The organism is Planktothricoides sp. SR001 (assembly GCF_001276715.1).
In the GTDB taxonomy this organism is placed as follows: domain Bacteria; phylum Cyanobacteriota; class Cyanobacteriia; order Cyanobacteriales; family Laspinemataceae; genus Planktothricoides; species Planktothricoides raciborskii.
The window spans coordinates 1-57,671 of record NZ_LIUQ01000014.1; the positions used below are offsets into that span (position 1 = coordinate 1).

Consider the following 57,671-nt stretch of genomic DNA (forward strand, 5'->3'; position numbering starts at 1 on the left):
ACCTCTGGCGTTGGTCTCTAAGGCGGCATCCCAACAAACCAAAAAAATGGGTGAAAAATCGCTACTTTAAGCGATATAGAGGAGTTGATTGGATGTTCATGTGTCAGGGAACTGGTAGAAAAGGCAAGGAAAAATCCGAAATCTTATACGACATCAGCAAAACCCCAATTGTCAGGCACATCAAAGTCAAAGGTCAGGCAAGTCCAGACGACCCTACCCTCCGGGAATACTGGCATAATCGAAGCATCAAAAACGGGAAAAAGTATTGGGCTAAGGGTTCCAAATATGAACAGATAGCCAAACTCCAGGACTGGAAATGCCCAATATGCGGAGATAGCCTATTCAATGGAGAAGAAATCGAAACCCATCACATAATACCCGTGAAAGATGGTGGCTCAGACGGCCCCGAGAATCTTATCCACTTACACAAAGCGTGTCATAAACAAGTACATACAAATCCAAGTTATCTGGCTGGAAGTAAGGCTTGAGCCGTGTGATGCGAAGAGTGTCACGCACGGTTCTTAGGGGAGGGGAGGAAGGTGACTTCCGAACCTTACCCGCTCGCAAGCCTATATGGGGAAGGGATGTCTCTGAAAGCCTTCGGACTGGGGTAATGCCTAGTATATGCAGACCTTGTGACGGCTGCAAAATCAACCCAACAGATTAACCCTATAATGCTTAGAGCCACCTGTATAGGTAGGATAATGATAACGGTCATGCGTACAGGGAGTAAAAACTGAGTGAGTAACTGCCCTCACGATGCATGCGAATGCAAAACGTCTAACGGTCGTAACCATCAAGGCGGTGACACGGAAGGGGTAAAATGGTAAGTTGTGCCAAAACGGATGACGCGAGTTGCCGGAGTAGGAGCCAAGGAAAGGCACGTGCAGTCAGGAGCGGAATGCCGCGAAAGTGGCACGTTCCGTTCTGTACGGGAGGTAGGGGAAGCGATTCCCCTATCGACCCTACCAACCACTGGCCTGTAAACTAGATTAACAAAGAGTTGACTGACCCACGGGCAAGGTCTGGTTACACAATTGGGCATACACACGGAAGAGGACTATCAGTGTGCTGTATCTAGCAGAAGTGAAAAAAGGTGGAGTTTTTGGTGGGAAGGCAGAGTTAAAACTGCTGGCCTGTCAGCGGGCTGACAGTTGGAGTGCTATTCCCAATGAAGAAGTCATTCCAGCGGAGGAAGCCAATAGCTTCAATTCGGGAGTGCTGGTACTGGTAGACCTGACTCCTAGTAAGCAAATCCAAAAGTTACGTCAGGATACCCCTGGTGAACTCCTGAAGATTTTGCAAAGTTTCTCCCGTCAGATCGAAAAGTACAAGAAAGAGTCGGAAGAGATTGAGCAGTGGAAGCGGTCGCTGATGTTCCAGAGCGAAGAACTTCAGCGTCGAGAAGAAGAAATGCAAGCCCAAGCCGAACAGCTTGAGCAGATTCACGCTGAATCCGAAAAGTTGGCAAAAGAACGTCAAGAGATGGAATCGGTGCGAGCCGAAGCCAGCAAACTTCAAGCAGAACTGGACAAAAACCGGCAAGAGTTGGATGCGGCATGGGAAGAACTCCGGCAACAACAAGCTGAATTCCAGCAAACGGGCAAATTAGATGAGCGATCGGCTCAAAATCTTCAGGAACTCGTCGATTATTTATCTCAAACCACTATTTCTGTTGAGTCAGTCAATGAGCCCTTGAATCTCGCTTTTGAGATACTAAGCAATCAGCAGTCAGCGGTTGCCGAATATCAACAACGTTTGGAAAACCATCGGCAAACCGCTCAACAACAGCAACAAGCGGTGGATAGCCAGTCAGAGGCACTCCAGAATCAGTGGCAAGCATGGCATAAAGCTCAAAAGACTTTAAATCAGCAACAAGCTGACTTGAAGGTTCACCAAAGTAGTTTGCTTCTTAAACAAGATTCTGCCCTGATGCTGCGTCACTATTTGCAAGAAGAGTATGAGTTGCAGGAATCTCTTAAACAAGTGGGTGGTTCAAACCCGGTGAATGTGTCAGAGAATCCTGATTGGGGTGAGTTAGAGAAGATGCCTCTGGAGAGTTTGCCCTCGGTGGTACTTTCTTTGCAGCAGGATTTGCAAAATCTGTTTCCTTTTGTGATTGGACAGGTTGAGGAGTTGGTGGAGGAGCAACGGAATAATCAACAAGAAGCTTATCAAATGTTGTATGAAACTTTGGTGGGTCAATGGCGCAATCTGTTGCAGCTTCAAGGCAAATTAACTCAGCATCAAGTGGTTTTAGGCCGTAAACTGCGGTTGCCCGAAGCACCTACAGGGGGGTCTCCAGCTTCGGTATCTGTGGAACCAATGGTCAGCAAAATCGAGGAACTTCGGCAATCTCAAGCCGAGAAATTGCAAAATCTTGAGAAGGAAATTGCTCAGATGGCGCCCAGTATTCAGGAAATGCTTGACCGACTGAATCAAGATTTAATCGATCATGAAGCCACGCATTTAGAACTGACGCAGCAAGAGCAAGCACTGCGGGAACAACGGCGATCGCTGGCTGAGTTGTCCGGTCAGTTGAGCCTCTATGAAGCGATGCTAAAACCCCAGGTAGCAAAACTGGCAGAACTGCGGCAAAAGCTGGAAACCGCAGTGGCGTCTTTAAATCAGCTTCAAGAGACAGGCAATTATCAACAACAGGCGATCGCGCAAATTCGCGATGTGGTGATCGATTTGGTGAATCCTCCCTCTGCTTAATTCCTGGTAATTTCTGGAGGTGTGGTGAACAATTTACCCAAATTTACCTAGTTTTTGGTTGTGGATTGATCTAGGATGATCCAATCCCCTTCTACGCGAGCGATCGCCCCACCCGGAAACGGATCGGTTTGCGAACCATTAGAGCTACCAATCAACTGAATCAATTTTTCGATCTGCTCGAAGTTTGGATTCGCCGGAAGCACCTTCTGTAACCACCGTCGCATCATCCGACGCTGAATCGCCAGGGGAGCCGTGAACAAAATCCGGCGATTTACCATGTTTTTTTCGGGATTACTATTGACTTTTTGTTGATTTTGTGGTAAGCACTGCTGAAGTAATTCACAGGCGATGACTTCGAGATATTCCACCTCCGCTCGCAATAGTTCCGCTGTTTGTGCGATCTGTTGTTCGACTTGAGGATTGAAGTGAGTGCATAAATAAGGAATTAATTCTTTGCGGATCCGGTTGCGAGCATATTTCAAGTCTTGATTTGTGGCATCTTCCCAAATAAAAATTGCTGCACCGGAGCAAAATTCGCCGGTTTGACTGCGAGTGACTTCGAGTAAAGGACGCACGAGTTTTATTTTATCGGTGAGTTGGCGTTGCCAAGTCAAGGCTTGTAAACCATCGGCTCCTGTGCCCCGCATCAGATTAAATAAAAGTGTTTCTGCCCGATCGCTTTGAGTGTGTCCCAGAACAATGGTGCCGTAGTTATGTTCGGTGGCGATCGCTTCTAAGACTTGATATCGCCATTGCCTTGCTGAAGCTTCGCTATGATCGGCTAAATTTTCAGCGGTGACCAAATGAAATGGTAAATCCCAGGAATGGGCTAATTGGGCGACATATTCAGCGTTGGCTTTTGAGTCAGGTCGCCAACCATGATCGCAATGAGCGATCGCCAATTGCCAATGCCATTTACGACGTAAGTCTAACAGCAGTTTAGCCAAACATAAAGAATCTTGACCCCCAGAAACGGCGATCAGAATGCGATCGTTTGGTAATAACAACTGTCGCTGTCGTAGGGTTTGATGTATTTTACTGTGCAGGGGTGTCCAAGCAAAATGATTAGATGGATTAAGCATGGCTGACTAGGGCAGTTGACTAGGTTTTTGCGTTAATATCTGGCAATTATAATAAAAATCAATCTCCCCAAATTCCTGCCTAAAACTTGACGGATTTTTGGGGATAACGAATGTAAATTTAAATGATGAACAGGTATTTCACTAATAGCCTGTTTGAGAAATAGAAATATTGGAGATCCACCATGTATGAAATCGTCAAACCCTGTCCGAAGAAAATCATACCGCCCAAAGAGCTAAAAGATTTTCACCCAGACATCAATGCTGAAACTGTTTTACTAGAAGAAGTGTTTTATCATAAAGAAAATCACAGATTAGGTCAACACCAGGATGTTTTATCCGCTGATTATTACGGTAAATTAGAAAACCAGCAATACCAGGATCATACCGCATATTTAGGCCAGCGATATATTTGCAAAACTAATAACTTAATCCAACTAGAACATGAGATTAATTGTTTAAAAATATCTTTAATAAAATCTATACGAAGCCATCAGGAGACTCTGGAAGAAAAATTAAAGCAAGGCATGGATTTTCTCCAAGAACAATCACAAAAAATTAACGATTTATCTGCTCAACTAGAAGCGGAAATATTGAAATTTCAATCTCTGGCTAGAGAAGTCAACCAAGACTATCATGCGCTGCAAAATTATCAGCATCAATCAAAAGAAAGTTCCTCCCAACTTGAGCGAATCAGACCGGCAAATATTTGGGAAATTCGTTCCAGCCTTATTCCCAGGGTTGTTAAACAAGGAAATCAGTTTATTTTGACGACAAAACCAGTGGAGGAAGTTGCGGCAGACAATCCGGAAAACCGAGTCAAGAAAGCCCAGCAACGGCAAAAAGCTTTAGAATGCTGGTTAGAAGCCAAGCGACAAAGGATTATTCAGGATTTTTCCAGTCCTTAATTGATGACAGAAGATTGTACGTTCGCGAAGCGTTGCGGATGCAACATGGAGACCAACAAGCGCTGATGAACATACGACTAATTGTTAAAATATATTAAGATTGTCTTAAGTTCCTCTACTGGTTGGTAAATTCATGCACGTCAAGACAGTATTGCCCCCTAAGAATCAAGCACCAGTGGGTGCGACGAAATCATCATCCCATCTCAACTCCTCAGAAGTGCCTACCGTCACGGTGGAAACAAAAGCGATCCCGTCGGTAGAGGAACACTTCCAGAGTTCATCGGATCCAACGGCAGTCCGCTATGACCCGATCGCGATCGCCACACATTATCGCCTGCGACCCCTGCAAGTCTTAATGCGCCAGATTAGCATTATTTGGCCATTTTTGCTGTTTGCTCTGCGCCTTTGGTGGGACAAGAAAACGGGCAACAGCAAAAAAAATCAAGGCAAGCAAGCGATCCAACTGCGAGAAATGCTGACGAAACTAGGGCCAGCATTTATCAAAATTGGCCAAGCCCTCTCCACTCGTCCAGACTTGGTGCCCCCCCTATACCTGGAGGAGCTAACCAAACTGCAAGATCAACTGCCAGCTTTTGCCAACGAAATCGCCTATAAATTTATTGAAGAAGAATTAGGCGATCGCCCAGAAAACATCTACGCCGAACTTTCTCCCAACCCCGTAGCCGCTGCCTCCCTCGGTCAAGTTTACAAAGGCAAACTGAAAACTGGTGAAACCGTCGCCGTCAAAGTCCAACGACCGGGCTTAAAAGACAGCATGGGTCTTGATGTGTATATTTTGCGCCAACTGGCCATTTGGTTTGTCACCAACTTCAAACATCGAGTGAAAAGTGACCTCGTAGGCATCATGGATGAATTTGGCGCTCGCATCTATGAAGAAATGGACTACACCCAAGAAGGCCGGAATGCCGAAAAGTTTCAGGAACTTTATGGTCATCTCAAAGATATTTACGTTCCCAAGATTTATTGGGAATACACAGGGCGAGAAGTGCTGACAATGGAATGGGTGGAAGGCACTAAATTAACCAAATTATTAGAATTACGCCAACAAGGAATCGATCCGACTTATCTCATAGAAGTTGGAGTCAACTGTTCTCTGCGGCAACTTCTCGAACATGGATTTTTTCACGCTGACCCCCATCCCGGAAATTTATTAGCCACCACCGATGGCAAATTAGCATACCTCGACTTTGGCATGATGAGCCAAGTTAAACCCTATCAGCGTTATGGATTAATTGAAGCGGTGGTTCACTTGGTTAACCGAGACTTTGAAGGATTAGCCAAAGATTATGTCAAATTAGAATTTTTAACAGAAGATACGGACTTAACCCCGATCGTTCCCGCATTAGCCGGTGTATTTGGCAACGCTTTGGGTTCTAGTGTTGCTGAGTTAAATTTCAAAAGCATTACGGATCAACTATCGGAAGTGATGTATGAATATCCCTTTCGCGTTCCTGCTTATTACGCTTTAATTATTCGCTCTTTAGTCACCTTAGAAGGAATTGCCATTAACGTCGATCCAGAATTTAAAGTTCTGAGTAAAGCATATCCTTATGTGGCCAAGCGCTTATTAACTGACTCAGCCCCAGAATTAAGGTCTTCTTTACGGGATTTACTCTTTAAAGAAGGCAGCTTTCGCTGGAATCGTTTGGAAAACTTGTTAAAAAATGCCAAAAATAGTGATGATTATGACCTCAGTCAAAATTTAAATCAAGCTTTAGAATTTCTCTTTTCTGAACGGGGAGATTTCATTAGAGATTATTTGGTGGATGAAATTGTTAAAAGTATGGATATGCTATCACAGAATGCTTTTTACAATGCTCGATCTGTGATTGGTGAGTGGTTTGGGCTAACTGAAACACAGCCGCCAGTACCAGCAGCCGACCAAGAAAATTTAGAACGAATGCAACGGATTTTACTTTTGCTAAAAGATACTCCGGGTTTTGATCCGATGAAGTTAGTGCAGATGGTGCCACAAGTTTTAATGAAACCAGAAGTGCAACGTCTCGGTCAGGAAGTAGCCAGTAATTTGGCTCAAAGGGCTGTCGCTCGATTAATTCGTCAATTCTTGATCGGTGACTCCGCTGCCGATCCCGTTCCGTCAACCCATAATCCGAACAATCATTCTCGTCAAACCGTCGCACTTCCTCCGGGTCGATAATTGACTCTCGATCTGGCTGAGATAGGAGAAAAATATCTCTCAGAAATTGCCGTTGATGGGTGGGGGTAAACTTCACCCATTTTTTTCGACAGTTAATCACAAGTTAATCACCAAATTATAGCAAATCCGGTTCTTGTAGATTGACTACGATAATCCCCTAAAACGCTTGTTGATTAACCCGTGAAGCGGTTCGGGACAGATGGCTTTATAAACGGGTTTTGAGAACCGAATTTGGTATCACTATACCATCGCGAACTGCTATAATAATAAGTGAATTTCCTTAGTCATTTGTCCTTGGTCATTTGTCATTTGTCATCAGGACGTAAGGGCATGGCGTTATCAGGATTTATTATTTCGACCGGAATATTTATGATGCCGTGCCCCTACCAATCGATAAATGACAAATGTGGGAGCACGACATCATCAAAGTCTCTCATCAAACCCAGATATTGATGATGCCGTGCCCTTGCCAATCGGTAAGTTACAAATGACAAATGACAAATGACCAGGGACAAATGACAAATTGGTGTATCCTACTTAGTGGCTCGGCGTTTCCACCGTAAACAAATAATCTCGCAACACATTCCGGCTATCATTGCTATTGCTGCTGATATGGCGCCATTGAGTCCACTACCGATCGCGAAGGTGGCGGTGGATAATAAAACGCCAGTTCCTAACCAGGTGGCTAGGTTGAGATGTCCTGTGCGTCCTTCGCTGACTAAAAAGCCTTGGGTGGCGTTTTGTAATGCTACTAATAAGGGGACGCAAGAACAGAAGAGTAAAACGGGTTTGATACTTTTGACGAGGGTGAGGTCGTTACCAATGAAGCTCTGCACCAGTCGATCGCCTATGGGTGTGATACTCATTAGCAGCAGGAAGGCGGAACAAGCGCCACCGACGGATAAGGCAAAGGTGAGGAGTTGTCGATCGGGCAGTTGATGACGGTATTTAATCACCATTTGCTGCACCATTCTGGTGGAGTTGGCGATCGTCAACACTAGACCCCAAGCAGCCGACCAAGCCGCGATCGCGATTGTCGCATCTTGAGCGCGGGCAATAATGCTAATTAGTAAAGCCCGTCCTCCCCATACTACCATCATAGAATTAGCTAACGGCAAATAAAACTGCCATACCCCGCGCAAATTATGAGGCAGATTTGGCGGATTTTCCAGGGGTGGCGGCGGTAAGGTGGCGCTATAACGGCGGGCAAAAATAGTGACGATAACTGCTTCCACTATGACACCGCCAATCAGCGCCCCCCCAGCCACAATAGCGCCAGAGATATGCAGCGAAAATCCCGTTATCAGGATAATTCCTAGGGTGAATAATCGTGTTATACTGGCATGGGCCAAAGCACGAGAATGGCCATGATAAATCAATAACCCTTGGAAATAGCGCCGCCAAGCGATCGCAAATGGCCATCCTCCCATGAGCAATAGCACTTGCATCACAGGAGAGAGCATTTCTGCCGGTATCCCCAAGAAGTTGCCGCCCACAGTTTGAAATATAATTGGTAACGCCAAGAAACTCAAAAGTAAGGTGAGGCCGCCGCCTGCGAATAATGTAAACCGCCACAATGCTTGTCTGGAGGCTTGAGTAGGAGCCAAAGCATTAGAAGCGTGCAAAATCATAATAATCGGGCTTTCAAAAAAGATAGCCAATGATTTGGCTACACCCACGGCGGCTATGTTTAATCGGGCATCAGGAAGATGGGCTAAGGTGGTGGTCATCATGGGGTCGCTGCAAGCCATCGCCACATCGCTGAGGGATAAGGGGAGAAATTCCCGCCACAAAGAGCCTAAACCGATTTTCTGGGATTGATTTAACTGAGGTTCTACTAATTTCACGAAGCACTCCTGCGGACGATATCCAAGGGCACAGATTCAAGGTGTTGAATTGCCTGGGCGAGCTTTTCTTCTTGTAGGAGGGTTAGTCCTTGTTGTGCCAGCCAGTCCGTATTGTAAATGGTTTCTAGGTAACGATCGCCCCGATCGGGATTCAGCAATAACATGGTTTGTGGCGCGGTCCATTGCCTTGCGTCTGCTAAAGCTGCGGCTACAATTGCCCCAGTGGAAGCACCGAGGAGCATTCCTTCTTGTTTGGCGATCGCATGACAGAGGGAAAATGCCAAACCATCGCCGACGGTGTAAGCTGCATCCAACACCTGCGGGTCAAAGTTGGGTGGGACAAAAGACAGCCCTAATCCGGTCATTTTGTAGGGATGGCGGGGGGTGCCAAAAATTGCTGACCCTGCCACATCGACGCCAATAATCCGGGTGTGAGGGTAGCGTTGTTTAAAGTAGCGACTAATTCCCCCCAGTTGTCCGGCTGTGCTAACCCCAATCACTATGGCATCTGGTGCCCCCTGAAAAGCGGCTTCAATTTCGCGGGCGGTCCAAATCGCGTGAGCTTCAATGTTACTGGGATTGTTGTGTTGACAAGGATACCAGGCGCCGGGGATGTTTTGGGTTAACTCCTGTGCCTTCTGCATCCGCGCCACCTGCATCGAACCTTGGGCATCCGCTGCACTCAAGGGCACTTCTACGAGTTCGGCTCCATAGGCGGCGAGCATTCGGCGGATGGTGGGAGTGGTTTTGGCATCGATAACTATCATTACCCGATAGCCTCTGGTGGCACCGACGATCGCCAATCCAATGCCAAAATTACCGGAACTGGACTCGACGATCGTACCTCCCGGCTTCAATAACCCCAGCCGTTCCGCTTCATCCACCAGATAAGCGGCATTTTTTTCCTTGATGCTACCCCCCGGATTGCAAGATTCCAGCTTGAGGTAGAGATGATGATCCTGACAAAGGGGATGAATTCGATTTAAGCGCACAATGGGAACGCCGCCCAAGGCTTCAGTGACGTTTTGACATAGGGGCGATGAATGGCCAGACGATGAATGGTGAAACCGATGGGCGCTGAAAGTTGCGACTTTAGTAAGCATTGGCTTGTAGTTCCTAGGCGGTCATCCCTGACAATAGCAGCCGGAAATGAAATCGAGATGAAATCTGAGATGAGATTGGTTGGTGTTTTCCTGATCCGATTGGTTTCAGGTTCAGCCCAGACGGGTGTTGTTCTATGGCGAGGTGAAAATTGATGCAGATAACCGATGCACGCCGCCCCAAAGAGTAACGGCGGCAATGCTGGGAGATATGAGTTATCTAGAGCCGGGGAATCTCTGGATTTAATCAGACTGCGGTATCTCTTTTCATGTTGGCAAAATGTTCTATAGCAGTCCTAAATCAGTTGTAGCATATATAATGTGAGGATAAAACTTGATCCAAAATAAGGCATTCAGAAGACATTATGACCATTATCAATGAATTAGATAATTTTATAAGCAACAGCAAAAATGCTCAAAAGTTGAAAATATTTTTGGCTGTTAAAATGATTTAAAATGGAACATATTATCAAAAAAATAAAAACATATTTTCAGTTGATTATACTCTTTTTATAAGGTCGAAAAGTTAACTTTTTTTCATGGAACAGCTTAATAATTAATTCAATGTCAAGGAAGTAAATGTCACCTAGATGCTGCCTCAAAACCCAAGTTAATTGAATGGCTAGGGAAACAATATTATTTAAAAATTGGGTATTGTTTACACCGATATTTTAAACAAAAATATAGCGTGATTTATGATTTAAATAAAAGTTACTATGCTTGTTTTAAAACCGCTGATTCATAATCTAGAAAAAATCTCAAAAATAAATCCAGCAACAAACGAATAAAAAGTTAAATAAAAAAAATGAACATAAACTCAAAGAATGATAACCAAACATAAAAGCTGTAAAGGTTGCTGTGTTTATGATTAAAAAATGTAATATTCTATAGACCTGTTAGGTTATGTTTAAAAACGAACATATCATCGGATCGGATATGAATAACTATAAAAATAAAAAAACAGACCTATTTATTATGGATCATTTTATCAAAATTATGAATTTATTTATTAGCAATAAATATTCATTCAATTATACGGAAAAAAGTAGATTTAATGATCATAAGATAAATTTACAAAGACCAAGAGCGGGAAAAAAATATTGGCATTTTTTTGTTATAGCGCTATTTATCATAAATTTAAGTAACTTAAAGAATATTTAATGTTGTCAATGGAGAGTTAAACGAAGCTCAATAGCTAGGTTATTGTAATAATTTTGCTCCAAATGCTCCCGATCGAAACCCGGTATAATATGTTTGGTTACAAAACCAAAAAAGCTCTGGCAGTTTTATTATTTATGTAATTTATTTAACATAGTCCTATGGTTATTTAAGTTTTTTGCTGATGGTCAATTTTTTGATTTTTACAAAATTACTATGGAGTTTTACCACAACTGATTTAGGAATGCTATATCTTCATTCATCGAATGAAAATATAGCAGTAGCCAAGGCAGTGAGGACAAAATCTTGGTCTTGCTTAGGAGACAGACGCACTCGATGTCCTAATCTCTCTGGCTACTGCTATATTATTGTGATTCGTTGCCTCGATCGCGAGGCAAGGATTTCTTTGAGCATTTTCCGGCGCGATCGGGGCATAATGGTTGAAGTACCAACGTCTCCACATTAATTTTTAACTGAAGAATTTAACATGACTACCAATCCAGAATTTATCGCTCAGGCGATCGCACTAATCAACGTAGAACGTGCTAAGGAAAATTTAGCCCCCTTAGCCTTAGATTCTCAACTCAATCAAGTCGCCCAAAAACATAGTCAGGACATGGCCGAAAATGACTTTTTTGGTCAAATTGCCTCCAATGGCTCCACCCCAGACAGCCGTCTCAGGGAAGTCGGTTATATTTTTTCTACCTTTAAACAAAACATTGCTGCCAGTCAACCGACTCCTGAATCCGTAGTCCAACGTTGGCTGAACGACCCGGGCGAACGGGCTAATCTGTTTGATAGATCCGTCCAAGGGATTGGCGTCGGCTATTTTTTCCTGGAAAATGACACCGGAAATTTTAATGCCCAACATTATTGGACATTAATGCTGGCCGATCGGACGCCAACTCCTACAACCGCGATCGCCGCCCCCAATATTGCCAGTGTGATCCAAGGCGGTAGTGGCAGCGACTCGATCCTTGGCGGTCTAGCGGCTGACAGCATCTTTGGCAATGATGGCGATGACTCCATCCTCGGCAGTAATGATAATGATGCGATCTTCGGCAACCGAGGCAACGATACTTTATTCGGAGAAGATGGTATCGACCAACTATTTGGTGGTAGAGATAATGACTGGCTCTTCGGCGGCGGTGGACTTGATTTCTTATCCGGCGACCTGGGTGACGATCTTCTTTTTGGCGGCACAGAAGAGGACACCCTCTTAGGAGTAGATGGCAATGACCAACTGTTTGGCGGGGACAATGCCGATAGTTTGGTCGGCGGAGATGGCGATGACAGCCTATTTGGGGAAGAAGACGGCGATCGCCTGGAAGGGGGTTTAGGCAGCGATCAACTGTTTGGCGGTGATGGCGACGATACCATCCTTGGACAAGAAAATGACGATCTACTGGTCGGGGACAGGGGAAATGATTTTCTCGATGGCGGGTCTGGTAACGACCAAATCCTCGGACTAGATGGCAACGATAACATTTTTGGCAGTCTCGGCAATGATACCCTCTATGGCAATGCTGGCAATGATGTGATTAACGGTGAAGATGGGGATGACCTGATTTACGGCGGCAGAGATGACGATCGGTTATTTGGTGACGTTGGCAACGATACTTTGAGTGGCGACCTCGGTAGCGATCTCCTATCGGGAGGTGATGGGGATGATTTACTCGAAGGAGGACTCGGGAACGATCAACTCTTTGGTGGCGACGGCAATGATACTTTCAATGGCGGTGATGGTGATGACTTCCTCAACGGCAACCAGGGGGCTGACGTCATCGATGGGGGTGCGGGAAGCGATCTGATCCACGGCGGCAAAGATAACGATACCATTACCGGGGGCGATGGCAACGATACCCTCAATGGCGACCTCGGTGATGACTTCATCGAGGGGGGTCTGGGCAATGATATCCTCAATGGCAGCGATGGCAATGATACCCTCAATGCCGATGAGGGAAATGATTTCCTCGATGGTGCAGAAGGGAATGATGTCCTCAATGGCGGCATTGGCAATGACATCTTGAATGGCGGTATTGGCGATGATGCACTCCAGGGCAACGAGGGGGATGATAGTCTCAACGGCGGTCTGGGCAACGATAATCTGGTTGGAGGAGATGGTAACGATACCCTGATCGGCGGGCCGGGTAATGATGTCCTCCAAGGAAATGATGGAGCCGACTACCTAGAAGGCGGTGATGGCAACGATCAGATCAATGGCGGTGCCGATAACGATATCTTAATCGGGGGAGCCGGAAATGATACCCTCGATGGGAGTGATGGCAACGATCAGATCAATGGCGGAGATGGAGATAATGTCATCAATGGGGGCAATGGTGATGATGTCATCGTTGCTCTGGGCGGCAATGACACCATTGATGGTGCTGCTGGCAATGATGTGATCCAAGCCGGTGATGGGGATAATGTCGTTAATGGTGGTGATGGCAGAGATGTGATTACCGCTGGTGCCGGTAACGATACCCTCAACGGGGGTGCTGGTCCCGATCAAATCAATGCCGGGGCCGGTGACGATCTGATCGATGGCGGCAGTGAAAATGATTTGCTTTCCGGTGGAGCGGGAAATGATACGATCATTGGGGCAGAGGGAAATGATACGATCGTTGGCGGCGCTGGTAGCGATCTGCTGACCGGAGGAGGGGGTCGAGACCGATTTTCTTTGGAAAATGCCGGAGGAATTGATGTCATCACGGATTTTGAACAAGGCATCGATTTGATTGTCTTGAGTGGTGGTTTAACCTTTCAGGATATTCGGATTATTGACCCCAATCCCATTCCGGCAGATCCGACCACCGAACCACCGACTCCCGCTGAAGAATCTTCAGATACGGCAATTATTCTCAATAGTACCGGCGAAGCCTTGATGCTGATCCAAGGGATTGCCCTCTCTGAGTTCCGGGGTTTTGCTAATTTCACCACTTAAACATCCCCAGGATCAAGCGAGTGATGGATTTATAGGCGATCGCGCTTCGGCGTTGCGGATGGAACCGAAGCTCATGAAGCGTTGCGATCGCAACATCGCAAAATTAATCATGGGGTCAAATTTTCAAAATTTTGATGCTCCCTTAACAGCGGAAATCCAAGCAGGGATATGACCTGGAGGTATTTAAAGCCAAAGGGAATGGCGTAAGCCATTCCCTTTGTTTCGTCTGGAAGTAAATATTTATGCTAAGATACGCAATGGCTTAAATGTTAAGCTGTACACAGAATGCTAACATACTATCCTGCTAGACCCCTAGCAAGTGAAATGATTATGACACTTGCCTGTCCTTTACTTCAAAGGCCGCCTGCGGTTTGGCAGGGGTTCACAGAGAATGAACCACTAACCGGCAAATAACCAGTAGAATTGTCACCTCTGGGTTAGATGCAACTCTGGGTTAGATGCAACCTACAACTGATCGTCTACAGCAGAGTGAGCAACCTAGGTAGCCGCTTAGGCGAGAGTTTTCTGTCTAGATAGGATAATAGATCCGCTAGGTTTTCTGTAGGGTTGACCGAATTGACAACAATTTCACGGTAGGCAATTCAATTGGAATCTGTCTATCTGTAACTTGACCAAACCTTGACTAAATTTTATCAAAAAGGAGAAAAAGGAGCAAGAATGACCCAAGTGGTAGTCGGCGAAAACGAAGGAATCGAATCTGCGTTGCGTCGCTTTAAACGGCAAGTTTCCAAAGCGGGAATTTTGGCAGATGTTAAAAGTCGGCGTTATTTTGAAAATCCCCAAGAAAAGAAAAAGCGCAAAGCCAGCGCCGCTCGTCGGAAAAGACGTTATCGTTAAATTTATACCCTATTTATATAACAGGATTTTCATCAATTTCGCCATACTAGCGATTCAAATGATTTCCTAGTTTTGCTGGGTAAAATATTTTTATCAGTGCAGGCTTTGCTCCGGAGCAAAGCCTGTTTTTATTGCATTTTATTGATTTTTTTACATTTATGAGTGACAATTATGTTGAAGTTTTATTTTTCCGCATTGTTTATGTAAAAAAAATACTTCATCCCTCAAAAAACATGACAATTTATTCAATTAATTTTCAAAAAATTAGTCTATTTACACCAAAATACTGACAAGAAAAAGGCTTTGGACTATGGTGACACTCGGATCTTGATTTCAAAATTAAATGAAATGAGTATAATTAAAAACAAAACAATCTAATGATGATGGCAAAAGCCATAAGTGAGATCGGTAAGAATGCAAAATTTAGAAATTATTACTGAATATCAGACAGGAAAGCGAGATTTTAGTCAGGTCAATCTGGTTAAGTCTGATTTGTATCGGGCAAATTTAAGTGAGGCGAATTTGATGGGGGCTAACCTGACGGATGCTAACTTAGGTCGCGCCAATCTTTCTAAGACGAATCTGAGTCAAGCAAATTTGAGTCACGCCAAATTAACCGCTAGTAAACTGACGGGGGCAAATTTATCCTATGCTAACCTCGAAGAGGCCAATCTGATGTATGCGGAACTCGGCAAAACAGATTGTCGTTATGCGAATTTGCGGTGCGCTAGTTTATGGCAAGCGATGTTAAATAATGCGGATTTTATGAATGCGGATTTAAGTTATGCCGATTTGAGTAATGCTGATTTGGTGGGCAGCAGTTTTGTTGGGGCAAATTTGACCGGTTCTGACCTGAGTGGAGCCAATTTGATTGCCGCTGATTTCGGGGCTGCCAATTTGAGGGGCGCCAATATGACTGGGGCGAATGTCTGGAATTCTAATCTCAAAGGAGCGGATTTAACGGATACAATTTTGCCCGATGGTCATAAACACGAGTAAGCAAAACAAGATTAATCTCGCCCATTCGATTGGAGGGCGATCGCGCTGACAATGGCAGTGTCATTTACCCCTCAATTCAATTGTCACGGTTTCCTAAAGCTGTCCCCTCAGATTATGATTCAAAATCAAGAATCTTCACTCGTCTCTAATCCTAATCAATCAAGGGTTTGAGACATATTAAACTTTATAATAACCTCTCAAATCGGTTCAATATCGCTCGACATGGTTATCCTTTTCGGGGTAAAATTTCCCCTAATTTACCCTAAAATAAGTTTGATATTTTATGCTAAACCCCAAAAATGTCAATATGAAAATAATCTTCACCTTAAATTACCCAATTTACCGCATAACAAGCATCAATTTGGCAGCGATATGCATGACCTTGGGTTTATCCACCTCAACTTATGCTCAACTAAGGACTACAGAAACTACATATTCATTGCCTATAAATCCCCAGTTATTGGTCAACGAGACTTCTTTTACTGGGATTGAATCACCACAGAATACCGAAGTTGATCCCCAAATTTTACGATTAACTTTAATGCGCGATCGCCATTGTAACATAACGAGTAACGCACCGATAGAAAATGCCGTCGCCAGTGATTTTATGCAACAATTAAATTGTGTTTTTTTATCCCCAGAAACTTTTTCAGATGCCGAGTTAATTCAAGGTTTACAGGTTGAATATCAATCAGCATCTAGGCCAATCATTTTGGAAACATGGGGACAACTTCAACCCGATGAAATATTGGCTCAACGCAGTGCTTTTCAAGAGGGAAAACCCCAAGTTTTGCTGACACCAATGGCAGGAGTGGGAGGCCGAAAAGGAGTTTATGGTGGGTTAAACTTAGAAGTCTCTAATTTAGGCAGTAATAATGGGATCATTGATGTTGGCTTAGAAGGGGGAGAGAAAACCGTAGGCGCCAATTTTAGTTATACAGATCCTTGGTTCAATGATTCAGACTATGGTCCAGAGTATGATTTTGGCTATCAAGTTAAAGTGTTTAATAGCCGAAATCCAGAAAACAATTTTTTGAATGGATCCCCAGAAGTCAATCTGATCCATGACCATATCCCTTGGGTCGATCGCCTCGGTGGAGGGGTGGAATTTTTCCAACCTTTGACCAGTGATGGTCTGATCTTGAGTTTTGGGGCTAATTATCAGCGGGTGGCCATTCGTAATGCTGGTCTGACCGATCAAGTGTTTTCTCGCGATCAACTTGGCAATAGAGTCACCGTGAGTAATCAAGGAATTGATAATTTACTTACGGTGGGGGCGGGGCTATTTCAAGATCGTCGCAACGATCGCAACTGGCCGACGGAGGGCTATCGATTTCAACTCAGTGGGGAACAGTCCATCCCGTTGGGAGATAGCGAAATTAGCATGACTCGCGTGGTGGGCAGTTACAGTCAATTTATTCCTATCGGCTCCAGCACGATCGCTTTTGGTGTCCAAGGCGGTAACATTTTTGGGGATGCACCCCCGTATCAAGCATTTGAAATTGGCGGCGGTGACTCAGTGCGGGGCTATGGTGGTGCCGAAGTGGGCAGTGGTCGTCGATTTATCACCACAGCGGTTGAATATCGCTTTTTAATCGCCGATGACCTGGAATGGCCTTTTGTTTCTCGCTTGGGTGGCACCTTCTTTTTCGACTATGGCACCGATTTTGGATCGGGAGATGACGTGATTGGTCAGCCCGCAGAGGTAAGGGGGAAACCGGGTAATGGTTTTGGTGGCGGCGTGGGCGTCCGTTTACTGACGACTTTTGGCCAAGTCAGAGCCGAAGTGGGCATAAATGATGATGGTGATTTTTCTTTTCACATCCAACTAGGCGATCGCTTTTAACAGTTAACAGACTAATAACCCATCATTCCTCACCACCGCAGGGAAATTGATTCCCGGACATCTACTAGGGGCAATCGATCGATTGCCCCTAATGGACTGATGAAAAAAATGATCCAAAAAATAATGAAAAAAATGATCCAAAAAATAATGATGAAAAAAATTAAGTTTCTGGAATGACTGCACCAATGTCCTAGTATGATTTTCTTCAGCGCTTTTCTGGGATGAAAAATTCATGGAACTTAATGATCTATTGACCCGATATGCCAGTGGAGAAAGGGTTTTTCTCAAACAAAACTTTAGCCAACTTCATATCAGTGGCGTCAACCTCACCGGCGCAATTCTCCGGGATAGCAACTTCACCGCCACAAATTTGAGTGTTGCCTACCTAAGAAGAGTAGATTTTCGCGGCGCCGATCTCAAAGGGGCTGACCTGCGGGGTTCCTACCTCAAATGCGCCGACCTACGCGGCGCCGACCTACGATGGGCGGATATGGGCGGCACAGATATTTCCCAGTCTCTGTACAATATGCAGACCCAATTTCCTGAAGGCTTTGATCCCAAGGTGATGAGAGCTTATTTTATTAGCCCCGACAGCGATTTGAGCAACGCATTTCTCATGGGAGTGGATTTTCGCTGGACGAAACTTACTTACTGTAATCTGAGTGGATCTTACCTAGCCCACGCTGATTTAAGAAGTGCCGATCTGAGTCAGTGTAATTTAACCGATGCGGATCTCACGGCAGCCCTTTGGGATTCACAGACCCAGTTTCCCGAAGGATTCGATCCAAATTCAGCCGGCGCTTACGCTATTTGTCCGGGGGTGAACCTAACCTCAGCTAACCTCAGTCGGGCAAATCTCAGTGGGGTTAATTTAAATCAAGTGGATCTGACAGGCGCTAATCTCAGTTGGGCGGATTTAAGTCGGACTACCCTGCGAGAAGCCAACCTGACAGACGCTAATTTGAAACAAGCGAATCTAGTCGGAGCGGATCTGCGGGGCGCCAACTTAACCCGGACTTGTTTGGATGGATCCGACCTGAGAGGTGCGATTCTGCCTGATTATCGAACCGACTAACTCATATTAAGTCGCGCCTCTTCACCATGAGTGAGCCAGATTCCTGGTTGACAATATATCTGTATGGCACATTCATAAGTAGGTGGGCAGAAATAAATGCACCACAGACCCCATCAGAGGAAAGAGGAAAGAGGATGCATAGGAAAGAGGAAATATATTCTCTACTCTCTCTTCTCTATTCTCTCTCCTTCCTACAGGCGGGAATCCAAGGATTTACGGTGGGTAACAAAAAGTGCAATTAATTATGTTCACCTACTTATCTCGGTCATAGAACACTGGATCAAATCTGATAAAATATATAAGAATTTGCCGATTATGTGCAGATTAATCAACAGTTCATCAGGTTCGTTGACGGAAAAATCAAGGGTTCGGGATGTAACAGAAATATGTATGATGACGATCTAAACACAAGCCACTGCGGTCTTGGGGTCTCCCCAAGTAGAGCAAGTGGCGTAGAGATGAATGCTTCTGAAATTGAAAGTCCTCTGGATCTGATTGACCCGTCAACAGAGGTTAAGCCAGATCCAGAGGAAATGTTGCCATTGTTAACATCACCAGATCCCCAACAACGCACGATCGCCGCACGAGCATTCTGTGAAATTCAAGATGAACGAGCGATTCCCCATTTAATTAATCTCTTAAAAGAACCTTGCCCCTTAATTCGGGTGAGTGCTGCTTATGCCTTGGGCCGAAATCCCAGTGCTGATGCGGTGGAATCTTTAATTGAACGGCTGAATCAAGATTGGAATGGCTATGTGCGTAAAGGAGTGGTTTGGGCTTTGGGTAACTGTCGCGATCGCCGCGCCCTCAATCCCCTTTTGGATGCCTTAAAAACTGATATTTCCGCCGTTCGCCTTTGGGCTGCCAGTTCCCTGGGACAACTTGGCTCCCTGGGCTATGATGCGGTGGTGGCCGCCATTCCTCCGTTAATTCAAGCATTACTCAGAGACCCCATTGCCGCCGTGCGAAGTAACTGTGCTTGGGCGATCGGACAGCTTTGTCGGGAACTCCCCTCAAATGTGGTCTATGCGGGTGCCATTGATTCTCTGATTGAAGCCTTGGAAGAAGATACCGATATGGGAGTTCGCGAAGATGCCAAGTCTTCCTTGTTGCGGGTAGGAGATCCCCGTGGCTTACAAGTGATTGAAGAGTTAGAAATGGATGGATTGTTGTAATCATCGATGATTAGCCACCCAGGAAATGAAGTTGTTGGTTCTTTGTTATCAGTTATTAGTTAGTGGTTATTCGTCCCCAATAACCACTAACTAATAACCAATAACCAATTTGCTTTAAATCCGCAGACTGGTTAATTCGTTCATACTGGTAATGGCCTTTCGTGCTAGGCCCGGGGAATCCGCCCCTCAGTCTGACCAAATTTAATGAAATGCTCGATCGCCGATAACTGTCGGTTTTGCACTGCCGCCGCCACATCGGGATTGCGACCCAAGTAAAATGCTGTATCAAAGAAGGGACTGGGGTTCCGACCCTCAAATTGCCCAGCTTCGGTAAAATGTTTAAAGGCCGTGGTGATGCCTTGATTCACCGCATTCTTGACATCGGGGGATCGTCGGGATCTATGTCTGCAAATGGGATTTTCTGGTCAACTGGATTGTGAAGTAGATCACAACCCACTTAGGAACGCGATCGCTCAAACTTATGCTAAATTTCACCAACCTTGCCCAACCTTCATCACTGCTATTTCCCGCCAACCGGGGGACAATTAATCTAGAGAGGAAAGAAACAAAGCAATTTATTGTTAACTATGATTCGCAAGGTTGTCCAACAGGCTTTTCAGAGTGATTATTTATCTGCCGAGGCAGAATTCAACATTCGGCAACTATACCAGAGTTGTCAGTTAGACGACATCGATGCGCTGATTGATTTGCAGCAGGCATTAAATTACGGTTATTTACTACAAGAGTCGAGAATTTCTGCGATTGAAAATCACAAATATTTAGTCAGTAGCTATTAATTAAGTTATCAGTCATTTTCCATAAAAAATATTTAAAATCCACGGCGATCGCCTGTGGATTTTTTTGCTTTATTTTCTTGATAGTTGAAAATAGTTTTAAGCTGAATCATAAAAAATAATATCAAAAATTAATTAAAAACAATATTAATACCATTTAAATCGTTAAGTTGATGACTATGAAGGCACTAAAGTTTGTAAACGCCAGAATTCTTTTTGAATTTCAGACAACAGAGAACGATTTAACGGATCGGTTTTGATAGCTTTTTTGAGATAAATTTGTGCTTTCTCAAAGTCACCCATATCGATTAAATATCTGCCCATACGTTGATAAGTAATCGCCTGCCATTGCCGCACTTCCGTATCTTGAGGAATGCGTTGGACTAAGCCTTCAACCAAGGCGATCGCCCGGGCAAACCGTTGATATTTTAATAATTGTTGTAATTGCACATAAGCCCGTTGCTTGAGCAATTTTTCAAATTCCGACAAATTCGGATGATGTTGAAATTGTAGGGGCGATTCGTGAATCGCCCCTACTTCGGGGGTAGGATTTGAAGCCGCCGGTTGAGCCGATTTTTGGCGGGGTTCTGTTGGGGAATTTTCCGCTGACTGTGGGGCAGGAATCCCCGCAATTTGCTGACTATTTTGCGCCAACCAGTGAATCAGATTTTGGTAAGCTTGATTAATCTGAATAAACTGTTCTTGCGATCGGGAATTTCCCGGATTCACATCAGGATGATACTGCCTTGCCAATCGACGGTAAGAATTTTTTACCTCGGCGATCGTGGCATTTGAGCTTAATCCTAAAATTTGATAACAATCTCCAATATTCATTGTTTGCTCAAAAAAAAAGCCGCCTGTTATCACAAATGCTGCGGAGAAATAGGGGCCCGCCATCGGCAGGGGGGCAGGGTGTAGGGGAGCGGGGGGGTAGGGTGTAGGGTGTAGGGAAGAGTGAAGAGTGAAGAGTGAATAGTGAATAGTGAATAGTGAATAGTGAATAGTGATATTTATGCATAACTTGTACGGGCGAATGGCCATTCGCCCCTACCACTTTTCACTTTTCACTATTCACTCTTCCCTACACCCTACACCCTACACCCTACACCCTCTCTTCCCCACACCCACCCCCCGGAGATTAGGGATTAATCGGCACGTTCTTCAATGACGCGATCGATCAACCCATATTCTTTGGCTTCTGCCGCAGACATGAAAAAGTCGCGATCCATATCTTTCTCAATCTTTTGCAGAGGCTGACCCGTGCGATCCGCATAAATTTGATTGAGTTGCTGACGAATCCGAATAATTTCTCTGGCTTCAATCTCAATATCCGTCGCTTGTCCTCGGGTGCCACCAGAAGGTTGGTGAATCATAATCCGAGAGTTGGGTAAAGCTAAACGCTTGCCTTTGGCACCCGCTGCCAGCAGGAAGGATCCCATTGAAGCCGCCAAGCCCACACAAATCGTCACCACATCGGATTTAATGTGCTGCATGGTGTCATAAATCGCCATGCCAGAGGTGACAGAACCCCCTGGGGAGTTGATATAGAGAATAATATCTTTGCCCGCATCTTCAGAATCAAGATACAGCAAGATAGCGATGACTTCATTGGCCAATTCATCATCAATTTGTTCGCCAATGAAAATGATTCGCTCTCTAGCGAGGCGACTGTAAATAGAAATCCAATCAGTATAAGTAGACCCGGGCATCCGGTAAGGAACTTTAGGGACACCAATTGGCATAAGTTAATTCTCCGTTTTCAATTCTTTTGAGGGCAGCAATCAGCAATATCTCTCAGGAAAGAGAGTTTTGGGTTCTCAAATTGGTCTAAGTAGGGGCGAACAGCCGTTCGCCCCTACTTGACACCGGCTGGAATTGGGTGGGGTAATTCTTTTTTGCTCTCAAAGACGCGATCGATTAGTCCATATTCGACCGCCATTTGTGGGGTCAAATAAAACATCCGATCCATATCTTTGATAATTTTTTCCGGCGGCTGACCTGTATTCCGACTGAGAATAGAAATCATGGTTTGTTTATTCGCCAGAACTTCTTTCGCCCGAATTTGGATGTCAGTGGCTTGACCTCTGGTGTAGCTTCTGGGCTGGTGCAGGACAATGGTGGCATTGGGCAAACTAGCACGGCAGCCTTTGGTTCCCGCAGAGAGCAGCATTGCGGCCATTCCCATTGCGGAACCAATGCAGATGGTGTGAACCGGAGGCTTGATGTATCTCATGGTGTCACAAATGGCAAAGGCTTCCGTTTCAAAGCCAACGGGTTCGCCACTATAGCTGGAGGTGCCAGTGGAGTTGATATAGATGTTGATCGGTTTTTCCGGATCTTCGTACTGCAAGTAGAGCAGTTCCGCGATAATCAGTTGCGTAACGGCAGGCACTAAGGGCAAACCCAGATAGACAATCCGCTCTTTTAATAAAAGGGAGGGTAGGTCTGGGGGGGGTGTCCGATAGTAAGCGTCTCCTCGATAGGGAGCTTGAACTGCCTGAATGGGTGAGTTCATATCCTGTTGTGCTGGGAAATCATGGCGATATTCTTATTCATAGTAGCGTGTTAATCAGCGTTAATCAGCGTTAATTAGTCGATCGCCTCTGTTTTCGGGGCGATCGATACAATGGAACCATGACCCCTGTGATTTTTTTTACCCCAAGAGGCTATTTAGATGAAAGTTGATTTACAGCCTGCGTTAAATGATGCGAACCTTGATGCTGGTCAAATTAATAACCAGCGTCAACTCGGCACTTCTATTGCCGCTATTTCTTCGATCGCCCATGCTGGATCCAGTTCGGTGCCAATAAATCTCTGTTTAATTCTTGACCATAGTGGTTCGATGAACGGAAAACCCCTGGAAACGGTGAAAGCAGCAGCGGAACGCTTGATGCATCGCCTGAAACCGGGCGATCGCATTTCCGTCGTGGCTTTCGATCATCGAGCCAAAGTGATTGTCCCCAATCAAGCGATCGATAATCTTGAGTCTGTGAAAAAACGGATTCAAGCCCTGAAAGCGGATGGGGGCACCGCGATTGATGAAGGCATAAAACTGGGCATAGAGGAACTACGCAAAGGGGCAAAAGATACGGTATCCCAGGCTTTTATCTTGACTGATGGGGAAAATGAACATGGTAGTAACGATCGCTGTGTGAAATTGGCTGTGTCCGCTGCTGACCATAACTTTACCCTCAATGCCCTGGGTTTTGGCGATCATTGGAACCAAGATGTGATGGAAAAAATTGCCGATGCTGCCGGTGGGACTCTGAGCTATATTGAGCGTCCCGATCGAGCGATCGAGGTGTTTGATGAGATTTTTACTCGGATCCAATCTGTCACTTTGACCAATGCCTATTTGTTATTTAAGTTAATGCCAAAAGTTCGTTTAGCGGAACTGAAACCCATTGCCCAAGTTGCCCCAGAAACCATTGAACTGCCGATTAACCCAGAAAAAGATGGGGAATTTTCTGTCCGTTTAGGGGATTTAATGATCGAACGTCAACGGGTGATTTTAACTAATTTATATATTGGTCAATTGCCTGAAGGCAGACAGGCGATCGCGCAATTGCGAGTCCGTTATGATAACCCGGCAACCGGAGAAAAAGGTTTATTATCCGATCCGGTTTTAGTGGATGCTAATGTGCTGGCTAGTTATCGACCAAATCCGAATGAGGAAGTCCAACAACATATTTTAGCTTTGGCTAAGTATCGCCAAACGCAAATTGCCGAACAAAAATTACAACAAGGCGATCGCCTTGGTGCTGCCACGATGTTACAAACTGCGGCCAAAACTGCTCTGCAAATGGGCGATCGCGGGGCAGCAACAGTCTTACAAGGCAGTGCCACTCAGTTACAAGAAGGCAAAGAACTTTCCGAAGGCGATCGCAAGAAAACCCGCATTGTTTCTAAAACTGTTTTACAGTAAAACGCTGCCAATCAATCGGTAAATGCAGCCCAGTTCAAAATTCAAACATAGTTGATTTTTAATTCAACAGATTATGTTCCTTGTTTCCCCAAACTAGGTCAGTAAAAATACTGACCTAGTTTTTTTATAAAATTGAAAACCATTCATCTCCATACTGGTTTTTTTACAATTTCTTAATATTTATGGATTTTCACTAGCAGGATAGATCGTTCAAAAAAATATTGATAAATAGATAGATAGATAAATAAATGAATGAAATGTAAAGAAAAATTACAAAGCTTAGTCAGGCTATTGCCAAACAATAGGCATTCGACTACTATGTCCTCAGAAACAAAAGGGAACTTCAACTGAATAAGGTTAACGCTAAATAATAAAACGAAACCCAGAGGATATTATCAATTGGGGTTGGTTCTAAATGCGTTAAAAATAATCGATCGAGAGAACAAGCCTGCCCCCGCGAATGCGGGGTATGGGGATTATTAGATATAAACCAATAGTTAGGATCTAATAATTTTCTTTCAATATACCAAATGATTGAATTGAGAAATTATCTATAGTCTTCATCTCCATGAGATAGAGATTAATAGTGATGTTTTGTGATAAAATAAAATAATTACGAATTATTATCTGAAAAACTCAAGTTAATTGAGCCATATTTTCGATGATAAAGCTATGAATAAATAGGATCGTAAACGATAACGATTTAGTTTGTGTTTCTTTGTGTTTTTATGGGGCAACAAGACTAACTTATGTCTGCGATTTTTGGGATACCGGCATTGCCAGAACTGATGGCGATGACTCAAGGAGATAAGAATATTTGCATTGCGGTCTTGGATGGCCCAGTGGATCGAGATCATCCTTGCTTTGAGGGCGCAGACCTGACCCGCTTGCCGTCCTTGGTGAAAGGGGAAGCTCGACCTGATGGGAATATGTCAGCCCACGGCACCCATGTTTCCAGCATTATCTTTGGTCAGCCAGGGAGTTCGGTGCCGGGAATTGCCCCGAAATGCAAAGGGGTCATTGTTCCCGTATTTTCAGACGATCGCCGAGGTGTGTCGCAGTTAGACCTCGCCCGAGCCATCGAGCAGGCGGTGAATGCTGGAGCCCACATCATCAATCTCAGCGGTGGTGAACTCACTGACTTTGGGGAAGCGGACGGGTGGCTGGAGAATGCGGTGCGATTATGTGCGCGGAAAAATGTTTTACTCGTCGCTGCCGCTGGTAACAATGGGTGCGAATGTCTGCACGTTCCGGCTGCCCTGCCCGCTGTCCTCGCAGTGGGCGCGATGGATGCCAATGGCAAACCCCTAGACTTCAGCAACTGGGGCGAAGCCTATCAAACCCAAGGCATCCTTGCCCTTGGGAAAGACATTCTGGGGGCAAAACCCGGTGGGGGAACCCAGACCCTCAGCGGGACAAGCTTGGCCACACCCATTGTTTCCGGGGTGGCGGCGTTGCTGCTGAGTCTGCAACGGGAACGAGGGGAAAACCCTGACCCCCAAAAAGTTCGTCAAGTGTTATTGCAGAGTGCTTTGCCCTGTAACCTTGACTTGCCTGCGGAGACCGTTCGCTGTTTGGCAGGCAAACTCAACATCTCTGGATCTGTCACATTACTAACAGGAGGAAATATGCCAGAGGAAATTGCATCAATGGCATCCGTTGATGCATCATCAGAAGTAGAAGCCGCAGGATGCGGTTGTGGTGGCGGTACGCCAGTTGCTCTACTTGGGGAAACCCCAAGACCGCACGGGCTTTTGAATACAGCGGCTGGACAAACACAGCCTGCATCAGCAGCCAGACCGAGTAATAATCTCCCTAACTTGCAAGATCTAATTAAATCTGTACCCCAACAACCAGCAATGCCACCAATGTCTAACATTACTGCTAATTCTGTCACCGCCAGCGAAGCCCCTAGTCAAATTGCCGATCTCGGTCAAATTGTCTATGCTTTAGGAACTCTAGGTTATGACTTCGGGACTGAAGCCCGTCGGGACTCTTTTAAGCAATTGATGCCTCCGTTTGAGTTTGCCGGGACGATGGTGCCAGCGAACCCCTACGATGCCCGCCAGATGGTGGATTACTTGGCAAACGATATCTCTGAATCGCGATCGCTCATCTGGACACTCAACATTGAACTGACTCCAGTCTATGCGATCGCGCCCACCGGCCCATTCGCCGCCGATGCTTACCGCGCCCTCCACGAACTACTCGGCGGTCAAATCCAGCCTGAGAGCGATGCTGAATACGTTGAGCGGGTCAGCATCCCTGGTGTTTTAACTGGGAAAAAGGTCAAGCTATTCTCCGGTCAAATCGTTCCGGTGATTGAACCCCTGGGAACCCGAGGCATTTACGGCTGGAAGGTCAACAGCTTGGTGAGTGCGGCGATGGAAGCAGTGCAAGCGGAAGACGGAACTGCCGACGAAGACCGGATTCGCAAGACTTTGGATGGTTTCCTCAACCGGATTTACTACGATCTACGCAACCTGGGAACCACTTCCCAAGACCGCGCCCTCAACTTTGCCGTCACCAACGCTTTCCAAGCTGCCCAAACCTTCAGCCAAGCAGTAGCCGTTGGCATGGAACTCGACAGCATTACGGTTGAAAAAAGTCCCTTCTGTCGGATAGATAGCGACTGTTGGGATGTGAAGCTGAAGTTCTTCGATCCAGAAAACAGCCGTCGAGCCAAGAAAATTTTCCGCTTTACAATTGATGTAAGTGACCTAATTCCTGTCACTCTCGGCGAAGTTCGTTCTTGGTCTTCTCCTTACTAAGGAGTTGTACTGGCTTAGTGAGAGTGGAGTTGACTATTGCACTCTCACTCGAACATCCCAATGTGAGAAATCTACAAAAACCGGGTTTCTTTAGAAAATCTCTGTAATCCCAGCAAAATTGTCATAGAAACCCGGTTTCTATAGCGGAGAATCTTAAACCATGCGACTACCTATATTGTCTCCTCCTGTCAAACGTCCCCATTTTATCCAGCCCGCCCTATGCGTGGATCTAGAAAATGGTCGGATCGAGGATCTGGTGCATATTCGGATGGATTTGCTCCATGCCGCCAACTATAACGATCCGCCAGCCTTTGCCAACCGTAGTTTCAACCAAGTAATGCACTCGAGTGTCAGTGCGAGTGCAGCCAGTCAGGGTTGGGGTGGCTTTGGGGGCATGGGACGATTCTATTAATGTAGGTTGGGTTGAGGAACGAAACCCAACGAAACCCAACGAATAATGTAGGTTGGGTTGAGGAACGAAACCCAACGAAACCCAACTTACCACCTCAAACAACCGAAAAAGGAAACTGAAACTATGGCTAAGAAGAAAACAACAGAAAGAGCCTCAGAAGTCTCCACCACCGAAGTCACCTCTACTCCCGAACCGAAAAAGTCTTATGTACCCACTTCCCAGACCGGGCTGCAAGATTATTCTTACTGGTGGGAATACGTGAGACAACACGCCAAAGCGCAGGAAGATCAGCCCAAATCCTTCCGACGAGGCCGCATCTGGGCATAACTCCTAGCTTGTATTAATTGATTTGTCTACTTAATCACTGACTTTTTGCTCTATGCCATCCACTCCACTACTGCAAATTAAGCCCCACTTTCATGTCGAGGTAATCGAACCCAAGCAAGTGTATCTCCTGGGCGAACAGGCTAACTATGCCCTCACCGGACAACTGTACTGCCAGATTTTGCCCCTCTTGGATGGGCAACACAATCGCGAGCAGATTGTGGAAAAGCTGGATGGGGAAGTGCCAGAAGAATACATCGACTATGTACTGGAGCGTCTGACGGAAAAGGGCTACCTCACCGAGGCTGCCCCAGAACTTTCCCCGGAAGTGGCGGCATTTTGGAGCGAGTTAGGGATTGCACCCCCCGTTGCGGCGGCAGCTTTAAGGCAACCCGTCACCCTAACAACGGTGGGCGAAAATATCAGTGAAGTGACAGTAGCCGCCCTAACCACAGCCCTGCAAGACATTGGCATTTCCGTGCAGTCTCCCACAGCAGAGGATTCTGCAACAGCACTGAACGTGGTGTTGACCGATGACTATTTGCAGCCGGAACTCACCAAGATTAATAAACAGGCACTAGAGCGCCAACAAACTTGGCTGCTGGTTAAGCCTGTAGGCAGTGTCCTGTGGCTAGGGCCGGTGTTTGTTCCGGGTAAGACCGGATGTTGGGGCTGTCTAGCCCATCCCCTCCGGGGCAACCGGGAAGTTGAATCGTCAGTTTTGCGGCAAAAGCAAGCCCAGCAGCAACGCAATGGTCAGAACGGTTCTGCGATCGGCTGCTTGCCCACCGCCAAGGCAACCTTACCTTCCACCTTGCAAACCGGGCTACAGTTTGCCGCCACGGAGATTGCCAAGTGCATTGTCAAGCAATACGTCAATGCCACTGCACCGGGAACAGTGTTCTTTCCCACTCTGGACGGCAAGATTATCACCTTTAATCACACAGTTATCGACTTGAAAAGTCATGTTCTCGTCCGACGACCCCAATGTCCTAGCTGTGGCGAACCGCAAATTTTGCAGCGGCGAGGCTTTGAACCCCTGAAGCTAGAATCCCGTCGCAAGCTGTTCACCCAGGATGGGGGCCACCGCGCCACAACACCAGAACAGACGGTGCAGAAATACCAGCACTTAATCAGCCCGATAACCGGAGTGGTGACGGAACTGGTGCGGATCACTGACCCCGCGAATCCCTTGGTACATACCTATCGGGCGGGGCATAGCTTCGGTGCTGCTACTACCTTGCGGGGTTTACGCAACACCCTGAAACACAAGAGTTCTGGTAAAGGCAAAACCGATAGCCAATCCAAGGCGAGTGGTTTTTGTGAGGCAGTGGAACGCTATTCGGGGATCTTTCAGGGGGATGAACCCCGCAAACGGGCAACCCTGGCGGAACTGGGAGACTTGGCGATTCATCCAGAGCAATGTTTGTGCTTTAGCGACACCCAGTATGCTAACCGGGAAGCCCTCAACGAGCAGGCAACAGTAGCTCACGATTGGATTCCCCAGCGATTTGATGCCAGTCAAGCCATTGAATGGACGCCCGTATGGTCGTTAACAGAGCAGACCCATAAGTATCTGCCTACCGCAATGTGCTACTACCATTATCCCTTGCCCCCAGAACACCGCTTCGCCAGAGGTGATTCCAACGGTAATGCTGCTGGGAACACCCTAGAAGAAGCCATCCTACAAGGGTTTCTGGAATTGGTAGAGCGTGATAGCGTCGGGTTGTGGTGGTACAACCGTCTCAGCCGTCCGGCAGTGGACTTGAGCAGCTTTGATGAGCCGTATTTTGTGCAGTTGCAGCAGTTCTATCGGGAAAACGATCGGGATTTGTGGGTGCTGGATTTGACCGCAGATTTAGGCATTCCCGCTTTTGTGGGGGTGTCGAATCGGAAAACGGGAAGCTCGGAACGCCTGATTCTAGGCTTTGGGGCGCACCTTGACCCAACTGTTGCCATTATCCGAACCCTCACCGAAGTGAGTCAAATAGGCTTGGAACTGGATAAAGTGCCAGACGAGAACCTGAAAAGCGATGCAAAGGATTGGTTAGTGAATGCGAAATTGGCGGATCATCCCTATTTGCTTCCTGATGCCACCCAACCCCTCAAGACGGCTCAGGACTATCCCAAGCTGTGGGGAGATGATATTTACGCGGAGGTGAATACCTGTGTGGAGATTGCCAAGCAAGCGGGTTTAGAAACCTTGGTGGTGGATCAAACCCGACCGGACATTGGTTTGAATGTGGTTAAGGTAATTGTGCCAGGGATGCGGCATTTCTGGTCGCGGTTTGGGGCCGGTCGGCTCTACGATGTGCCGGTGAAGTTGGGATGGTTAGCGGAACCGCTCACGGAGGGACAGATGAACCCGACACCGATGCCATTTTAAGTTTTTTAAAGTTTAGGGGCGACTTGCTTTCACTACATCACAAATATCGCCCCACTAGGCTTCTTCTCAATGAAGAAGAGGACTGACCCACCTCAACGGGTCAACAAACAAAATGAGGATTACTCCAATGGACAAGAAAAACCTCCTGCCCAACCAAGGCAAACCCGTCATCCGTGGCATCAGTGGTAAACTCCCCAGCCACTTGGCTGAACTCTCCGAGGAAGCTCTCGGTGGTGCCGGTGTAGATGCCTCTTTCGTGCCTTGCTGTTCCTATGATGGGGCAGATGCCTCTTTCGTGCCTTGCTGTTCCTACGATGGGGCAGATGCCTCTTTCGTGCCTTGCTGTTCCTACGATGATGGTGATGCCTAAATCACCTGAATTGGCAATAGCTAGCCAATCAAATATTCAGCCTAGTCCACCTTGGGGAATATGGCAGTTTACTGTCATAAATTTGAACAGGAAAGGTCGCTAGGCTTTAGTAGAAAGACGAGGATAAGGATGCTGGGATAGCAGACATTTTATCAAGTCTTGTCTTCCTTATCTTTACCTCGTCTTTTTTTAGAAAAAAGATTGTTAGCCTAATACTTGTTTCGCTAACCCCTATCACCCTCAAAATATTATGCAAAATAATTCTATCAGTCCTAGTGTTCCTACTCAGTCCAGCCCAACATCTGAAGTCGAAAAAGTTCGTGCTTTTTATAACAAAAATTCCATTAACTTTAGTCGAATGGTTCCCGATCCGGTCGCTAGATCCCATAATCTTGATCTAGCGGCTCGTATGGGGATACAACCTGGAAACTATATCTTTGATGCGGGTTGTGGCGCCGGAATTCCGGCGATTCATATTGCCCAGTCTTTTCCTGGGACGCGGATTGAGGGAATAACGATTTCTGACGTGGAAGCGGCAGAAGCCCAAATTAGGATTGCCCAAACTAACTTGGTCGATCGGGTACGGGTGCAAGTGGGGGATTTTCATGCACCACCCTTTCCTAACGAAGTCTTTGATGTGGTCTTTTTCAACGACAGCATCAAGTATTCTAATCAGGTGTCCCAAGTCCTAGCTGAAGCCAAGCGGGTGCTGCGTCCGGGAGGAACCCTATATATCACAGGTCTTTTTGTCAAAGAGCCTCCGCTCTCTGCGCTCGAGCAACAATCGCTTGATGAAGCCAAGCAGCAAGAAATGTATGGCAGTCATGTGATTACCATTAAGAAAACGGTTGAATTTGTAGAGCAGGCGGGATTCCAGTCCATTGAATATGACGAAAACCAGGCGATGACAATGCCAGCCCTGGCTTTTCGTCTGATTTGTGAAAACTTGCTCCACCCTAATTCGCCTCTATTTTTTGGAGAAATTAAAGCGGTAAAACCTGCCAGAGCTAAAACTCAAAATCGAATTCAACCTGCTGGCGTTAGCTCCAGTCCTGCTCGGAATCGCCATGAAGAAAATTTACGCTATATTGAAGAACACAAGCAAATTTTTGAGATTGAAAATTCTTATCCATTAAATTTGTTTGAAGAATTCATTAGAAAACCAAGGAAAGGTAAAGGAGGGACGATTGCCTGTTGCTGCAATATCGAAAAAGAACGTTGTTATCCCTCTCGTTTTGCTTATCTCTCTGAAGTTTTTGTCTCTGATCCAGCAATGAAATTGATCGATATTGAGGATTTTCTATCTTTCTCCCATCGCATAGAAGAACGTCCAGAACTTCAGATTAATCGGAGTTTACTTCAGCAGTTTTTAGCTACAGGTTTAGACCCTTCTAAAGTAGATATGGTAACTGTTGGTGTTGACGTTCGCCCAGAACTCAGACATTCACGGATCAAGTTGTATTTTAGCATCAGGGACTATCCAGAAAAGATCGCAATTGCCATAGCACTTTGCGGCGAACGGCGTGATTGGCAGAAATTAATAGTTAATGGGACGTTATTAGTAGGGTTTGACTTTTTCTTGGACAATCGAGCTGCGGTAGAAGTCTATCCCACGTTTTTCCCCGCCGATCTCCAGCGAGCGGATGTTCAAGCCTATTTAACTTCCAGACTACCTGCAAAAGCACTACCTCTCCTTGATGAGAGTAGAAGCGTTCAAATTGGGATTAGCAAGGATAACGATAGTGATATTCTATATTTCAATAATTTTAAATCTCCCAACAGTGCCGTTGATTATCTGGGAAATCAAATGGTTAAGCAAGTCCACGCTCACTATCGAAACCGAGTCTTTCACGATTTGTATATCGGGATTCCTGAATCTGATTTTTATGCCGATTCTATTCAGAGGGTAAAAATGTATTATCACATGAACGATTTTGTGAATCAGAGGAATTTGAGATTAATATAGACCCAAAACCCACTCTCAATGAGTATTGATTATCCACTTTAGATATTTACAAGCTCTTTCATAAGCAAATACAATTATGACGATAACTTCTGGATTTTCACATAATTATCTACGAGAGCAGCGACTCCGTTTCATACGAACTCATCTGGATGCTTTTGATGTAGAGCCTTGCTTTCCTCTACCTCTTTTTGAAGAAGCTGTTCTTGAAATTGAAGGCTACTGTGGTATTGAACCCACTTGCCATGTTGAAGGAGATCGCTTATTTGCAAGCGACTTTCAAGTTGCTACCTATGAAGAAACTTGGCCCCGATCGCTGGTCGATGCTTCAAAATTTTTAGACAAAGTTGAAAGCAGAGTGGGCGTTCAAATTAATCGGAACTTGCTCGATCAGTTTTCATCCCTATACATTAACTCTAGCCAAATCGAAACTAACACCATCGGCATTGACTTACGTCCGACACTTCAGGATTCTCTAATCAAGGTATATATGCACCTCCATCCTGGGGAAGGTAACGAAGATTTAGTGATGACAGCTCTCGCACTTGATGGTGCTAACTATTCGGCTGAAGTGACAGAAGTTTTGCTAAAAGATGGTAGCTTAATTGGATTTAATCTTTTCCTGGATGGTCGTAGTAACATAGAAATATGGGCGATTTCGCCCGGAGGTAAATACCAACAGCGAGGCAACTTTGGAAGCTATCTTGCTGCCTATATACGAAAACACTTTTCACAAAAAGTGATTTCTCTATTTGATGTTTCAGACGGGATTGCAGCAAGTTTTTCTAAGCAAAAGACAAGCCCCCTATTGTATTTTCACTTTTTTGATATCAAAGAAATCCCAAAATATTTTGCATTCAATAGCTTGGGCGACAAAATTTATGACTTTTATCAGAGTCTTGACTGTGTTACCTATGCTACTGTGTATGCCCGAGAGCAAGATATGGAAAGTAATCGGTTAAATAACTATGGGTTTTTGTACAATAGAAGTGATACATGTCAAGTGGATTTAGATAAATTGCGCTTCACACAACAGGTTGGAATTAGTCCTTAAACACCAAAACATTTTTCATCACTTTTCATCACTTGATTAATTAATCGGAGCCGACAGCTTTGCGAACCATTATCAGAATGTGATGATTTCCAACTATTCTTGTCCTAATCTTATTATTCACCGCCATGAGCCTTCATTCCTTCGCAGTTTCCCTAAATCCTTCTGTCCAAGTGAGCAGCACTGAAAGTCAGTATACCCTGGGCTCGGTAGAAGCAGATCCCACCGCTTTACTCACCCTGGCGACAACCCCTGGAATCACGATGGTTCTTGATAGTCTTAAGGCTGGCAGTAGTACCCCCGAATTACTGGTACAAAAGTTAGCGGAACTGGAAGGTCAGGCAGTGGGGGAACAGTTCGGGCAGATGCTAAAACAACTGGATGAGCGGGGTTGGTTGAGTTATACCGTCTTGCCCCTAGCAGTGGCAATCCCGATGGTGGACTCGGCTGAGTTAAATCTAGCCCAACCCTACTGGACACAAACCCGTGTCGCCCTCTCCCGTTTTGCCTATCAGCGTCCCTACGAAGGCACAATGGTGCTGGAGTCCCCCCTGTCGAAGTTTCGGGTCAAGCTCCTCGACTGGCGAGCTAGTGCCATCCTCACTCAACTAGCTCAACCTCAATCTTTAGGAGCTGTCACACCTCCCCCCTACTTGGGTGCAGAAACCGCCTATCAGTTTCTCAATTTATTGTGGGTCGCAGGGTTTCTGACGGCTGACCCCGAACCTCCCTCGCTTCAACTTTGGGACTTTCACAACCTCCTGTTCCACAGCCGCAGCCGCGGGGGTCGCCATGACTATCCATTACAGGACACCAACATTGAGCAGTGGTCAGATTTCCCAGTAGTGAAACCACCCATGAGCGATCGGATTGTGCCGCTACCCCATCCGAACTTGGGGGCGTTGAAGTATAACGATGCTACGCTCACCGAAGCGATCGAGAGACGGAAGTCCATCCGTAAGTGTGATGAAGCTCATCCAGTTACAGTTGAACAACTCAGCGAACTGCTTTATCGTACTGCCCGGATCAAAGATATTCGCTCAGTGGAGGAGTATTTTGGTGAAAATTGGCGAGAAATACTCGATTTTGACGCGGACATTGACTATGGCGAGTTGGCCAGTCGTCCGTACCCTGGCGGCGGAGCGATGTATGAGCTAGAAATTTATCCAGTGGTGCGACGATGTGAAGGATTGGACACAGGGCTGTATCACTACGACCCACTCAATCACCAATTGGAGCAGATTATAGGAGCAGAAGACAATATCTTTGCTCTATCAGGCTATAAGCTTCCAAACAACCTCCCAAGCAATTTGGGAACACCACAAGTCCTTCTTGTGATTACGGCGCGGTTTGGGCGATTGTTCCGTAAGTATCGTTCCTTGGCCTACTCGTTAGTGCTGAAACACGTGGGAGTATTGCAGCAAAATTTTTATCTGGTGGCGACGAATATGGGTCTGGCTCCCTGTGCATGGGGATATGGAGATAGCGATGGTTTTGGACAAGCAGCAGGTTTGGATTATGTGGAAGAGTCGGCGGTGGGTGAGTTCACGTTAAGCTCTCTACCGAAAAGGGATTTGCGAGCGAGTGGAGTTGAGTTAGCTCAAGATGTTGATGCCTCCGAAGAGTCAGGGGAAGTAGGTATCTCCGTGAGTAAGGCTGAGTTAACTCGGAGTGAGACGGAACCAGATCCGGCTGATGTTGGATTTCTTTCTTCAATCCAACCGACAGAGACTTTGAGTTCCTCTGACGAGGGATTGAGGGAAGCGGCGGAAACCGTCAGTAAGGCGGTTCGTTCGGAGGCTTTAGAAACCTCAATGGAGACAACAGATGCCGCCGTTTCCGGACGTGAGACGGAATCGGTTAACTTGTCGGCTTTATCAGAGTCCACAACTGAAGTCATGGACTCAAAAGTATCAGAGAGCCAAGCCGAATCGGATATTATCCCGGATGAAATTGAATCGGCGACGATTTCCGCCAGTGAGGTTGAGAGTTCTGCCTCCCCAGCTTTGGTAGCGCTCCATCCTCACGACCTCGACGATCGCGTCCCTGGACTCGCCTACCTCCGTAACCAAACTCTCGGCGACCCCCGCATCACGATTGTGGTTCTCGAAGGCAACCCCGACCACTCCCTCTCTTGTTTCCAAAGCCCTGAAATTTCTAAAGTCTTTCCCTACTGGCACGACACGCCAGAACCGTTTTCCGCAGAAGACTATGCCAAATACCGAGCGATTGATGATAGTGATCGCACGAAACAGGAGAAAGAAGAAGCCCTTAAGGCAGCTTTTCCAGAACCGCAGATAGTCCGTCTCAAAGTCGATGACCATACTTGCCATGTCACCAGCATCATCGTGGGTCAAGAGAACACCCCTTCTGCTGGTATTGCTCCCCACTGTCGCCTGATTAATTTGCCGGTTAATAGTACGGGGATTCCCGAGGAATCTATTGGTATTTTGAACCTAGCCCGTGCCTTTGAGCAAGCACTGAATTTAGGGGCAAATATCATTCACTGTGGGTTCTGTCGCCCTACCCAAACCTGCGAAGGGGAAGAGCTATTGGCTAAAGCGGTACAGAAGTGCTTGGATAACAACATTCTGATTGTTGGGCCTGCGGGTAATGGTTTGGGTGAATATTGGTGTCTGCCAGGAGTCCTGCCAGGAGTCCTTCCGGTCGGAGCAATGGATTTAGGCAGTCCACCTGCCCACTATAGTAACTGGGGACGCAACTACACCCAAGAGGGGATTATGGCTCCGGGTGATGACATTTGGGGAGCGCAACTCGGTAGTGAAAAACCGAAACTGCGAACAGGAACCAGTGGTTCGGCTCCCATCGTCACCGGAATCGCTGCGCTGCTGATGAGTTTGCAGCTACAACAAGGTAAACCCATTGATGCAGAGGCTGTCCGTATGGCACTCCTTAACACCGCTATTCCTTGCGATCCTAAGCGGGTAGAAGAACCGGAACGCTGTATGCGCGGCTTTGTCAATATTGCTGGGGCAATGGAAGTCCTGTTTGGACGACCTTCTGTCACTATTTCCTTTGCAGGCGACCAAGTGACCCGCACCGAATGGGCTGGTTATGCCCTACCTACCCCAACAGCGATGTCAGCCAGTTCAGCCCCTAGTTCGGCTGTTGTGGCGGCGATCGCAGAAAATGCCGTTACCGACGGGGCGATCGCCACTGTTCAAGAATCCGCAGAACCCACCAACATCGAAACCAGCACCGCCTTTGCTGGTGATGTTTATGCTCTGGGTACTCTGGGATACGACTTTGGCGATGAAGCCCGCCGAGATACCTTCAAGCAACTGATGCCTCCGTTTGAACTGGATGGGATCATGGTTCCCCCAGATCCTTATGATGCTCGTCAGGTGGTTGAACACCTCGATCGCAACCCGGACGAAGCCCGATCGCTGATTTGGACTCTCAACCTCGAGCAAAATACCCTCTATGCCTTAGAACCAAAAGGCCCCTTTGCCAGCGACGTTTACGAAATATTCTTGCAGATGTTGGCCGGACAACTGGAACCAGAAACCAGCGATGAATTTGTCGAACGCATCAGTGTCGCCGCCCGTCGCACCAACCGCACGGTGGAACTCTTTTCTGGGGAAGTGGTGCCGGTAGTGACGGTGCATGACCTACGAGGAATGTATGGCTGGACGGTCAACGCCCTGATCAACCCGGCCCTGGCTTCCGTCCGCAACCTGGAACCCGATCGAGAACCGATCGTCCGTGAAGCCATCAGCGCCTTCCTAAATCGGGTGTATTATGACCTGCATAACTTAGGCCAAACTTCCCGCGATCGCGCCCTCAACTTCGCCACCACCAACATTTTCCAAGCTGTCTCTGTCTTTGCGGAAGCGATCGCCTCTGGTCGCCAACTCGACACCATCTCCGTGGAGAAAAGCCCCTACTGCCGCATTCGCAGTGATTGCTGGGATGTCTTGCTCACCTTCTTTGACCCTGACAGCAGTCGGCGATCGCGTCGGGTGTTCCGGTTTACCCTAGATGTAGCCGCTAACTTGCCTGTCACGATCGGCAGCATCAAACGCTGGTCTATTCCTGGTCAATCCAACAGTCAATAGCGGACGGGGGATGGAGTGATGGGGTGATGGGGCGACTGAGTGATGGAATGAGTGCGATCGTATTTCTTAGGACCCGCCCATTCCGGTATATACGTTATCGCTTAAAAGCAGAAATCTTAGGGCGAAGCATTCCGGTATATACGTTATCGCTTAAAAGCAGAAATCTACTGCCGGAATGCTTTGCCCCTAAACATTTTCTATTGGCTGAACCACAAATTTTGGGTTAGGGCGAAGCATTCCGGTATATACGTTATCGCTTAAAAGCAGAAATCTACTGCCGGAATGCTTTGCCCCTACGGTCATGCTTTGCCCCTACAGGGGTACTCTATTAATCTGAAAAACGCTGTAATATCAGGTTCAAAAAATAGAAACATGGGAATAGAATTTAACCATTTATTTATTACTCTCGACACAGAAACCCTATAGTCAATCGCCAAATCAGAGTTCATTAGCCAAGAATTTTGCACAATATCCAGAGATACCGTAAAAACTGATAGAGAGAGTTGGGCGGTAATTTATCTCAGGGGAAAATATGCCTATCTTGAGATTTTTGCGCCAGGAAGTGCTCAAGGGTTGAAAGAAGGTTTTTCCGGTATTGGTTTGAATATTCAACCAGCCGGACAGATTGATCTTGTAGAGGAAAAACTAAAATCCTGATTACAAGAAAGCAAAGAACTTTCCGAAGGCGATCGCAAGAAAACCCGCTTTCTAAAACTGTTTTACAGTAAAACGCTGCCAATCAATCGGTAAATGCGGCAAAAAGAATTGTTGATATTTAATTCAACTATTTGTTTGATTTTCCTTGAAAAATAGGTATGTACAAAATACTTACCTATTTTTGTTTTTTTATGTTAAGCCATTCATTTTCATTATGATTAAAAAAATATTAATATTTTATCATTTATCCTTCACAAATAAATCATAAAAGCATATAAACTAATACTGAAACGTTGACTTTAGGATTTTCTGTATAACGTTTGCTTTCGGTAATAACTCCGCTTTCAAAAATAATACTCAAAACAATGAACATATAATATTATCTCACAAAATAGCCTAAATAAATAATATTATATTTTCATTGTTTTGACTTATTATTTATAATTCAAATTTATCCGAGGCGATAAAATTAAATTCTGCCTGATAAAAAGAATCAATATTTAAGGCATACTCTCCACCGTCTTCGCCATTATTTTCAATAATCAGTTCTCTGCTCACCGATGGATAATTGCCTTGATTATTTACAGGATTTAAATCGCCAAAATCGATTTCAGGAGAAGGTTTAATCGCCACTACAGGTTCTCCATTTGCTAGATTTAATACAGGAGAGCCATTTGATTTCATCACGGCAGATAACACCACTTTTACACCCTTAAAAGTGACATTAGAATAACAGTTATACGCGGTAATTGTCACAGTTTCTGCCCCCTTAGTAGTCAAGGGTTTGTTGGCACTTTTTAACTCAAAACAGGGGATTGGTTGCGGAACATCCAAATAAATACCAACGGCGCGAGTATTACAAATAATTTTGCTCAATACCTCTGCAAAACCATTAATTGCATCACGATCGCTAAAAGCTTGTCCCCCTGTTTCTGTTGCCAGTCTCGCGTATTCTGTTTGGATAGTATCTCGAAACTTACTCTTAGATGTACCAAAATAAGTGTGAAGAGTTACTCCCTCTTGTTTAGCGGTTTGAATAGCCTTATTTGCCGCGATGATATCTTTCTGCTCAGTTTTATCACCACCACCTTCTAAAGCTTCATCTCCTAGATAAAAAATCGCCCGCGTAGCGCCCGCTCTCCAATTGAAATGATTACAGATATCTTCGATCGCCCGCGCCGCATCTTCTTGAGCGCCAGCATCGGCTAATTCACCTCGCTTTCTCCCGCGAATATCTGAGTCAGAAACTTGACATTCTTTAATCAGATAATCTCGAATTGTCCGGTTAAAATGTGTTCCTTTCCAAGTCCCTTCAATCCCAAACCACGCCACTCTCAAATCGCAAGGACAACTTGAAGCAGCGGAAGTAATCGCGGCTTGGGCGGCATTACTAAGATCCTGCGCTTCATCTCTCATCGAGGGACTGGTATCAATAATAATTACTAAATCAACGGGCTCGACTTCATTTTTCTCAATTTGGCAAGGACGCACTGTAGGAATAACTACTTCTGTTTGACTCATGCTGTGAAATCTGTTAAATAATCAACAGTATAACAATAACATGATTTCCGTTATTGGATCTATTTTGCCTGATTAAGTATTATTACATTTGGGGGAGCGACACTTACTTCCTTCTTAACCATGAATCAACCTTGAGGATCCCCAAATCCGGTTTCTGAGTATAAGACTTTTTTAAGCTAATGAAAATTAATCGGCAATGTTTGGGAGATTCGATTTATTGTGGGGTCTAATTTCTGAAATTATCAGCGTTTTTTCCATACAACTAACCTGGTATGACCTTATGGCTAAGGATATTTGTGTTCGCTCTATCTACGAGAAGCCCACGGTAAAAGCTTAAATGCGTCAGTTGTACCAGGGCGTGTCATCAGTTAGAGGGGAAGGAGTGATTGTGACGAGTGCGGAAGCCCGCATCTGTTATCAGTTAAGCCAGACAACGATAGCCGCCAAATAAATAGCGCCTAAAAAGTTTCTAGCGGTCTGGTCGTAAACGGTAGCAATGGCGCGATATTGCTTGAGTCTCGCAAAGAAATTTTCAATTACAGCTTGTTCAGTAAACTTTTGTAACAATTGTGTGATAAACTGAAGCTGTAATCAATGCAGACCAGATTCAGACATGGGAAGTTACTCTATTGATCTTAGACAAAAAGTGGTGACTGCTTATAAGTTGGGCAAAGGCTCTATTCGGCAACTAGCCGAATAGTTTATGATTAGTCCTGCCACTGTCTATAGTTATATCAAAAAAGCTCGCGAAACCTCTTGATATAACCCCTAAAAAACCAAGACCAAAGCGTCCTGGAAAACTAGAGGCTTATCGAGACTTTATTATTCGGATGGTACAAGATAACCCCGATTGGAAAGTGAGGCAATATCGGGAATATCTCCTCACAGAGCCGGATGTTTATGTCAGTGTAGGAGGAATGTGTGAATTCCTCAATAAACTTGGACTGGGCGAAGCATTCGCGGAGCGGGCTAGTGATTTCAACCAAGAACCACTGGCGCGAATGCTATCGCCCCTACAAAAAAACTTACCGAGCCGATTGGCAACATCGGTAAGGTCAAAAACAGCGCGTTGATTACCGGGAGAGGGTTCGAGATGTACCAGAGGAGAAAATGATATTCATTGATGAGACAGCATTCTGGGTGGGGATGAGTCGGGAGATAGCCAGGAGTGAAAAGGGTAAAAAGGCATTCTGTTTAAGATACTTTTATAAAGGGAGAAAAATGACCTTGATTGGGGCAATAAGTATTGAAGGAGTTGTAGCGAAAAAAGCAATTGAAGGCTCGATGAAAGGAGAAGATTTTCAGGAGTTTGTGGAACCGGATCTGGTTCCGAAGCTGAATCCAGGGGATGTGGTAGTTATGGATAACCTTAATATCCATAAAAGGGAAGGTATCGAAGAACTGATTGCCGAGAGCGGGAGTCCGAGTAGAATATTTACCACCCTACTCACCAGACTTTAATCCGATTTCTATGTTGTGGTCAACAGTGAAGTCACTGGTAAGAATGTTCCCAACACGAGCAATGTCGGTGCTAGAACAGTTAATTGAACTTGCTCTGATGCTGATTGCAATACATACGTTTAAGAACTGGTTTACTAAATGCTGTTATTGTACTAATTAAATAGCGAACAAGCTGTAGCTATTTTTTATTATAAATATTTAAGTTTTTGATTAAATATATTATTGTCTAATAAATCAAACATAAAAATTATGTAATATTTGTTATTCGTTATTTGAGCTTATTTTTTGAATAGCCAAAAACAAATAACAAATATCAAACAACAAAAAACTAAGAATACCAAATATCAAATATTAATTTGAACGGGCTTGATGAATCGAAGGCTGTACAGTAATCACCGATGACATTTTCCGTTGTTTGAGTAAATAAGTTGTCATGTCTCCTTTGCCTTTTACTTCAATGACTCCGCGTTTTTCAATTACATAATTATCACGTAATTGCTGATAGGTGGAGTCGGTTATTTGAATGTCGCCAACGATGCCGTGGGATTCCATGCGACTGGCTGTATTAACGGTATCCCCCCAGAGATCGTAGATAAATTTTTTGGTGCCAATGACTCCCGCTACGACGGGGCCAGTATTAATCCCAATCCGCATATTGAGATTGGTTTGATGTCGTTGGTTGAAATCTTTAATAACTCGTTGCATATCTAAGGCCATTTCTGCGATCTCGATCGCATGATTTGCGTCGGGATAGGGCAACCCACCGACCACCATATAGGCATCGCCAATGGTTTTAATTTTTTCTAACTCATGCTTTTCAACTAAGGCATCAAACGCAGAAAAGATTTCATTGAGCAATTGGACTAATTTTGTGGGGGGTAAGGAAGCAGAGAGGGGCGTAAATCCAGCAATATCCGCAAATAATACGGTGACTTCTGGAAAGTTATCGGCAATCACTTGTTCTTCTTCTTTGAGGCGTTCGGCAATCGGGGAGGGTAGAATATTTAATAGTAAGCGTTCCGATTTTTCTTTTTCGGTTTCTAGTTGTTTCAGTGCCCACCAAAATTGCTCGGCGATCGCAGCGGCTAAGACCAATGCTAAAACCAAAGCGGCTACTAATAACATCGTAGCGGCTCGACTGGTGGCTTCTATCTGAAGTCTGGCGCGTTCAATTTCTTCGTTAGAGAAGACAATCAGTTTCTCAGACAATTCAGACGCTTGCTGTTCAAAGCTTTCAATCTTATTCTGAATTTCCAGATCCAGGCTGACAATTTTCTGCAAAATTCCTTGATAATCTCTCAGATAAACTAAAGATCGAGCTTGTCTTTCTGGATCAAATGTTCTGAGTTTGACAATATGTTCAGCCAAGAGTTCTCGAGTTTTTTCTAGAGCATTAACTGCCGGATAGCTGCGGTTTAAAAAATATTCTTTCTCCTCAGCCTTCATCTGATTATATAAGGCAATAATTTCCGGGTCTTCTTCTAGCAGTAAAGTATCCCGCAATAAATCGGATTTTTGCTCCAAACGAGCGATCGCCCCGCTTTCATTCATATCTAATTCGGCCACTAAATTCACCGCTTCTCGAAAGCGATCGCGATAGTTAATAATCATTTCTACATAAGCAATAACCTGGGGATGAGATTTTCGCAAAGCGGGACTTATATTCACCCCAGAAAGTAACTTTTGCAACTCATCGCAATGACGCAATAATTTTTCAACAGATTGCTGATGTTTGTCTACCTGTGCTTGGGTTTCTTCTCGTAAATCCGTCCTAGACCAATTCTGAAAAAATTGTCTCTCTGCCTCACGAGCGTCATCGAATTCTGCTTTAATTCTAAATACTAATCCTTGGAGTTTACTACTGGTAATAATCGCCGCTTCGGTTTCCCGGCGGACAAAAGTCAAAGATACCCACCCGGTTGTGGCGACCCCAGCCAATAATAATAACAAACCAAAAAACGCTAAAGTAAATTTTCCGGTGATATTCAGTTCACCCCGGTGATGATTTTGTTTTACTGGTTTTTGCTGAAAACCCTTAAGATTCGTGGCCGAGAAGTGTTGACGCAAATTCTGCATGGTAATTTGTGATCCATCCAGTCAATAAAACAGATCATACCAATTTCATTGAATTTTGCCACATATGCCCGACACCAATCTTGGATCTAGGGGTTCAGTCTAATAGCAAATTCAACCCCGATCGTGGCACATCCCCGTCACCGCCCTTACTCATTGCCAATTTAAGCATATCAGATGCCTATCATGGGAGGAACGAGGCAATTCGCGACCCCCTTCAGGATTTGACCGATTCGATAAGAGAGGAGAGAGAATAGAGGAGAGAGAATAAAGAAGAGAGTAGGATTTGTTTCACTGGATACTAGACAAGGACGATGTGCGATTCTCTCCGGGAGGCTTTCGCGATCGCCTACAGGAAAGCGGCTTAAAGCGGCTTAAAATATCTCTAATTATCAGCATTTAAAACTTGTTCAACCGTTAGGGTTAATTCTGGGAACATTGAGGATTTTATCTCTTGATTTTCGCTAAATTCTGTGATATCATAGAGTCCATACACCAGCTTTAATACAGACACTTTTGCCTCAACTGGATCGACAATCCAATATTCAGGAATTTCCCGCACTGCGTACTCAGATTGTTTGTAACGATAATCATCGATCGCATTGCCCGGACTGACAATTTCTACGGCTAATAAAGGGGGAGATTTCAGTACCGCAGAAGTCATTTCTCTGAGTTCTTGGCGTTGGCTTTCTGTGATAATTACTAAATCGGGAATTCTGGATTTATTGAAAGAGGTGCGAACGCCGATATTTCCAGGTCTGACTTTCCAGTCCAAACCAAGTCTTTCAATCTCTTTGTCGAATTGCTTAAACAGAAAGACCATGATATCTGCGTGCAGTCCACTGGGAGTTGGCATGGGGATGAGTTCTCCGTTTACAAGTTCATATTTGAGATCGGTATTATCATGGTATTCCAGATATTCCTCAAAGGTGTAAGTTTTTTTGGTGAGGGTTTGCAGCATGGGATAATCCTCCGATAAGTTATATATATTGTAATGGGATTTTAAGGCAATGGGTAAGGTAGGCAAAATTTTGCCCTACGACTATGGGAGGGCGGCGTTGCATTCGGGGAAATAAATCATTTGTTATGATCGCTAATTTGCTTGCCCGAATGCTTCGCCCCTCCAGGGTCGATCGCGCATTTAAATTCTGGGTCGTTGTCCGTAACGTCGATAATAACAATAATCTTTGAGAATGCGATCGTGATCGAAACATAATTGTTGGGGTAATTGCCAAATTTCAAAAAGTTGTAAATGTTTGGCATCATCCGCAGCTTTTGGTTCACCGATCGCACTAGCAATAAATACCACACTCAGGGTATGTTGCCTGGGATCGCGATCGGGGTCAGAATACACATAAAATTGTTCAATTAATTCTACTGATAAACTGGTTTCTTCCAGGGCCTCTCGAACCGCCGCAGTTTCCACCGATTCGCCGTAGTCCACAAAGCCACCGGGTAACGCCCAACCCAGAGGCGGATTTTGCCGTTCGATCAGCACAATGGGACGACCGGGGCGATCGATCAGTTCAATAATAATGTCAACGGTGGGAGCGGGATTGCGATAAGTCATAGGGTCCTTGAAGTTTAAAAGTGTAAAGATAGGATTAATTTTATGGTGGTTTGATTAGATTAGATTATAACTGTGCCGTTACATGATAAATTCAGAAACACATCATGTTGGCACGAAGCCAGCATAAGATTCCTGTCTACGAGGAGGGCTCATGCCTTTTCCCAGATCGAGCGGTATTTTGCTTCATCCCACGTCTTTTCCCAGTCGATTCGGTATCGGGGATTTAGGGATAGAAGCGCGTAAATTCATTGATTTTTTAGCAGAAAGTCGCCAAAAGTTTTGGCAAATCTTGCCCCTTGGGCCAACGGGGTATGGTAATTCTCCTTATATGTGCTATTCAGCAATGGCGGGGAATGCTATGCTAATTAGCCTCGATCGCCTTCTTGAAGATGGTTTGCTTGCCTTTGAGGATTTGACCGATCTGCCAGAATTTCCAGCGGATCGAGTAGATTTTGAACGGGCGATCGCCTTCAAAATGCCTCTACTGAAAAAAGCCTGCGAAAATTTCAAGGACAAAGCCACCAGCAAACAACAAGAAGCGTTTCAAAAGTTTTGCTACGACAAATCCTATTGGCTGGATGACTATGCCTTATTTATGGCCATCAAAGAAACCTTAAATGGGGCCAGTTGGCATACTTGGGAACCAGACCTAGCCAAACGCAAGCCCGCAGTCTTAGAACAATGGCGGCGGCGTTTACCCGGAGAGATTTTTTTCCGTAAATTTCTTCAGTTTGAATTTTTCCGCCAATGGTCAGAACTTAAATCTTATGCCAACAAACGAGGCATTCAGATTATTGGCGATATTCCTATATATGTCGCCCACGATAGTGCCGATGTTTGGGCCCATCCAGAAATCTTTTGCCTAGACATGAAAACTGGCGAACCCGCAGGCATGGCAGGAGTGCCACCAGATTATTTTAGTCCTACAGGTCAGCTTTGGGGCAACCCAGTGTATCTCTGGAACCGACTAGAAAAAACCGATTTCCATTGGTGGGTAGAACGATTTCGTTCCATGTTAGCTTATGTGGATGTGATTCGCATCGACCATTTCCGAGGCTTTGAGTCTTTTTGGAATGTCCGCCAAGGGGAAACCACGGCCATGAATGGTAAGTGGATTAAAGCAAAGGGAGAACAGTTACTAGAAGTAATTAAGCAAAAATTGGGTAAATTGCCAATTATTGCGGAAGATTTAGGGGTGATTACCCCAGAGGTAGACGCACTGCGGGATAAGTTTGAATTTCCAGGGATGAAAATCTTGCACTTTGCCTTCGGTTCGGGAGCAGGAAATCCTTATTTGCCGTTTAATTTCTACAACCGAAATTGTGTAGTTTATACCGGCACCCATGACAATGACACCACCGTTGGCTGGTTTAATCAAATGCCGGAACATGAACGCTTGGGCGCTTTGGCTTATTTAGGCCCTGTTCGGTCTTGGGGAATTCATTGGGATTTAATTCAAGTAGCCCTGTCTTCAGTGGCGAATCAAGCGATTATTCCGGTTCAGGATCTTTTAGGACTGGACACCCAAGCCCGGATGAATGTGCCGAGTAAGCCTTCAGGGAACTGGGCATGGCGCTATGAGTTTGGGGCGCTGACTCCAGAAATCCGCGATCGCCTAAAAATGATGACCGAAACATTCGGACGCTGATCCATAGAACTGTCTTAGGTCAAATTAGGGTCAAATTAGGTCAAATTAGGTCAAATTAGGGTCGAGAAATCAGCACTTCCCTTTGGATCACTTGTCCCTGGGCGCCCATTTGTTCCGCTTTGCCATTATTGACCGCTAACAAAACCCCTCCGGCATTCCCTGCCACCACCACCAGTTTCTCCGAAGCTTCCCAAGTGCGCTGAGTGCCGGAGGGCAACATTCCCTCAAATTCCATTTTGCCGTCTGCTTCAATCACGATCCAAGAAGCATCTTTCAAAGTCAGTCCAACTTTTACTCCTTGCCCCCCAAATTTATTGAACTCCTGTGCTGGGGGACTCGGTTTCTGGGCTGATTGCTGTGTGGCGTTTAGTGGGTTGGCCAAAAAGGAGTTTTGAACTACGGGATTCTTTGGTGGCACCGCAGATCCAGATGGCTGAGTTGCTACCAGTGCAACGGTTTTGCTCCCTGGTTCTTGGTTAGCCCTTTGGGTGGCTGATTGATCCAGTTGCTTGGATAAAGTTTGCACCGATAGGATAATTGTAGCCAGATAAACTAGATATAAATGTACGGGGCGAAATTTGAAGCGGGGTAAATAACTAAACAAATCAAACCAAAATTTCTTCAAAACAAATCTTTTTTGGCTGATGGGAAAATCCTGGGCGATCGCCCTGCCATCGAAGCCCAAAAACTTGGCATATCGTAACAGTAACCCTTGAATATAGATCGGTTCAGGTAATCTTTCCAGTTTCCCTTCTTCAATCGCCTGAAGCATTTGCAGTCGAATCATCGTATGCACCGCCACTTCTTCCAGGGAGATCGACTGTTCCAAGCGGGTTTGACGGAGTTGAGCGCCAATTTCCGCCAGTTTAGCCACCTGTTTTTCCCGAATTTGTGCCTGTTTTGTTTGTTCGTTAATCAGTTGTTCAGACTTTTGACTGGTTTTCATGGCGTTCACTCCTGATTAGTTATTGGTTGTTGGTTGGCAGTAATTGATAATTGATAATTAATAATTGATAGCTAATAATTGATAATTGATAATTTTGTTTAATTGTCAATTATCAATTATTAGCTATCAATTATTTTGTGGTTGACTGTTTGCCCCCGTCGGCACGGGGGCTGACCGTTCTGCCCAAGAAGACCCGCCACTCTCTTGCATTCCCTAATCAGTTTTACTCCAAGAAATTTGACTTTGTAAAAAATCAATTTCCTTGGAGGTCAAAGGGCGATAGTCACCAGGGGATAAGGGGGATAAGTTCTCGGTGGGCGATCGCAGCGTAATCGGCCCGATCTCACTGCGATGTAACTCAACCACGGGATAACCCAGCAAAGCCGCCACGCGGCGAATTTGTCGATTGCGTCCCTCCTTGAGTACCACTTGCAAAAGAGTTTGATTGATTTTCCGATCCTGTTTTAACATCTGAACTTCAGCAGGTAGAGTTTGGCGACCATCCAGTAGAACTCCGGCTCGCCAATTTGCCAACACTGATGCCGGGGGATGACCTTTCACCCAGACCTGATAAGTTTTAGAAATTCCATGTTTTGGATGGGTCAATTGATAAGTTAACTCCCCATCATTGGTCAACAATAACGCTCCCGTGCTATGAAAATCTAAGCGACCCACGGGATGAATGCCTTGGTTTTGCATCGGTAACGGCAGCAAATCCAAGACCGTGGGGCGTCCCCGGGGATCAGAACAAGTAGACACAACCCCCGCAGGTTTATAAAGTAACAAATAGACCAATTCAGGCCGATCGCTGGGTTTAACGATTCGACCATCGACCTCAATTCGATCCACTTCGGGGTTGGCCGTTTGTCCCAGATGGACAATTTGACCATTGACCCTCACTCGTCCTTGCTGAATCATGGTTTCCGCTTGACGACGAGAGGCAATTCCCCATTGAGATAAGATTTTTTGCAGTCTAGTTTGCATAGTTGGGACTGCGGTCAGGTATAAGAACAGTGACTCAGGAGTTGAAAAGTACGAGAGGCGATTCGCCCACCGAGCACACAACTCCTGACAAAATTTTACTGTTTCTTGAGTAAAAATGCGATACCCAGGCGGCCAGAAACCCGATTGCTGCGTCCGTAGTCTGTAGAATTGACTACACTGGATCGATCATTCAACCGTCAACCACTCAGTAATTACCCGATGAGTTCTAACCTTATTTTGTCTAAATCAGCAAAAACATTAGATGCCGTCAAGGAAGTTTCACCCAAGTCAGGAAAACTAACCGGAAAACTAATTAGTAAAATTCTGGCGCCCGCCCTAAAGTTTTGGTTGCGATCGCAACTAGACGCCATCGAAAACTTGCAATTAACCATTTCCGGTGGCAACCGGCAAATCCTTTCCGGGTCAATTCCTGGGGTATTAATTTCTGCCAGTCATGCCATTTATCAAGGCATTAGCTTGAGTCAAATATGGTTAGAAGGGACAGGAATTCGTTTCAATATTAGAGAAGTGCTCCAAGGGCAACCTCTGCATCTAATCGATCCCGTTCCCATTAATGCCCAGCTACAGTTTACTCAAGGGGATATTGATGCTTCTTTAGCATCCCCGTTATTTAACCAAGCTATGCAAGAATTTTTAGACTCTTGGTTACATTCTGTGGTCAACTCTTGGGAACAGTTACAAATTAATTTAGGCCAAGATAAATTAACATTGACGGGACTTTGCCAACCAGCGATGCTGCATCCGCAAAGCTACGCGAACGCGATCGCGGAGACAGAAGGGAAAAAATCGGCGGTCCTCCAGATGGGGTTAGAAATCAGAAATGGCCATCAACTCTATTTAGTCAACCCTCAGTTACATATTGCCGGACAAGAGATAATTTATTTAGAACATTTTTCCTGGGATTTCGGGTCATCGGTGATGATTTCCCAATTAACTTTGCTGCCCGGTCAGCTAACTTGTCAAGGGCAAATCATGGTGACGCCGTAATTTTTTGTTGTTTGTTGGTTGTTGTTGGTTGTTTGTTGGTTGGGGAAAGTCGTAGGGGCGTCCTTGCGGAGCATAATCCGTCAGGCTATATGGCCATCCGCCCGTACAAGTTACAGCGGTTTTCTACTGGGTAAACTACATTAACCGCCAGGGAATGAATCCCCGACGTTTGTTGCCACTGATGCAAGATTTCCATTAGAACCGACTAAAATTCTGTAGGGGTCAACAGCCTTTGACCCCTACCAAGCATGATTAGTCGGTTTTAACCGACGATGGCGGCCTTCGCGGGGGCAGGCTTACGCTATGAGGCGGGGATTTTAATCCCCGACGGGTGTGGTTTACTCACCAGAAAACCGCTGTAAAATAAATATCACTATTCACTCTCCCCTCTGCTCCTGAAGCTCCTGAAGCTCCTGAAGCTCCTCTTTTCCCTGTTCCCTGTTCCCTGTTCCCTGTTTTTGTTGTTGGTTGTTATTTGGCAGCAACGAATAAATAACCAAGAAACCGGGTTTCTGCGATCGCTTCTGCTACAAATCAGAGATTTTGATAGAGATTTTGATAGAAACCCGGTTTCTGATTTTAATTCGGTAATAAAGGTAAAATTAAGGTGACAAAGTAGAAGACTAATGGGCCGGTAAAAATATAGCTATCGGTGCGATCGAGAATCCCGCCATGTCCGGGAATTAGGGTTCCCGAATCTTTCACCCCCGCATCCCGTTTCATTAAGGATTCCGTCAAGTCACCCAAAAGACCGGCAATGCCAATTAAAAGACCTAAAATAATCCCGGTTGCCGGCCAAGTTGGCCAGTGCAAATACCAAGAGCCAATAGTGGCGACAAGCACACTGCCGCTAATACCAAATACCGAACCTTCAACGGTTTTTTTCGGGCTGATTTCCGAAAGCGGGGTACGGCCTAAGCATTTGCCGAAAATATAGGCGCCAATATCTGCCGCCCAAATACAACAGAAGGATAAAAAAGTAATCGTTAATCCTTGGGGAATTTGGGTTAGATGATGCCAATTTTCTGGCCAAAAGCCGCCAAAGGGCAGATTACTATATTCGGCATTTTCTATTCCCCGTAACCGCACCCAAAATGTGGGCAAATATCCTACATAAAATAAGCCAAGAATCGAAGCAGAAATATCGGCGATCGTGGCCATTTTTGGCTTAAATAGCAGATAGAAACAAATCCAAGTCCCAGCCAGGGGCAACATGGCATCGGCTAAGGTAGAAGATACCGTAGAAATTGCCAGTAAAATCAGGCTCAAAACTAATGTATTTTTGGCTGAGGGGATAATGCCCTTCGCTCGAACTAGCTGCACATATTCCAGTTGAGCTAGATAGATGATAATTCCCAAGCCAACGGTGAAATACCATCCGCCTAGGAGAATCATCCCTAAAGCGAGGATGACCGCAACAATTCCGCTGATAATTCGAGGCACAGGCATAGCATTAATGATTAAATAATCTGGGAATCAACATTTCAATTGAGCTTCAGCCGCTAGTCTGTATTGTCACCCGGTGAAAAACCTGGTTTTTTGACGAAAAGCATCACTGCCGCCAATTGGATTTCGGTGACAGGGTTCTTTTTTTGAGTTATTCATCGCTATTAATCAATTTTTTCCCCACTCAAAATAAAACTTGGATCGATCGCGGCAAAAATTTGATTTCGGCCTCTGGTTTCTAACCGATTCACTGAAGTTTGTACGACTTCTATATTACGCACTTGTAACTCAGAAAAAGTTTCTGAAATAGCATATAAGTTTTCTAAATTGCCCGCAGTGGCGACGACTCGACCATTGGGTTGCAAATAATTCCAGACTTCTTTGAGCAGAGATTTAATCGGGTTTGCCCCTTCAATACAGACTCGCGTGGGTGGTTCGGCCAGGTCTTTGAGGCATTCGGGGGCACTGCCTTCAATGACTTGCACATTTTCCACTTCAAAGCGATCGCAGTTGCGGCGAATTAAATTAGCCACATCTTCATCTCTTTCTACGGCAATAATCCGACCTTGGGGACATAATAAACCAGTTTCTACGGGAATTGTTCCCGTGCCTGCACCAATATCCCAGAGGACGGTATTTGGTTCTAAACGCAAATGCGCTAACAACAAAATCCTGGTTTCTCTTTTGCTCATGGGAATACCGGGCAAGCGTTCAAATAAATCATCAGAAATACCAGGGCTAATATACGGCCACAAAGAACAAGGCATAGTACATATCAATAATTAAAGATTAACAAACGAATAAGGATTAAGGACTAATGACTACTTTTAGCGTGGTCAGATCCGGCTGACTACACCCAGTTATTGTCCCACCATTCGCCAGAATTTTTTGTAAGAATTCTAAAGAATTCTGCGCGATCGCCTCTCCAGGTATTAATACGGGAATTCCGGGGGGATAAGGACAAACCAACTCGGCGCTAATGCGCCCTACGGTGGCTTCAATGGGTAAAGTTTCCTTGGCAGCAAAGAAAGCCTCTCGCGGGGTCAATGGTGACACGGGATGGACGATCGATCCCCCCGAACCTTCCGGGGAAAGCATCGATCCCCCCCACTTAAAAAGGGGGGAGACATGGAGGTGGGACAAATGCCTGAAACCAGCCACCAGGCGATCGATGTCTGCCGCCGTATTTCCCAGACTAATAATAAAAGTTAGATGCTGTAATCCCGGTAACTCGGCGGTTACACCCAGTTGTGTATGCAAAATTTCATCCGCTTGATAGCCGGTGAGTCCTAAATCTGTGACTTTCACGGTTAAACGAGTGGGATCGAGGTGAGAAAACCCCGGACTGGGCAGGGTTGGCCCGTGGAAAACTTTCAAACCCGGAATTGTGGCTATGTTTGCCCGCGCTGTTGCCGCTAATGCCAAGGTTTTGTCCATGAGTTCAGTACCGGCGATCGCCATCTGCCGACGGGCTGCATCCAAAGAAGCCAGCAATAGATAACTGGGACTACTGGATTGCACCATCTGTAGGGCTAGATTTAACCGATCGCGATCGATTAAATCCCCTTGAACGTGCAACATAGAAGCTTGTGTCATCGCCCCTAAGACTTTATGGGTGGATTGCACCGTTAAATCAGCCCCAGCCGCTAATGCGGCGATCGGTAAATCCCCATGAAAGGCAAAATGTGCTCCATGTGCTTCATCGACTAATAGAGGAATCCCGTGTTGATGGGTAATTTTGGCCATCTCAAGGATATCCCCGCAGATTCCATGATAAGTCGGGTTGACGATCATTACTGCCTTGGCATCGGGGTGCGCCGCCAACGCTGCCACTAGGCTAGAGGTTGAGATAGAATAGGCTAAGTCCCACTCTGGATCGTATTCGGGAGAGATAAAAATCGGTATCGCCCCAGAGAGGATTAAGCCAGAAATCACTGATTGATGAATATTGCGGGGCAGAATAATTTTTTCACCCATACCACAGGTGGCTAAAATTGCCGCCATAATTCCGCCAGTCGAACCATTGACCAAAAAGCGACTTTCGGCAGCGCCATAAGCTTCTGCGGCTAACTCCTGGGCGGTGGCGATCGCGCCCTGGGGGGCAAACAAGTTATCTAACTCCGGTAATTCCGGTAAGTCGGCTTGAAACATTGCCCTTCCTAGCCACGTCCGCAATTCTGAGTCAATTCCTTGGCCGCGCTTATGCCCTGGTGCGTAAAATGGGGCATCAGGACTTTGGGCCATTAATTGCAGGGTTTCTAATAATGGGGCTGATTTTTGGTCGAGTCTAGGCATTCAATGCACCGCCGAGTTTGCTGGTTGAGTTGGCTGGTTGAGTTGGCTGGTTGAGTTGGCTGGTTGAGTTGGCTGGTTAAGTTGGCTGGTTGAATTTGCTGGTTGAATTTGCTGGTGATAGAACTTACGCACAAATCGAATTTGTTGGGGCAATTACCGGGGCAATCCTCTCGCCCCAATCTTACCCTTGAATCGGTTTTAATTAGATAGTTTGTTGCTATTGTGACTAAGGTCAAATAATTTTAAATCACTATTCACTATGCTTAGAGCCGGAATTGTCGGACTACCCAATGTTGGTAAATCTACCTTATTTAATGCTTTGGTCGCCAATGCCAAGGCTGATGCGGCGAATTTTCCCTTTTGCACCATTGAACCAAATGTCGGGGTGGTAGCGGTGCCCGATGAACGGTTGGAGGTGCTGACAAAACTTTCGAGTTCGGCACAAACCGTCCCCACCCGGATGGAGTTTGTGGATATTGCCGGTTTGGTCAAAGGTGCCAGCAAGGGCGAAGGGTTGGGCAACCAGTTTTTATCCCATATTCGGGAAGTGGATGCGATCGTTCATGTGGTGCGGTGTTTTGAGAATGATGATATTATTCATGTCTCCGGTTCCGTTGACCCGTTGCGAGATATTGAAGTCATTAATCTAGAGCTTTGTTTAGCGGATTTAGCCCAGGTTGATCGACGGTGCGATCGCACTCGCAAGCAAGCCCGGGCTAACAAAGATGCCCAAGAGGAACTCGTGGTATTAGAAAAGTTACAAACCGCGTTAAATGAAGGTCAACCCATCCGACTGTTGCCCCTATCCTTAGAAGAAAAAGAAATCATTAAACCCTTGGGTTTATTAACCGCAAAACCCGTGATTTACGCCACCAATGTTTCCGAAGATGACTTAGCCACGGGGAATCAGTGGGTGGAACAAGTGCAAAAATTAGCGGCGATCGAAGCTGCTCAAGTAGTCATTGTTTCTGCCCAAGTAGAATCAGAACTCGTGGAACTTCCCGAAGCAGAACGAGCGGATTTTCTAGAATCTCTTGGGGTTGCCGAAGGGGGATTAAAAACCCTCATTCGGGCTACTTATAAATTATTAGGTTTGCGAACTTTCTTAACCACCGGACCAAAAGAAACTCGCGCTTGGACGATTCACGAAGGAATGTCTGCCCCCCAAGCTGCTGGGGTGATTCACTCGGATTTTGAACGGGGATTTATTCGCGCTGAAACCGTTGCTTATAATGACCTGGTGACTTCCGGTTCTATGCAAGCCGCCAAAGAAAAAGGTTTAGTTCGCAGTGAAGGAAAAGAATATGTAGTTCAAGAAGGAGACGTGATGTTATTCCGATTTAATGTGTAGTTTATTATTAGGGATAATTTCCTATGGCTAACATTATCCAACTGTTGATCATTTGGCTGGTCACGGCTATCAGCTTTGTGATTATTTCCAAAATTCCCACTGGCGTAGAAATTGATGACTTTAACAAAGCTTTATTTTCCGCAGCGGTATTTGGCATTTTAAATGCCCTAGTCCGCCCGGTTATTGCTGTAGTAACTGTGCCAGTTTTAGGGGTAATTTTTTCAGATTTTCTCTTAAGAACTTTGCTGAATATGATTATCTTTGGATTGGCCGCTTATCTGGTGGAAGGATTTCGCTTGCGTTGGGGAATTTGGAGTGCTTTGCTTGGTTCCCTTGCTTTGGGATTTATTAACAGTATCCTCTTGAGTTTTATTCCTATTTAGGGGAAATCGTTTAATAGGCAAATAAACCCGGTTGTCCGATCGCAAAGCGTGCCGGATGGCATTTTTCGATCCCCCCAACCCCCCTTAACAAGCTATGCCTTACTCACATATTTCTTAACAATCGAGAAAGCATAGCCTGCCTGGGTTTGACCGGGTTTACGAAACTTAACACATATTTAGGGTGGTGAGAATCCCGCGCTCAACCAAATCTGGCTAAACTATAAGTCCAAAGCGGGGAGAAATCTCTACCACTCGCGCTTCAATTCCGGCACAATTCCCGGAATTGAAGCTCTGAAAAATTGAGGAGAAAGTATGGATTCTTGGGCAAAAGAGGAACTTAAATATGCCGACTTAGGCGATCGACGTCGGAATCGAAGACTGATGAAGATTGTCTCGGATCTAGCCGCACACCCTCATGCCAGCATCCCTGAAGCCTGTGGAAATTGGGCGGCGACCCAAGGATGCTACGATTTGTGGGGCAACCCGCGAGTGAAAGCATCCGAGATTCGAGCCGCTCATCAGAGTAGCACCCTCGAAAGAATCAAAAACCAGCCAATTGTTTTAGCAATTCAAGATACTACTGAATTCAACTTTACGCATCATCCCAGCAAAAAAGGAATGGGTTATCTAGACTCTTCCAAGAGCCGAGGCTTAAAAGTCCATTCCACTTTCTGTGTCAGCAGTGCCGGAATCCCGTTGGGTTTATTAAATCAGGAGGTTTGGGCGCGAGATATCCAGGAGCTAGGAAAAAAACATGACCGACACCGACGAGCCACCCTCGATAAAGAAAGTCAGCGATGGATCACCGCATTACAGGCGACAGATTCAGTGGTTCCACCGGATACGATTGTCATCACTGTCGCCGACGCGGAAGCCGACATCTACGATTTATTTTCCACCTCAAGAAATGCCAACTCGGAACTGTTAATTCGGGGGCACCATAATCGCTGTGTCCGCTCTTCTGATGACGATTCTGCGGAAGTAGAGCGTTTGTCGGATGTGATCCGCCGTTGTACTCCGATTGGACAAAAAACACTCGATTTGAAAGCTACGGAAAAACGCGCCCCAAGACAGGCAGTGTTGACTTTAAGAACGATTTCTGTAGAAATTCAACCGCCTAAAAATCATCCTCACTTTAAAACCCTAAACCCCATAAAAGTTACTGTGATTCTGGCCGAAGAAGAAAGTCCCCCACCGGATGTGGATCCGGTCAGTTGGTTACTATTAACCACCTTACCTGTTAGTGATGTAGAGGATCTAGAGCAATGCTTAATTTGGTACAGTTATCGGTGGTTAATTGAGCGGTATCATTACGTGCTCAAGAGTGGGTGTTCTCTGGAAGAATTACAATTAGAAACCGCCGACCGAATCGAAAAAGCATTGGCTACTTACTCTATTGTGGCATGGCGCTTATTGTGGTTAACCTACATTTCCCGGACTCATCCGTCGGCGGAGGCGACCAAGGTTCTTGAACCCTATCAGTGGCAAGCACTTTATTGTTTTATTCATTCTGTCACCTCTCCACCTAGCACACCGCCAACGGTGAACCAATGCATTAGGTGGATTGCTCAACTTGGGGGTTTTTTAGGACGCAAGGGGGATGAAGAACCCGGAGTCAAAACGATTTGGCGCGGCCTACGACGACTAGAAGATATCGCTCAAACATGGAAGATATTTTATCCGAGTTCTTCACCCCCTGTCAATGATGACTATGTTAAGAAATATGTGAGTAAGGCATAGCTTAACAAGGGGGGCTTTTTGGCCGGGGAAAGCCAGAAGTGTATAGTTTCGTCGATCTCAGGTTAATATAGAGAGTATCTTCCTGTTGATCTATGGTATTTGATTCGGTGAATGACTCTCGGTTAGTGTCAGCGCTAAGTAAAAACCCTAATTAAGCGCTAAGTAAATTCTAAAAGGGCGGTAATAGGAATGAGTGTCCCGGAACTAGAAGCAGCAATTCAACGGTATGATGCCGCGATCGCCGATATTGAAAGCAGGATCCAAACAGCGGCGATCGTTCAGGCGAAACTTGTCCGGGATGCGGTGTTAGGTGATGCGGTCAAGTCCGCTACTCGTGATGCGCTTAATTCTAAGGCAGAGAAGTTTGATTTGCCGCAAGTCGTCCTCCAAGCAACTCAGCAGGTGATGACCGAAAAGTCTTTGGAGGCGATCGCGGCTAAAATCATTAATCTCGCTTTGAATGCTGATGGTATTGATACAGAAATTGACCCAACGATCCAGACTGCTGTGGCTACTTTTGCCAAAGAGTTAAGCCAAGAAATAACCCATGAACAGATATTAGAAGTGCTGACCGCTCGTGATGGGGTACAATGGGCTTTAAGCCAAGAAACCCCCGTTTTGACGGGT

50 protein-coding genes (1 of these 50 running past the window's edge) are annotated in these 57,671 nt (G+C 45.5%); 31 read left to right on the forward strand and 19 right to left on the reverse strand.

Features of this window, described 5'->3' with window-relative positions; all coding sequences use genetic code 11:
* The 3 genes from AM228_RS10340 to hmpF all read left to right on the forward strand — a co-directional run.
* Positions 1 to 488, forward strand: a 488-nt coding sequence (locus tag AM228_RS10340; RefSeq protein ID WP_197285266.1) for an HNH endonuclease, incomplete at its 5' end; no start/stop codon positions are given.
* A gap of 345 nt (positions 489 to 833) precedes the next feature.
* Positions 834 to 986 carry a hypothetical protein gene (locus tag AM228_RS32345; RefSeq protein WP_156331685.1) on the forward strand — a complete coding sequence of 51 codons (153 nt, stop codon included), beginning with the start codon at positions 834 to 836 and terminating at the stop codon, positions 984 to 986.
* Between the two features lie 82 nt (positions 987 to 1,068).
* Complete coding sequence (hmpF, locus tag AM228_RS10345; protein ID WP_054466044.1) at positions 1,069 to 2,718, forward strand: pilus motility taxis protein HmpF; 1,650 nt, start codon at positions 1,069 to 1,071, stop codon at positions 2,716 to 2,718.
* 47 nt (positions 2,719 to 2,765) lie between these two features.
* Here the strand turns inward: hmpF and tilS are convergent, their stop codons facing one another.
* Positions 2,766 to 3,800 (reverse strand): tRNA lysidine(34) synthetase TilS, encoded by a 1,035-nt coding sequence (tilS, locus tag AM228_RS10350; RefSeq protein WP_054466045.1) that lies wholly within the window; start codon positions 3,798 to 3,800, stop codon positions 2,766 to 2,768.
* A 182-nt stretch (positions 3,801 to 3,982) separates the two neighbouring features.
* Between tilS and AM228_RS10355 the strand changes: the two genes are divergently transcribed.
* Positions 3,983 to 4,705 carry a hypothetical protein gene (locus tag AM228_RS10355; protein ID WP_054466046.1) on the forward strand — a complete coding sequence of 241 codons (723 nt, stop codon included), beginning with the start codon at positions 3,983 to 3,985 and terminating at the stop codon, positions 4,703 to 4,705.
* Between the two features lie 133 nt (positions 4,706 to 4,838).
* Entirely contained in the window at positions 4,839 to 6,884 is a 2,046-nt protein-coding gene (locus tag AM228_RS10360; protein WP_054466047.1) for an AarF/ABC1/UbiB kinase family protein, read from the forward strand.
* 533 nt (positions 6,885 to 7,417) lie between these two features.
* On the opposite strand, the gene AM228_RS10365 is transcribed toward AM228_RS10360, so the two are convergent.
* The 3 genes from AM228_RS10365 to AM228_RS32350 form a co-directional block, all read right to left on the reverse strand.
* Positions 7,418 to 8,731 (reverse strand): hypothetical protein, encoded by a 1,314-nt coding sequence (locus tag AM228_RS10365; protein ID WP_054466048.1) that lies wholly within the window; start codon positions 8,729 to 8,731, stop codon positions 7,418 to 7,420.
* Positions 8,728 to 9,834 carry a PLP-dependent cysteine synthase family protein gene (locus tag AM228_RS10370; RefSeq protein ID WP_054466049.1) on the reverse strand — a complete coding sequence of 369 codons (1,107 nt, stop codon included), beginning with the start codon at positions 9,832 to 9,834 and terminating at the stop codon, positions 8,728 to 8,730. Before AM228_RS10370 ends, AM228_RS10365 begins: the two co-directional genes overlap by 4 nt.
* Before the next feature lie 1,471 nt (positions 9,835 to 11,305).
* Positions 11,306 to 11,452 (reverse strand): hypothetical protein, encoded by a 147-nt coding sequence (locus tag AM228_RS32350; protein WP_156331686.1) that lies wholly within the window; start codon positions 11,450 to 11,452, stop codon positions 11,306 to 11,308.
* Positions 11,453 to 11,476: 24 nt separating this feature from the next.
* Here AM228_RS32350 and AM228_RS36575 point away from each other — a divergent pair, with 24 nt between their 5' ends.
* From AM228_RS36575 to AM228_RS10415, 7 genes are all read left to right on the forward strand, one after another.
* Positions 11,477 to 13,933, forward strand: coding sequence for a CAP domain-containing protein (locus AM228_RS36575; protein WP_054466051.1), 2,457 nt, complete (start codon positions 11,477 to 11,479; stop codon positions 13,931 to 13,933).
* Positions 13,914 to 14,105, forward strand: a complete 192-nt coding sequence (locus AM228_RS10385) for a hypothetical protein (RefSeq protein WP_054466052.1) — start codon at positions 13,914 to 13,916, stop codon at positions 14,103 to 14,105. Before AM228_RS36575 ends, AM228_RS10385 begins: the two co-directional genes overlap by 20 nt.
* Positions 14,106 to 14,611: 506 nt before the next feature.
* Positions 14,612 to 14,791 (forward strand): 30S ribosomal protein S21, encoded by a 180-nt coding sequence (rpsU, locus tag AM228_RS10390; RefSeq protein WP_054466053.1) that lies wholly within the window; start codon positions 14,612 to 14,614, stop codon positions 14,789 to 14,791.
* A 414-nt stretch (positions 14,792 to 15,205) separates the two neighbouring features.
* On the forward strand, positions 15,206 to 15,790 hold the full coding sequence (locus tag AM228_RS10395) for a pentapeptide repeat-containing protein (RefSeq protein ID WP_054466054.1): 585 nt from the start codon (positions 15,206 to 15,208) through the stop codon (positions 15,788 to 15,790).
* Between the two features lie 361 nt (positions 15,791 to 16,151).
* Positions 16,152 to 17,636, forward strand: coding sequence for a BamA/TamA family outer membrane protein (locus AM228_RS10400; RefSeq protein WP_231636738.1), 1,485 nt, complete (start codon positions 16,152 to 16,154; stop codon positions 17,634 to 17,636).
* A gap of 232 nt (positions 17,637 to 17,868) precedes the next feature.
* Positions 17,869 to 18,711 (forward strand): pentapeptide repeat-containing protein, encoded by an 843-nt coding sequence (locus tag AM228_RS10410; RefSeq protein WP_054466057.1) that lies wholly within the window; start codon positions 17,869 to 17,871, stop codon positions 18,709 to 18,711.
* A gap of 458 nt (positions 18,712 to 19,169) precedes the next feature.
* Positions 19,170 to 19,886, forward strand: a complete 717-nt coding sequence (locus AM228_RS10415) for a HEAT repeat domain-containing protein (RefSeq protein WP_054466058.1) — start codon at positions 19,170 to 19,172, stop codon at positions 19,884 to 19,886.
* Between the two features lie 164 nt (positions 19,887 to 20,050).
* Here AM228_RS10415 and AM228_RS10420 read toward each other — a convergent pair whose 3' ends face one another.
* On the reverse strand, positions 20,051 to 20,254 hold the full coding sequence (locus tag AM228_RS10420; RefSeq protein ID WP_054466059.1) for a hypothetical protein: 204 nt from the start codon (positions 20,252 to 20,254) through the stop codon (positions 20,051 to 20,053).
* Positions 20,255 to 20,473: 219 nt separating this feature from the next.
* On the opposite strand from AM228_RS10420, the gene AM228_RS10425 reads away from it, so the two are divergent.
* On the forward strand, positions 20,474 to 20,683 hold the full coding sequence (locus AM228_RS10425) for a hypothetical protein (protein ID WP_054466060.1): 210 nt from the start codon (positions 20,474 to 20,476) through the stop codon (positions 20,681 to 20,683).
* Between the two features lie 174 nt (positions 20,684 to 20,857).
* On the opposite strand, the gene AM228_RS10430 is transcribed toward AM228_RS10425, so the two are convergent.
* The 3 genes from AM228_RS10430 to AM228_RS10440 form a co-directional block, all read right to left on the reverse strand.
* Entirely contained in the window at positions 20,858 to 21,514 is a 657-nt protein-coding gene (locus AM228_RS10430) for a DnaJ domain-containing protein (protein WP_054466061.1), read from the reverse strand.
* Between the two features lie 311 nt (positions 21,515 to 21,825).
* Complete coding sequence (locus tag AM228_RS10435) at positions 21,826 to 22,422, reverse strand: ATP-dependent Clp protease proteolytic subunit (RefSeq protein ID WP_054466062.1); 597 nt, start codon at positions 22,420 to 22,422, stop codon at positions 21,826 to 21,828.
* Positions 22,423 to 22,535: 113 nt separating this feature from the next.
* Positions 22,536 to 23,195, reverse strand: coding sequence for an ATP-dependent Clp protease proteolytic subunit (locus AM228_RS10440; RefSeq protein WP_054466063.1), 660 nt, complete (start codon positions 23,193 to 23,195; stop codon positions 22,536 to 22,538).
* A 159-nt stretch (positions 23,196 to 23,354) separates the two neighbouring features.
* Between AM228_RS10440 and AM228_RS10445 the strand changes: the two genes are divergently transcribed.
* The 10 genes from AM228_RS10445 (at position 23,355) to AM228_RS35125 (ending at position 38,618) form a co-directional block, all read left to right on the forward strand.
* Positions 23,355 to 24,605 carry a VWA domain-containing protein gene (locus tag AM228_RS10445; protein ID WP_054466064.1) on the forward strand — a complete coding sequence of 417 codons (1,251 nt, stop codon included), beginning with the start codon at positions 23,355 to 23,357 and terminating at the stop codon, positions 24,603 to 24,605.
* Positions 24,606 to 25,354: 749 nt separating this feature from the next.
* Entirely contained in the window at positions 25,355 to 27,376 is a 2,022-nt protein-coding gene (locus AM228_RS10450; RefSeq protein WP_054466065.1) for a PatA/PatG family cyanobactin maturation protease, read from the forward strand.
* A gap of 160 nt (positions 27,377 to 27,536) precedes the next feature.
* The gene (locus tag AM228_RS10455; RefSeq protein WP_054466066.1) at positions 27,537 to 27,788 is read left to right on the forward strand and encodes a cyanobactin biosynthesis system PatB/AcyB/McaB family protein; all 252 of its coding nucleotides are present in this window, start codon (positions 27,537 to 27,539) and stop codon (positions 27,786 to 27,788) included.
* A gap of 123 nt (positions 27,789 to 27,911) precedes the next feature.
* On the forward strand, positions 27,912 to 28,115 hold the full coding sequence (locus AM228_RS10460; RefSeq protein ID WP_054466067.1) for a cyanobactin biosynthesis PatC/TenC/TruC family protein: 204 nt from the start codon (positions 27,912 to 27,914) through the stop codon (positions 28,113 to 28,115).
* 52 nt (positions 28,116 to 28,167) lie between these two features.
* Positions 28,168 to 30,498 (forward strand): TOMM precursor leader peptide-binding protein, encoded by a 2,331-nt coding sequence (locus AM228_RS10465; RefSeq protein WP_054466068.1) that lies wholly within the window; start codon positions 28,168 to 28,170, stop codon positions 30,496 to 30,498.
* A 112-nt stretch (positions 30,499 to 30,610) separates the two neighbouring features.
* Complete coding sequence (locus tag AM228_RS10470) at positions 30,611 to 30,868, forward strand: DUF5837 family cyanobactin class RiPP (RefSeq protein WP_231636739.1); 258 nt, start codon at positions 30,611 to 30,613, stop codon at positions 30,866 to 30,868.
* Positions 30,869 to 31,118: 250 nt separating this feature from the next.
* Positions 31,119 to 32,834, forward strand: coding sequence for a DUF5838 family protein (locus AM228_RS10475; RefSeq protein ID WP_054466070.1), 1,716 nt, complete (start codon positions 31,119 to 31,121; stop codon positions 32,832 to 32,834).
* Between the two features lie 76 nt (positions 32,835 to 32,910).
* Entirely contained in the window at positions 32,911 to 33,885 is a 975-nt protein-coding gene (locus AM228_RS10480) for a DUF5838 family protein (protein ID WP_054466071.1), read from the forward strand.
* A 125-nt stretch (positions 33,886 to 34,010) separates the two neighbouring features.
* Positions 34,011 to 37,961 carry a PatA/PatG family cyanobactin maturation protease gene (locus AM228_RS10485; protein WP_054466072.1) on the forward strand — a complete coding sequence of 1,317 codons (3,951 nt, stop codon included), beginning with the start codon at positions 34,011 to 34,013 and terminating at the stop codon, positions 37,959 to 37,961.
* A 429-nt stretch (positions 37,962 to 38,390) separates the two neighbouring features.
* A complete protein-coding gene (locus AM228_RS35125) occupies positions 38,391 to 38,618 on the forward strand; it encodes a DUF5829 family protein (protein ID WP_255353184.1) in 228 nt (75 codons plus the stop codon).
* 438 nt (positions 38,619 to 39,056) lie between these two features.
* On the opposite strand, the gene AM228_RS10490 is transcribed toward AM228_RS35125, so the two are convergent.
* Together AM228_RS10490 and AM228_RS29560 are read right to left on the reverse strand one after the other, a co-directional pair.
* Entirely contained in the window at positions 39,057 to 40,139 is a 1,083-nt protein-coding gene (locus tag AM228_RS10490) for a hypothetical protein (RefSeq protein WP_054466073.1), read from the reverse strand.
* 417 nt (positions 40,140 to 40,556) lie between these two features.
* The gene (locus AM228_RS29560) at positions 40,557 to 40,715 is read right to left on the reverse strand and encodes a transposase (RefSeq protein WP_304437841.1); all 159 of its coding nucleotides are present in this window, start codon (positions 40,713 to 40,715) and stop codon (positions 40,557 to 40,559) included.
* A gap of 534 nt (positions 40,716 to 41,249) precedes the next feature.
* On the opposite strand from AM228_RS29560, the gene AM228_RS30910 reads away from it, so the two are divergent.
* Both AM228_RS30910 and AM228_RS36740 read left to right on the forward strand, forming a co-directional pair.
* Entirely contained in the window at positions 41,250 to 41,600 is a 351-nt protein-coding gene (locus tag AM228_RS30910; RefSeq protein WP_082348832.1) for a transposase, read from the forward strand.
* Positions 41,545 to 41,760, forward strand: a complete 216-nt coding sequence (locus tag AM228_RS36740) for a transposase (protein ID WP_082348833.1) — start codon at positions 41,545 to 41,547, stop codon at positions 41,758 to 41,760. Before AM228_RS30910 ends, AM228_RS36740 begins: the two co-directional genes overlap by 56 nt.
* Positions 41,761 to 41,951: 191 nt before the next feature.
* Here AM228_RS36740 and AM228_RS35130 read toward each other — a convergent pair whose 3' ends face one another.
* The 3 genes from AM228_RS35130 to AM228_RS10515 all read right to left on the reverse strand — a co-directional run bounded on the left by AM228_RS35130 (position 41,952) and on the right by AM228_RS10515 (position 45,243).
* Positions 41,952 to 43,676, reverse strand: a complete 1,725-nt coding sequence (locus AM228_RS35130; RefSeq protein ID WP_231636740.1) for an adenylate/guanylate cyclase domain-containing protein — start codon at positions 43,674 to 43,676, stop codon at positions 41,952 to 41,954.
* A gap of 382 nt (positions 43,677 to 44,058) precedes the next feature.
* A complete protein-coding gene (locus tag AM228_RS10510; RefSeq protein ID WP_231636741.1) occupies positions 44,059 to 44,700 on the reverse strand; it encodes a Uma2 family endonuclease in 642 nt (213 codons plus the stop codon).
* A 114-nt stretch (positions 44,701 to 44,814) separates the two neighbouring features.
* Entirely contained in the window at positions 44,815 to 45,243 is a 429-nt protein-coding gene (locus tag AM228_RS10515) for an NUDIX hydrolase (protein WP_054466075.1), read from the reverse strand.
* 151 nt (positions 45,244 to 45,394) lie between these two features.
* Here AM228_RS10515 and malQ point away from each other — a divergent pair, with 151 nt between their 5' ends.
* Entirely contained in the window at positions 45,395 to 46,891 is a 1,497-nt protein-coding gene (gene malQ, locus AM228_RS10520; RefSeq protein WP_054466076.1) for a 4-alpha-glucanotransferase, read from the forward strand.
* A 55-nt stretch (positions 46,892 to 46,946) separates the two neighbouring features.
* Here the strand turns inward: malQ and AM228_RS10525 are convergent, their stop codons facing one another.
* Together AM228_RS10525 and AM228_RS10530 are read right to left on the reverse strand one after the other, a co-directional pair.
* Positions 46,947 to 47,837, reverse strand: a complete 891-nt coding sequence (locus tag AM228_RS10525) for a RodZ domain-containing protein (protein WP_054466077.1) — start codon at positions 47,835 to 47,837, stop codon at positions 46,947 to 46,949.
* 213 nt (positions 47,838 to 48,050) lie between these two features.
* A complete protein-coding gene (locus tag AM228_RS10530) occupies positions 48,051 to 48,821 on the reverse strand; it encodes a pseudouridine synthase (RefSeq protein WP_054466078.1) in 771 nt (256 codons plus the stop codon).
* Positions 48,822 to 49,040: 219 nt separating this feature from the next.
* Between AM228_RS10530 and AM228_RS10535 the strand changes: the two genes are divergently transcribed.
* Positions 49,041 to 49,829 (forward strand): DUF2993 domain-containing protein, encoded by a 789-nt coding sequence (locus AM228_RS10535; RefSeq protein WP_054466079.1) that lies wholly within the window; start codon positions 49,041 to 49,043, stop codon positions 49,827 to 49,829.
* A gap of 579 nt (positions 49,830 to 50,408) precedes the next feature.
* On the opposite strand, the gene AM228_RS10540 is transcribed toward AM228_RS10535, so the two are convergent.
* From AM228_RS10540 to AM228_RS32360, 4 genes are all read right to left on the reverse strand, one after another.
* Positions 50,409 to 51,278 carry a phosphatidate cytidylyltransferase gene (locus AM228_RS10540; RefSeq protein WP_054466080.1) on the reverse strand — a complete coding sequence of 290 codons (870 nt, stop codon included), beginning with the start codon at positions 51,276 to 51,278 and terminating at the stop codon, positions 50,409 to 50,411.
* Between the two features lie 161 nt (positions 51,279 to 51,439).
* Positions 51,440 to 52,042, reverse strand: a complete 603-nt coding sequence (cbiT, locus tag AM228_RS10545) for a precorrin-6Y C5,15-methyltransferase subunit CbiT (RefSeq protein WP_054466081.1) — start codon at positions 52,040 to 52,042, stop codon at positions 51,440 to 51,442.
* A 40-nt stretch (positions 52,043 to 52,082) separates the two neighbouring features.
* On the reverse strand, positions 52,083 to 53,570 hold the full coding sequence (locus AM228_RS10550) for an aminotransferase class I/II-fold pyridoxal phosphate-dependent enzyme (protein ID WP_054466082.1): 1,488 nt from the start codon (positions 53,568 to 53,570) through the stop codon (positions 52,083 to 52,085).
* A complete protein-coding gene (locus AM228_RS32360) occupies positions 53,571 to 53,723 on the reverse strand; it encodes a hypothetical protein (RefSeq protein ID WP_156331687.1) in 153 nt (50 codons plus the stop codon).
* A 106-nt stretch (positions 53,724 to 53,829) separates the two neighbouring features.
* Here AM228_RS32360 and ychF point away from each other — a divergent pair, with 106 nt between their 5' ends.
* The 4 genes from ychF to AM228_RS10570 form a co-directional block, all read left to right on the forward strand.
* The gene (gene ychF, locus AM228_RS10555) at positions 53,830 to 54,921 is read left to right on the forward strand and encodes a redox-regulated ATPase YchF (protein WP_054466083.1); all 1,092 of its coding nucleotides are present in this window, start codon (positions 53,830 to 53,832) and stop codon (positions 54,919 to 54,921) included.
* Between the two features lie 23 nt (positions 54,922 to 54,944).
* The gene (locus AM228_RS10560) at positions 54,945 to 55,304 is read left to right on the forward strand and encodes a phage holin family protein (protein ID WP_054466084.1); all 360 of its coding nucleotides are present in this window, start codon (positions 54,945 to 54,947) and stop codon (positions 55,302 to 55,304) included.
* A 312-nt stretch (positions 55,305 to 55,616) separates the two neighbouring features.
* A complete protein-coding gene (locus tag AM228_RS10565; RefSeq protein WP_054466085.1) occupies positions 55,617 to 57,044 on the forward strand; it encodes an IS4 family transposase in 1,428 nt (475 codons plus the stop codon).
* Positions 57,045 to 57,233: 189 nt separating this feature from the next.
* Positions 57,234 to 57,671: the 5' end (the start) of a hypothetical protein gene (locus AM228_RS10570; RefSeq protein ID WP_054466086.1), read on the forward strand. Its footprint extends 1,164 nt past the window's final position; 438 of the gene's 1,602 nt are visible here — the first part of the coding sequence; the start codon lies at positions 57,234 to 57,236; the stop codon falls past the right edge of the window.

Bases quoted from the DNA above. Each gene is read 5' to 3' on its own strand.
- tilS (WP_054466045.1), bottom strand. From the start codon at position 3,800: ATGCTTAATCCATCTAATCATTTTGCTTGGACACCCCTGCACAGTAAA.
- AM228_RS10355 (WP_054466046.1), top strand. From the start codon at position 3,983: ATGTATGAAATCGTCAAACCCTGTCCGAAGAAAATCATACCGCCCAAA.
- AM228_RS10360 (WP_054466047.1), top strand. From the start codon at position 4,839: ATGCACGTCAAGACAGTATTGCCCCCTAAGAATCAAGCACCAGTGGGT.
- AM228_RS10370 (WP_054466049.1), bottom strand. From the start codon at position 9,834: ATGCTTACTAAAGTCGCAACTTTCAGCGCCCATCGGTTTCACCATTCA.
- AM228_RS32350 (WP_156331686.1), bottom strand. From the start codon at position 11,452: ATGTGGAGACGTTGGTACTTCAACCATTATGCCCCGATCGCGCCGGAA.
- AM228_RS36575 (WP_054466051.1), top strand. From the start codon at position 11,477: ATGACTACCAATCCAGAATTTATCGCTCAGGCGATCGCACTAATCAAC.
- rpsU (WP_054466053.1), top strand. From the start codon at position 14,612: ATGACCCAAGTGGTAGTCGGCGAAAACGAAGGAATCGAATCTGCGTTG.
- AM228_RS10395 (WP_054466054.1), top strand. From the start codon at position 15,206: ATGCAAAATTTAGAAATTATTACTGAATATCAGACAGGAAAGCGAGAT.
- AM228_RS10410 (WP_054466057.1), top strand. From the start codon at position 17,869: ATGGAACTTAATGATCTATTGACCCGATATGCCAGTGGAGAAAGGGTT.
- AM228_RS10415 (WP_054466058.1), top strand. From the start codon at position 19,170: ATGAATGCTTCTGAAATTGAAAGTCCTCTGGATCTGATTGACCCGTCA.
- AM228_RS10425 (WP_054466060.1), top strand. From the start codon at position 20,474: ATGATTCGCAAGGTTGTCCAACAGGCTTTTCAGAGTGATTATTTATCT.
- AM228_RS10430 (WP_054466061.1), bottom strand. From the start codon at position 21,514: ATGAATATTGGAGATTGTTATCAAATTTTAGGATTAAGCTCAAATGCC.
- AM228_RS10435 (WP_054466062.1), bottom strand. From the start codon at position 22,422: ATGCCAATTGGTGTCCCTAAAGTTCCTTACCGGATGCCCGGGTCTACT.
- AM228_RS10440 (WP_054466063.1), bottom strand. From the start codon at position 23,195: ATGAACTCACCCATTCAGGCAGTTCAAGCTCCCTATCGAGGAGACGCT.
- AM228_RS10445 (WP_054466064.1), top strand. From the start codon at position 23,355: ATGAAAGTTGATTTACAGCCTGCGTTAAATGATGCGAACCTTGATGCT.
- AM228_RS10450 (WP_054466065.1), top strand. From the start codon at position 25,355: ATGTCTGCGATTTTTGGGATACCGGCATTGCCAGAACTGATGGCGATG.
- AM228_RS10455 (WP_054466066.1), top strand. From the start codon at position 27,537: ATGCGACTACCTATATTGTCTCCTCCTGTCAAACGTCCCCATTTTATC.
- AM228_RS10460 (WP_054466067.1), top strand. From the start codon at position 27,912: ATGGCTAAGAAGAAAACAACAGAAAGAGCCTCAGAAGTCTCCACCACC.
- AM228_RS10465 (WP_054466068.1), top strand. From the start codon at position 28,168: ATGCCATCCACTCCACTACTGCAAATTAAGCCCCACTTTCATGTCGAG.
- AM228_RS10470 (WP_231636739.1), top strand. From the start codon at position 30,611: ATGAGGATTACTCCAATGGACAAGAAAAACCTCCTGCCCAACCAAGGC.
- AM228_RS10475 (WP_054466070.1), top strand. From the start codon at position 31,119: ATGCAAAATAATTCTATCAGTCCTAGTGTTCCTACTCAGTCCAGCCCA.
- AM228_RS10480 (WP_054466071.1), top strand. From the start codon at position 32,911: ATGACGATAACTTCTGGATTTTCACATAATTATCTACGAGAGCAGCGA.
- AM228_RS10485 (WP_054466072.1), top strand. From the start codon at position 34,011: ATGAGCCTTCATTCCTTCGCAGTTTCCCTAAATCCTTCTGTCCAAGTG.
- AM228_RS10490 (WP_054466073.1), bottom strand. From the start codon at position 40,139: ATGAGTCAAACAGAAGTAGTTATTCCTACAGTGCGTCCTTGCCAAATT.
- AM228_RS30910 (WP_082348832.1), top strand. From the start codon at position 41,250: ATGATATTCATTGATGAGACAGCATTCTGGGTGGGGATGAGTCGGGAG.
- AM228_RS35130 (WP_231636740.1), bottom strand. From the start codon at position 43,676: ATGCAGAATTTGCGTCAACACTTCTCGGCCACGAATCTTAAGGGTTTT.
- AM228_RS10515 (WP_054466075.1), bottom strand. From the start codon at position 45,243: ATGACTTATCGCAATCCCGCTCCCACCGTTGACATTATTATTGAACTG.
- malQ (WP_054466076.1), top strand. From the start codon at position 45,395: ATGCCTTTTCCCAGATCGAGCGGTATTTTGCTTCATCCCACGTCTTTT.
- AM228_RS10525 (WP_054466077.1), bottom strand. From the start codon at position 47,837: ATGAAAACCAGTCAAAAGTCTGAACAACTGATTAACGAACAAACAAAA.
- AM228_RS10530 (WP_054466078.1), bottom strand. From the start codon at position 48,821: ATGCAAACTAGACTGCAAAAAATCTTATCTCAATGGGGAATTGCCTCT.
- AM228_RS10535 (WP_054466079.1), top strand. From the start codon at position 49,041: ATGAGTTCTAACCTTATTTTGTCTAAATCAGCAAAAACATTAGATGCC.
- AM228_RS10540 (WP_054466080.1), bottom strand. From the start codon at position 51,278: ATGCCTGTGCCTCGAATTATCAGCGGAATTGTTGCGGTCATCCTCGCT.
- cbiT (WP_054466081.1), bottom strand. From the start codon at position 52,042: ATGCCTTGTTCTTTGTGGCCGTATATTAGCCCTGGTATTTCTGATGAT.
- AM228_RS10550 (WP_054466082.1), bottom strand. From the start codon at position 53,570: ATGCCTAGACTCGACCAAAAATCAGCCCCATTATTAGAAACCCTGCAA.
- ychF (WP_054466083.1), top strand. From the start codon at position 53,830: ATGCTTAGAGCCGGAATTGTCGGACTACCCAATGTTGGTAAATCTACC.
- AM228_RS10560 (WP_054466084.1), top strand. From the start codon at position 54,945: ATGGCTAACATTATCCAACTGTTGATCATTTGGCTGGTCACGGCTATC.
- AM228_RS10565 (WP_054466085.1), top strand. From the start codon at position 55,617: ATGGATTCTTGGGCAAAAGAGGAACTTAAATATGCCGACTTAGGCGAT.